Annotated in this window: 53 protein-coding genes and 3 pseudogenes (1 of these 56 only partly in view); 31 read left to right on the top strand and 25 right to left on the bottom strand. The window is 61.8% G+C overall.

All coding sequences use genetic code 11. The annotated features are described in order from the left end of the window. Together sufB and C3Y91_RS18245 are read right to left on the bottom strand one after the other, a co-directional pair. On the bottom strand, positions 1–1079 hold the 5' portion of the coding sequence (gene sufB / locus C3Y91_RS18250; RefSeq protein ID WP_018483742.1) for a Fe-S cluster assembly protein SufB. 391 nt of this gene lie to the left of the window's left edge; the window shows 1079 of its 1470 coding nt (coding positions 1–1079); the start codon lies at positions 1077–1079; the stop codon falls past the left edge of the window. Positions 1080–1172: 93 nt separating this feature from the next. Continuing rightward, a complete protein-coding gene (locus tag C3Y91_RS18245; RefSeq protein ID WP_024321797.1) occupies positions 1173–2390 on the bottom strand; it encodes a cysteine desulfurase family protein in 1218 nt (405 codons plus the stop codon). Positions 2391–2607: 217 nt separating this feature from the next. Here C3Y91_RS18245 and C3Y91_RS18240 point away from each other — a divergent pair, with 217 nt between their 5' ends. Beyond that, positions 2608–3285, top strand: a complete 678-nt coding sequence (locus tag C3Y91_RS18240) for an alpha/beta hydrolase (protein WP_003540001.1) — start codon at positions 2608–2610, stop codon at positions 3283–3285. Positions 3286–3429: 144 nt separating this feature from the next. Further along, entirely contained in the window at positions 3430–4605 is a 1176-nt protein-coding gene (locus tag C3Y91_RS18235; RefSeq protein ID WP_130661662.1) for an acyltransferase family protein, read from the top strand. Here the strand turns inward: C3Y91_RS18235 and C3Y91_RS37975 are convergent. Together C3Y91_RS37975 and C3Y91_RS18225 are read right to left on the bottom strand one after the other, a co-directional pair. Beyond that, positions 4602–4703 (bottom strand): annotated as a pseudogene (locus tag C3Y91_RS37975) (GNAT family N-acetyltransferase); the annotation flags it as partial. The gene C3Y91_RS18235 and the pseudogene C3Y91_RS37975 overlap by 4 nt on opposite strands. A 5-nt stretch (positions 4704–4708) precedes the next feature. Then, positions 4709–5827 (bottom strand): anhydro-N-acetylmuramic acid kinase, encoded by a 1119-nt coding sequence (locus C3Y91_RS18225; protein WP_130661663.1) that lies wholly within the window; start codon positions 5825–5827, stop codon positions 4709–4711. A 129-nt stretch (positions 5828–5956) separates the two neighbouring features. Between C3Y91_RS18225 and tyrS the strand changes: the two genes are divergently transcribed. Further along, positions 5957–7213: a tyrosine--tRNA ligase gene (gene tyrS, locus C3Y91_RS18220; protein ID WP_130655633.1), complete on the top strand. Its 1257-nt coding sequence runs from the start codon at positions 5957–5959 to the stop codon at positions 7211–7213. A gap of 61 nt (positions 7214–7274) precedes the next feature. Here tyrS and C3Y91_RS18215 read toward each other — a convergent pair whose 3' ends face one another. After that, the gene (locus tag C3Y91_RS18215) at positions 7275–7595 is read right to left on the bottom strand and encodes a hypothetical protein (protein WP_080654769.1); all 321 of its coding nucleotides are present in this window, start codon (positions 7593–7595) and stop codon (positions 7275–7277) included. 225 nt (positions 7596–7820) lie between these two features. Between C3Y91_RS18215 and C3Y91_RS18210 the strand changes: the two genes are divergently transcribed. Beyond that, positions 7821–9482, top strand: a complete 1662-nt coding sequence (locus tag C3Y91_RS18210) for an alpha-amylase family protein (protein ID WP_168575660.1) — start codon at positions 7821–7823, stop codon at positions 9480–9482. A 42-nt stretch (positions 9483–9524) separates the two neighbouring features. Here C3Y91_RS18210 and C3Y91_RS18205 read toward each other — a convergent pair whose 3' ends face one another. Then, positions 9525–12923 carry a YhdP family protein gene (locus tag C3Y91_RS18205; protein ID WP_024321803.1) on the bottom strand — a complete coding sequence of 1133 codons (3399 nt, stop codon included), beginning with the start codon at positions 12921–12923 and terminating at the stop codon, positions 9525–9527. 124 nt (positions 12924–13047) lie between these two features. Here C3Y91_RS18205 and C3Y91_RS18200 point away from each other — a divergent pair, with 124 nt between their 5' ends. From C3Y91_RS18200 to C3Y91_RS18180, 5 genes are all read left to right on the top strand, one after another. Further along, positions 13048–13521, top strand: a complete 474-nt coding sequence (locus C3Y91_RS18200) for a peroxiredoxin (RefSeq protein WP_024321804.1) — start codon at positions 13048–13050, stop codon at positions 13519–13521. Then, a complete protein-coding gene (locus C3Y91_RS18195; protein WP_024321805.1) occupies positions 13518–14345 on the top strand; it encodes a ferritin-like domain-containing protein in 828 nt (275 codons plus the stop codon). Before C3Y91_RS18200 ends, C3Y91_RS18195 begins: the two co-directional genes overlap by 4 nt. A 104-nt stretch (positions 14346–14449) precedes the next feature. Next, the gene (locus C3Y91_RS18190) at positions 14450–15769 is read left to right on the top strand and encodes a peptidoglycan DD-metalloendopeptidase family protein (protein WP_130791644.1); all 1320 of its coding nucleotides are present in this window, start codon (positions 14450–14452) and stop codon (positions 15767–15769) included. 139 nt (positions 15770–15908) lie between these two features. After that, positions 15909–17474: a DEAD/DEAH box helicase gene (locus tag C3Y91_RS18185; protein ID WP_168575659.1), complete on the top strand. Its 1566-nt coding sequence runs from the start codon at positions 15909–15911 to the stop codon at positions 17472–17474. A gap of 7 nt (positions 17475–17481) precedes the next feature. Further along, on the top strand, positions 17482–17907 hold the full coding sequence (locus C3Y91_RS18180) for an NUDIX domain-containing protein (protein WP_024321808.1): 426 nt from the start codon (positions 17482–17484) through the stop codon (positions 17905–17907). Here the strand turns inward: C3Y91_RS18180 and C3Y91_RS18175 are convergent, their stop codons facing one another. Beyond that, positions 17908–18225, bottom strand: a complete 318-nt coding sequence (locus tag C3Y91_RS18175) for a TfoX/Sxy family protein (protein ID WP_168575658.1) — start codon at positions 18223–18225, stop codon at positions 17908–17910. A 94-nt stretch (positions 18226–18319) separates the two neighbouring features. Beyond that, the gene (locus C3Y91_RS18170) at positions 18320–18814 is read right to left on the bottom strand and encodes a flavin reductase (RefSeq protein ID WP_003559728.1); all 495 of its coding nucleotides are present in this window, start codon (positions 18812–18814) and stop codon (positions 18320–18322) included. Positions 18815–18997: 183 nt separating this feature from the next. Between C3Y91_RS18170 and C3Y91_RS18165 the strand changes: the two genes are divergently transcribed. The 5 genes from C3Y91_RS18165 (at position 18998) to purB (ending at position 23455) form a co-directional block, all read left to right on the top strand. Continuing rightward, on the top strand, positions 18998–20080 hold the full coding sequence (locus C3Y91_RS18165; protein WP_024321810.1) for an ABC transporter substrate-binding protein: 1083 nt from the start codon (positions 18998–19000) through the stop codon (positions 20078–20080). 61 nt (positions 20081–20141) lie between these two features. Next, complete coding sequence (rpe, locus tag C3Y91_RS18160; RefSeq protein WP_018072249.1) at positions 20142–20819, top strand: ribulose-phosphate 3-epimerase; 678 nt, start codon at positions 20142–20144, stop codon at positions 20817–20819. Next, positions 20816–21541 carry a DUF2259 domain-containing protein gene (locus tag C3Y91_RS18155; protein ID WP_168575657.1) on the top strand — a complete coding sequence of 242 codons (726 nt, stop codon included), beginning with the start codon at positions 20816–20818 and terminating at the stop codon, positions 21539–21541. Before rpe ends, C3Y91_RS18155 begins: the two co-directional genes overlap by 4 nt. Positions 21542–21543: 2 nt before the next feature. Continuing rightward, positions 21544–22029 (top strand): hypothetical protein, encoded by a 486-nt coding sequence (locus C3Y91_RS18150; RefSeq protein ID WP_024321812.1) that lies wholly within the window; start codon positions 21544–21546, stop codon positions 22027–22029. A 118-nt stretch (positions 22030–22147) separates the two neighbouring features. Next, positions 22148–23455, top strand: coding sequence for an adenylosuccinate lyase (gene purB, locus C3Y91_RS18145; protein WP_018072252.1), 1308 nt, complete (start codon positions 22148–22150; stop codon positions 23453–23455). 52 nt (positions 23456–23507) lie between these two features. Here purB and C3Y91_RS18140 read toward each other — a convergent pair whose 3' ends face one another. Both C3Y91_RS18140 and C3Y91_RS18135 read right to left on the bottom strand, forming a co-directional pair. Beyond that, positions 23508–23987: a low affinity iron permease family protein gene (locus tag C3Y91_RS18140; protein ID WP_018483722.1), complete on the bottom strand. Its 480-nt coding sequence runs from the start codon at positions 23985–23987 to the stop codon at positions 23508–23510. Positions 23988–24141: 154 nt separating this feature from the next. Further along, complete coding sequence (locus tag C3Y91_RS18135; RefSeq protein ID WP_018072254.1) at positions 24142–24948, bottom strand: DUF2189 domain-containing protein; 807 nt, start codon at positions 24946–24948, stop codon at positions 24142–24144. 175 nt (positions 24949–25123) lie between these two features. Here C3Y91_RS18135 and C3Y91_RS18130 point away from each other — a divergent pair, with 175 nt between their 5' ends. The 7 genes from C3Y91_RS18130 (at position 25124) to C3Y91_RS18100 (ending at position 31110) form a co-directional block, all read left to right on the top strand. Further along, positions 25124–25678, top strand: coding sequence for an RBBP9/YdeN family alpha/beta hydrolase (locus tag C3Y91_RS18130; RefSeq protein ID WP_020397554.1), 555 nt, complete (start codon positions 25124–25126; stop codon positions 25676–25678). Between the two features lie 96 nt (positions 25679–25774). Continuing rightward, positions 25775–28072, top strand: coding sequence for a bifunctional diguanylate cyclase/phosphodiesterase (locus C3Y91_RS18125; protein ID WP_168575656.1), 2298 nt, complete (start codon positions 25775–25777; stop codon positions 28070–28072). A gap of 272 nt (positions 28073–28344) precedes the next feature. Then, complete coding sequence (gene purC / locus C3Y91_RS18120; RefSeq protein ID WP_003540062.1) at positions 28345–29109, top strand: phosphoribosylaminoimidazolesuccinocarboxamide synthase; 765 nt, start codon at positions 28345–28347, stop codon at positions 29107–29109. Between the two features lie 15 nt (positions 29110–29124). Further along, on the top strand, positions 29125–29367 hold the full coding sequence (gene purS, locus C3Y91_RS18115; RefSeq protein WP_018072257.1) for a phosphoribosylformylglycinamidine synthase subunit PurS: 243 nt from the start codon (positions 29125–29127) through the stop codon (positions 29365–29367). A gap of 44 nt (positions 29368–29411) precedes the next feature. Continuing rightward, complete coding sequence (locus C3Y91_RS18110) at positions 29412–29966, top strand: RNA 2'-phosphotransferase (protein WP_018072258.1); 555 nt, start codon at positions 29412–29414, stop codon at positions 29964–29966. After that, entirely contained in the window at positions 29963–30634 is a 672-nt protein-coding gene (gene purQ / locus C3Y91_RS18105; protein ID WP_024321813.1) for a phosphoribosylformylglycinamidine synthase subunit PurQ, read from the top strand. The genes C3Y91_RS18110 and purQ overlap by 4 nt, the downstream gene beginning before the upstream one ends. 86 nt (positions 30635–30720) lie before the next feature. Next, positions 30721–31110, top strand: coding sequence for a hypothetical protein (locus tag C3Y91_RS18100; protein ID WP_018072260.1), 390 nt, complete (start codon positions 30721–30723; stop codon positions 31108–31110). A gap of 27 nt (positions 31111–31137) precedes the next feature. Here the strand turns inward: C3Y91_RS18100 and C3Y91_RS18095 are convergent, their stop codons facing one another. Further along, positions 31138–31395 (bottom strand): DUF1127 domain-containing protein, encoded by a 258-nt coding sequence (locus C3Y91_RS18095; protein WP_018072261.1) that lies wholly within the window; start codon positions 31393–31395, stop codon positions 31138–31140. Positions 31396–31476: 81 nt separating this feature from the next. On the opposite strand from C3Y91_RS18095, the gene C3Y91_RS18090 reads away from it, so the two are divergent. Together C3Y91_RS18090 and C3Y91_RS18085 are read left to right on the top strand one after the other, a co-directional pair. Then, complete coding sequence (locus tag C3Y91_RS18090) at positions 31477–32895, top strand: aminotransferase-like domain-containing protein (protein WP_018072262.1); 1419 nt, start codon at positions 31477–31479, stop codon at positions 32893–32895. A gap of 4 nt (positions 32896–32899) precedes the next feature. Continuing rightward, positions 32900–32998: pseudogene (locus tag C3Y91_RS18085) on the top strand (acyloxyacyl hydrolase); the annotation flags it as partial. Between the two features lie 91 nt (positions 32999–33089). On the opposite strand, the gene lhpI reads toward C3Y91_RS18085, so the two are convergent. Further along, on the bottom strand, positions 33090–34832 hold the full coding sequence (gene lhpI, locus C3Y91_RS18080; protein ID WP_024321814.1) for a cis-3-hydroxy-L-proline dehydratase: 1743 nt from the start codon (positions 34830–34832) through the stop codon (positions 33090–33092). 263 nt (positions 34833–35095) lie between these two features. Here lhpI and purL point away from each other — a divergent pair, with 263 nt between their 5' ends. Then, a complete protein-coding gene (gene purL, locus C3Y91_RS18075; RefSeq protein WP_168575655.1) occupies positions 35096–37330 on the top strand; it encodes a phosphoribosylformylglycinamidine synthase subunit PurL in 2235 nt (744 codons plus the stop codon). A gap of 19 nt (positions 37331–37349) precedes the next feature. After that, positions 37350–37583 carry a BolA/IbaG family iron-sulfur metabolism protein gene (locus C3Y91_RS18070; RefSeq protein WP_003540079.1) on the top strand — a complete coding sequence of 78 codons (234 nt, stop codon included), beginning with the start codon at positions 37350–37352 and terminating at the stop codon, positions 37581–37583. Between the two features lie 35 nt (positions 37584–37618). On the opposite strand, the gene C3Y91_RS18065 is transcribed toward C3Y91_RS18070, so the two are convergent. Then, a complete protein-coding gene (locus C3Y91_RS18065; RefSeq protein WP_018072266.1) occupies positions 37619–38800 on the bottom strand; it encodes a hypothetical protein in 1182 nt (393 codons plus the stop codon). Positions 38801–38964: 164 nt separating this feature from the next. Here C3Y91_RS18065 and C3Y91_RS18060 point away from each other — a divergent pair, with 164 nt between their 5' ends. From C3Y91_RS18060 to C3Y91_RS18035, 6 genes are all read left to right on the top strand, one after another. Next, the gene (locus C3Y91_RS18060) at positions 38965–39195 is read left to right on the top strand and encodes a hypothetical protein (protein ID WP_018072267.1); all 231 of its coding nucleotides are present in this window, start codon (positions 38965–38967) and stop codon (positions 39193–39195) included. Between the two features lie 248 nt (positions 39196–39443). Next, a complete protein-coding gene (gene grxD, locus C3Y91_RS18055) occupies positions 39444–39779 on the top strand; it encodes a Grx4 family monothiol glutaredoxin (protein WP_018072268.1) in 336 nt (111 codons plus the stop codon). A gap of 137 nt (positions 39780–39916) precedes the next feature. Further along, entirely contained in the window at positions 39917–41122 is a 1206-nt protein-coding gene (locus C3Y91_RS18050; protein ID WP_032989250.1) for a multidrug effflux MFS transporter, read from the top strand. 36 nt (positions 41123–41158) lie between these two features. Beyond that, positions 41159–42439, top strand: a complete 1281-nt coding sequence (locus tag C3Y91_RS18045; RefSeq protein WP_024321817.1) for a multidrug effflux MFS transporter — start codon at positions 41159–41161, stop codon at positions 42437–42439. Between the two features lie 77 nt (positions 42440–42516). After that, entirely contained in the window at positions 42517–43383 is an 867-nt protein-coding gene (locus tag C3Y91_RS18040; protein ID WP_075225543.1) for an alpha/beta hydrolase, read from the top strand. A gap of 74 nt (positions 43384–43457) precedes the next feature. After that, positions 43458–43931 (top strand): GNAT family N-acetyltransferase, encoded by a 474-nt coding sequence (locus C3Y91_RS18035; RefSeq protein ID WP_024321819.1) that lies wholly within the window; start codon positions 43458–43460, stop codon positions 43929–43931. A 23-nt stretch (positions 43932–43954) separates the two neighbouring features. Here C3Y91_RS18035 and C3Y91_RS18030 read toward each other — a convergent pair whose 3' ends face one another. From C3Y91_RS18030 to C3Y91_RS17975, 12 genes and pseudogenes are all read right to left on the bottom strand, one after another. After that, positions 43955–44779, bottom strand: coding sequence for an inositol monophosphatase family protein (locus C3Y91_RS18030; RefSeq protein ID WP_024321820.1), 825 nt, complete (start codon positions 44777–44779; stop codon positions 43955–43957). A gap of 40 nt (positions 44780–44819) precedes the next feature. Then, positions 44820–45647, bottom strand: a complete 828-nt coding sequence (locus C3Y91_RS18025) for an inositol monophosphatase family protein (RefSeq protein ID WP_024321821.1) — start codon at positions 45645–45647, stop codon at positions 44820–44822. Between the two features lie 46 nt (positions 45648–45693). Beyond that, on the bottom strand, positions 45694–46563 hold the full coding sequence (gene ttcA / locus C3Y91_RS18020) for a tRNA 2-thiocytidine(32) synthetase TtcA (RefSeq protein WP_075225544.1): 870 nt from the start codon (positions 46561–46563) through the stop codon (positions 45694–45696). Between the two features lie 60 nt (positions 46564–46623). After that, the gene (locus tag C3Y91_RS18015) at positions 46624–47553 is read right to left on the bottom strand and encodes a glutaminase (RefSeq protein ID WP_168575654.1); all 930 of its coding nucleotides are present in this window, start codon (positions 47551–47553) and stop codon (positions 46624–46626) included. Positions 47554–47654: 101 nt separating this feature from the next. After that, positions 47655–48272: a 30S ribosomal protein S4 gene (gene rpsD, locus C3Y91_RS18010; RefSeq protein WP_018072277.1), complete on the bottom strand. Its 618-nt coding sequence runs from the start codon at positions 48270–48272 to the stop codon at positions 47655–47657. 224 nt (positions 48273–48496) lie between these two features. Then, entirely contained in the window at positions 48497–50011 is a 1515-nt protein-coding gene (locus C3Y91_RS18005; protein ID WP_024321823.1) for a helicase HerA domain-containing protein, read from the bottom strand. Positions 50012–50168: 157 nt separating this feature from the next. Then, positions 50169–50489: pseudogene (locus tag C3Y91_RS18000) on the bottom strand (aspartate/glutamate racemase family protein); the annotation flags it as partial. Between the two features lie 6 nt (positions 50490–50495). Continuing rightward, positions 50496–51743 carry an MFS transporter gene (locus C3Y91_RS17995; RefSeq protein ID WP_029768121.1) on the bottom strand — a complete coding sequence of 416 codons (1248 nt, stop codon included), beginning with the start codon at positions 51741–51743 and terminating at the stop codon, positions 50496–50498. 24 nt (positions 51744–51767) lie between these two features. Continuing rightward, on the bottom strand, positions 51768–52571 hold the full coding sequence (gene murI, locus C3Y91_RS17990) for a glutamate racemase (protein WP_018492939.1): 804 nt from the start codon (positions 52569–52571) through the stop codon (positions 51768–51770). Further along, on the bottom strand, positions 52552–53382 hold the full coding sequence (locus tag C3Y91_RS17985; RefSeq protein ID WP_018483700.1) for an RNA methyltransferase: 831 nt from the start codon (positions 53380–53382) through the stop codon (positions 52552–52554). The genes murI and C3Y91_RS17985 overlap by 20 nt, the downstream gene beginning before the upstream one ends. A 4-nt stretch (positions 53383–53386) precedes the next feature. Then, a complete protein-coding gene (locus tag C3Y91_RS17980; protein WP_168575653.1) occupies positions 53387–55426 on the bottom strand; it encodes an FUSC family protein in 2040 nt (679 codons plus the stop codon). A gap of 97 nt (positions 55427–55523) precedes the next feature. Continuing rightward, positions 55524–56051, bottom strand: coding sequence for a hypothetical protein (locus C3Y91_RS17975; RefSeq protein ID WP_018072283.1), 528 nt, complete (start codon positions 56049–56051; stop codon positions 55524–55526). Positions 56052–56262: the final 211 nt, after the last annotated feature.

Here is a 56262-nt window from a genome sequence, read left to right as displayed (position 1 = left end):
TTGCCGAGATGGATCATCTTGGTGCCGCTGTCGATCTGCTGATGGCCATTCGAAACGGCGATCGAGTAGAATTCGCCGCGGCTGTCGTCGCCGCGCAGGATGCAGGACGGATATTTCCAGGTGATCGCCGAGCCGGTTTCGACCTGCGTCCAGGAAATTTTCGAGCGGTCGCCACGGCAATCGCCGCGCTTGGTGACGAAGTTGTAGATGCCGCCCTTGCCGTTCTTGTCGCCGGGATACCAGTTCTGCACCGTCGAATATTTGATCTCGGCATCGTCGAGCGCAACCAGCTCGACCACGGCGGCATGCAGCTGGTTTTCATCGCGCTGCGGCGCCGTGCAGCCTTCGAGATAGGAGACGTAGGCGCCCTCTTCCGCAATGATCAGCGTGCGCTCGAACTGGCCAGTGCCCTTCTCATTGATGCGAAAATAGGTGGACAGCTCCATCGGGCAACGAACGCCCTTCGGCACGAAGACGAAGGAACCGTCGGTGAAGACAGCCGAATTCAGCGTCGCATAATAATTGTCCGAGGTCGGCACGACCGAGCCGAGATATTTCCGGACGAGATCGGGATATTCGCGGATGGCTTCCGAGATCGACATGAAGATCACGCCGGCTTTCTTCAGCTCTGCCTTGAAGGTGGTGACGACCGAGACGCTGTCGAAAACGGCGTCGACGGCGATCTTCGGCTTCTCGACGCCGGCAAGAATCTCCTGCTCACGCAGCGGAATGCCGAGCTTCTCATAGACCTTCAGCAGCTCCGGATCGACCTCATCGAGCGACTTCGGACCCGGCGTGCTTTTCGGCGCGGCGTAATAATAGATGTCGTTGAAATCGATCTTGGGATAGTTGACGCGCGCCCAGGTCGGCTCTTCCAGTGTCAGCCAGCGACGATAGGCCTCGAGACGCCATTCCAGCATCCACACAGGCTCCTGCTTCTTCGCCGAAATGAAACGAATGATGTCCTCGGACAGGCCTTTCGGCGCCTTGTCCATCTCGATGACGGTCTCGAAACCGTATTTGTACTGGTCCACATCGATCAGGCGGACCTGGTCGATTGTTTCCTGCACGGCAGCCATCTCATTCTCCAATCTCGCCGGATACAAGGTCCGGCAGCTTGTAGTGTTTGGGCAATTGTCTTGCCCTTTATGTAAGAGGCCAAAAGGGACTTTTCAGCCCGATTGGCAAGCAGAAATTTGCGTTTCCGCAAGTTTTGACACAGGGCAAGCCGCCTCCCCAGCCGACCTGCGCCGGTTGGCGATCTTTGCGAAAGCCGCAATCGCCCTGTCGATATCCTCTTCGGTCGTCGAAAAGCCGAGCGAGATACGCAGCGCTCCGAGCTTGGCGTCACGGCCCATCGCCGTCAGCACATGGCTTTCGCCGAGCCGGCCGGATGAGCAAGCGGAGCCTGCAGAAAGGGCAACGCCTTCGAGATCGAAGGCGATCTGCCCGGTCTCAGCCTTCAGCCCCGGCAGGGTGAAGAAGATCGTATTGGCGACGCGCTCGCCGCCCTCGCCGTGGATCATCACGTCGGCTGCTACCTCACGCATGCCGGCTTCCAGCCGCTCGCGCAACGCGCCGATCGCCGCATTGCGCGCCTCGAGTTCGTCTGCCGCGGCTTCTGCCGCCGCGCCGAAGCCGATCAGCGCCAGCGAATTCTGTGTCCCTGAGCGGTGACCTCGCTCCTGTCCGCCGCCCTGGATCAGCGGCTTGGGCATCAGCGCCTCGCCCTGCGCAATGAGCGCGCCGGCCCCCTTCGGCCCGCCGATCTTGTGCGAAGAAACGATCATGAAGTCGGCGCCGATCTTGCCGATGTCGAGCGCGATGCGGCCGGCCGCCTGGACGGCATCGACGACGAAGAGGCCGCCATGGGCGTGGACGATCTTAGCCGCCGCCTCGACCGGCTGGACGATTCCCGTCTCGTTATTGACGAGCATGACGGCGACCATCGGCAGGCCGGCGGCCTTGTCATGGGCATCGAGCAGCTTGGAGAGTGCGTCGAGATCGACGACACCGGCTTCCGTCACCGGGATCTCCGTCATCTTGTCCCTGGCGAAGCGACCGCCTTCGCGCACCGCCGGATGCTCAATCGCCGAAAAATAAAGCTGGCCCAGCCGCAGCGGCGTGCGTCCCATGCGGAAATCCGGTGTCAGCGCCAGATTGGCGGCCTCGGTCGCGCCGCTGGTGAAGACCACATTGCCGGCATCGGTGCCGACAAGCGCCGCCACCTTGCGTCGCGCGCCTTCGATGGCGGCGCGGGCGGCGCGACCCTCTCCGTGCACGCTGTTCGGATTGCCAAACACGTCGATGGCGCGCATGATCGCTGCGCGTGCTGCGGGGTGCAGGGGCGCTGTGGCATTCCAGTCGAGATAAAGGCGTGGCGGCGCCATGATCTTCAGTCCTGCGCTTGACGAGCTTGCTTCAGCGGCCGCGGTTCATTTTTCTTGAAATTTCCGCCGGGCTTGCCTTATGACACGTTCCACGATGCGTGGATCGCCATGCAAGTTTCGAATTGTTCTAAACTGCGTTTTAGAAAAGCTGACAACACTAGTCAAGTCATGTTGTCGTCCAACGCAGCGCGAACGCGAAATAAAACCCGGAGTACCAATGCCCGAAGTTATTTTCAACGGCCCAGCCGGCCGTCTTGAAGGCCGCTACCAGCCCTCCAAGGAAAAAAGCGCGCCCATCGCCCTGATTCTGCATCCGCATCCGCAGTTCGGCGGCACGATGAACAATCAGATCGTCTATCAGCTCTTCTACATGTTCCAGAAGCGTGGGTTCACGACGTTGCGCTTCAATTTCCGGGGCATCGGCCGCAGCCAGGGTGAATTCGACCACGGCGCCGGCGAACTCTCGGATGCCGCCTCGGCGCTCGACTGGGTGCAGAGCCTGCATCCTGATTCCAAGACCTGTTGGGTCGCCGGCTATTCCTTCGGTTCCTGGATCGGCATGCAGCTCCTGATGCGCCGGCCGGAGATCGAGGGCTTCATGTCGATCTCGCCCCAGCCGAACACGTACGACTTCTCCTTCCTGGCGCCCTGCCCCTCCTCCGGCCTGATCATCAACGGCGAGGCCGACAAGGTGGCGCCGGAAAAGGATGTCAATGGTCTTGTGGAAAAACTGAAGACCCAGAAGGGCATCCTCATTACCCATCGCACCGTTGCCAACGCAAACCACTTCTTCAACGGTCAGGTGGAAACGCTGATGGGCGAATGCGAGGACTATCTCGACCGGCGCCTCAACGGCGAACTGGTGCCGGAACCGGCCGCCAAGCGGATCCGCTGACACCACGAAACCCAGGCCTCATCGATGCCGTGACGGCCCCGAACACAACCGGGCCGGATGTGCCAGAACAGATCACCTATCGTGTTGCAATCCATGTTGCAGTGCGGTAGGGTCCTCGCGATCCTAACAAAAGCGAGGTCCGCAATGACCAAGTCGTTCGGGGAAGTCCTGGATAAGTATAGGGGTATTGGTCCGGGGTTCGATTTTCTTCGAATAGGGCTCGCCTTTTCCATCGTATTGACCCATTCATTTTTGTTAACCGAGAACAATGACTTCATCAGGGGGTCGGTATTCTGGTTCACTGAATACGCTCTTGTTCCGATGTTCTTCGCCTTGAGCGGATTTCTGATCGCCGGCAGTGCACAGCGCCTCAGCCTCCGGAATTTCCTGATCAACCGAGGCTTGCGCATCGTCCCGGCCCTTGCGGTCGATATCGTCGTCTGCTCGTTGATTATCGGGCCGATCATTACGGTCGTGTACCACTCCGAATATTTTACCGATCAGCGGTTTTTCAAATACTTCCTGAATATCGTCGGCTGGATCCATTACGAGCTGCCGGGCGTGTTCCAGGATAATCCGAGCCAGCGTGTCAACGGCGCTCTCTGGACAGTTCCCTGGGAGATCTTCTGCTACATCATCATGTCGTTCCTGATGGTCAGCGCCATAGTGAAGACGCGCTACAAGCTGCTCGCGGTGACGATCGCCTACATAGCCATCGGCATTGTCGTACAGAAGATGCCCTATCTGTTGCCTGACTCGATCAAGCCGATCGCGCGCTTCCTGTTCATGAGCCGAGGCTCACAGCTGATAACGGCCTTTATGATGGGCATCGTCGCCTTTCAGTTCAAAGCGGTCATTCCGCACTCCCGCTGGCTGTTCGCCGCCGCCTGCCTGGTTTGCATCGTCGCCATTCTCACCCTGGACAGCCGGGCGACAGAGTCGGTGATGAACCGGCCCCTGGTCATCACCTCTCTCGTTTACATCACCGTCTTCGTCGGCCTGTCCGAGGTGCCCATCCCGGCCTTTTTCAGGAAAGGCGACTATTCCTACGGCGTCTATCTCTATCACGACCCGTTTTTGCAGATCTGGATCAGCTCGTTCCCGTCGGTTTTCCTCTATCCGAAATATGGTGCGCTGGCCCTCTATCTCGTCGGCCTGCCATCGGCTCTCGCCGTTGCGGTGCTGTCCTGGCATTTCATCGAGAAGCCGATCCTTGGCCTTCGCAAGAAATTTTCGTTCATCGCCCAGGTCAGGGGCGTCGAGGACGGCAATCAGGCTGGGCGCGAATCCCATGTCCGGCCGGTTGCCGTAAAGAGTTAGAGCTTTGCCGGCCGTTTATCGGCGGTGAGTTCGAAAGCCGTGTCCTGCACTCCATCAATCAGGATCGGCGCGCCTTCGCGCCTGCCGATTTTTCTGAGGGACATCATGCCCGTGCCAGCACACCGCCGCTGACTGGAGCCCCGACCCCCGTCGTGCCGGGAAATGTCAACGGCAGCCCTTCAAGCGACCGGACGGCGAGATAGGCCCAGGCCTCGGCTTCCATCGCGTCACCATCGAAGCCTGCCTCCTCGGCGGTCAACACCTTTGATCCCAGCCGTTCCGCCATGACCGAAAACTCCGCCATCAGGGTGGCGTTCAGGCGCCCTCCGCCGCAGACGATATAGATCGACGGTGTCTCGGGCAGGAAGTTGGCAGATTTGATGATCGACGCGGCGGCGACATGGGCCAGCGTCCGCGCGCCGTCTTCAAGGCTCGCCTCTTCGGGTCGAAGCGGCGCGAAATCACCGCGGTCGAGTGAACGGCGAACATTGCCGCGGAAGAACGGGCTTTGCAGATAACGCTCCGCCAGGCTGGCCACGACCTTGCCGCGGCCGCCGATCTCGCCGCCGGGATCATAGGTTCTGCCGGTCTGCATCTCCACCCACTGGTCGATCAGCGTATTGCCCGGACCGCTATCGAAGGCGGATATCCGGCCGTCCGTGCCGATAAAGGTCAGATTGGAGATGCCGCCGATATTGACGAAGCACACCGCCTGTCCCTGCTGTTGGAATTTTCCCGCAAGTGCGGCGTGATAGGCCGGCACCAGCGGTGCACCCTGCCCGCCATGGACCATGTCGTTGGCGCGCATGTCGTAGACCACCGATATGCCGGTTCGGCGCGCAAGTTCCGGGCCGTCGCCGATCTGGATTGTCAATCCCTCATCAGGCCGGTGAAGCACCGTCTGGCCATGGAAGCCGAGAACATCGACGCCAGCGGCAGAAAGCCCGAAACGCTCCAGGAATGCCGTTACGGCAGTTGCATGCCGCAAGGTCAGTTCAAGCTCGATGTCGCGAAGCTCGGCGGGGCGTTCGCTCCTGTTGCCCAGTGGACGTGCGATTTCCAGCGCCCGTTTGAGCCGCCCGCGAAAATCTGCGTCATAGGGCACGCCCATGAACGGTCCGCGCTCGATGAAGCCGCGACCGTCGGTCCTGATCAGCGCGACGTCGATTCCGTCCATCGACGTGCCGCTCATCAGACCGATCGCGGTCCTGATGACATCCATGAGGTTTCCTTCCCGCGATTCCCGGATGCACTTTTATAAAAACAGTGCTAAACGCGCCGCGACAGATCAACAACAACGAACTTGCGCGAGGCCCAGATGGGCGAGCGCAGATATCAAGAGACGAAGGCCATGTCCGAGTTCAAGTCCGATTTCCTCCGCACGCTGAAAGAGCGCGGCTTCATTCATCAGGTCTCCGATGAAAGCGGCCTCGACGACCTGTTCGCCAAGGAAACCGTGACGGCCTATATCGGCTTCGATCCGACGGCACCGAGCCTGCATGCCGGCTCGCTGATCCAGATCATGATGCTGCACTGGATGCAGAAGACCGGTCATCGCGCCATCTCGCTGATGGGCGGCGGCACCGGCATGGTCGGCGATCCCTCCTTCAAGGAAGAAGCGCGCCAACTCATGACCGTCGATACGATCGAAGGCAACATCGCCTCGATCAAGCGCGTCTTCTCCAATTACCTGAACTACGGCGACGGTCCGAAGGACGCGCTGATGATCAACAATGCCGAATGGCTGCGCTCGCTGAACTACCTCGAATTCCTGCGCGACGTCGGCAAGCACTTCTCGGTCAACCGCATGCTGTCCTTCGATAGCGTCAAGACGCGTCTCGACCGCGAACAGTCCCTGTCCTTCCTGGAATTCAACTACATGATCCTCCAGGCCTATGATTTCGTCGAGCTCGCCAAGCGCTACGATTGCCGCCTGCAGATGGGTGGGTCGGACCAGTGGGGCAATATCGTCAACGGTATCGATCTCGGTCACCGCATGGGGACACCGCAGCTCTATGCGCTGACGTCGCCGCTGCTGACGACGTCGTCGGGCGCCAAGATGGGCAAGTCGGCGACCGGCGCTGTCTGGCTGAACGCCGACATGCTCTCGGCCTATGATTTCTGGCAGTACTGGCGCAACACCGAGGACGCCGACGTATCGCGCTTCCTGAAGCTCTACACCACGCTGCCGATGGATGAAATCGCCCGTCTTTCGGCACTTGGCGGTTCGGAGATCAACGAGGTCAAGAAGATCCTTGCGACCGAGGTAACGGCGATCCTGCACGGCCGCGAGGCCGCTGAACAGGCCGCCGAAACGGCCCGCAAGACCTTCGAGGAAGGTGGCCTCTCGGAAAATCTGCCGTCGGTCGACGTGCCCGCCTCCGAGCTCGACGCCGGCATCGGCCTTCTGTCGCTGATCGTTCGCGCCGGCCTTGCCTCATCGAACGGCGAAGCCCGCCGTCACGTCCAGGGCGGCGCCGTCCGCATCAACGACGAGGCGATCAGCGACGAACGCAAGATGATCGGCAGCGGCGAAATCACCACCGACGGAGTCATCAAGCTTTCGCTGGGCAAGAAGAAGCACATCCTGATCCGCCGCGAGGCGTAAGCGGCTTCAATTCCGAACCGATATCAAAGCCGGCGCCCGCGCCGGCTTTTTCTTTGCCTCACTATTCGGGTCGGCGAGCAAGATCACTCAGCTCACCGCCGGTATTTCGGGTCATCTCGTCTGGTTTCTTAAGAAGATAGCCCGGCGGATCGACGCTTGAAGCGGGCTTCACCCGCGACCACCAGCTGATCGAGAAGATCGGCGGCGTCATTTCCGCGTCCAGAGGAACCATCAGGACGTGGTCGGAACGGATGACCGCCTCTTGCGATTTCAGCCGCACGCCCTTTTCCGCGGAAAGCGACACGTCGGGAATCGTGACGGCCATCATGGCGGCCGATGCGAAAGAAACTGTCCGGGCGCACTGCATGGCATCCTCCGACATTGCACCGGCCGTTGCTTCCTGGCCGGGACAGTATAGTACATCAGATTTTCCTAAAATAGGCAAAGTATCAATGCCGGATTTGTCAGCCTGGCTTGGAATTGGCTTTGTCTTGGAGGAGCCCACGCACTTCTCTACTGCGAAGCGCCACGACCCGCATAACGAATGCTTTGTCGGAACCTTTTCCGCCCGCCGGGATTTGCGACCAGATTGGATTGGAGCGCCGGCATGATCAACGACCTCTGGTATAAGAACGCTGTCATCTACTGCCGGTCGGTCGAGACATTCATGGACGCGAACGGTGACGGCGTGGGTGATTTTCAGGGCCTGATGCGGCGCCTCGACTATCTCTCCGGCCTCGGCGTGACGGCGATCTGGCTCATGCCGTTCCAGGCGTCGCCCGGTCGCGACGACGGTTACGACGTCTCCGATTATTACAATGTCGACCCGCGTTACGGCTCGCTCGGCGATTTCGTCGAATTCACCCACGGCGCCAAGCAACGCGGTATCCGCGTGCTGATCGATCTGGTGATCAATCATACATCCAGGGACCATCCCTGGTTCCAGGACGCCAGGAGCGATCCGCGCTCGCACTATCGCGACTGGTACGTCTGGTCGGAGAAAAAGCCCGCGAATGCCGATCAGGGCATGGTCTTTCCCGGCGTCCAGAAGACAACCTGGACCTATGACGACAAGGCGAAAGCCTACTATTTTCATCGTTTCTACGATCACCAGCCCGATCTCAATACCTCTCATCCCGAGGTGCAGGCGGAAATCCTCAAGATCATGGGCTTCTGGATCCAGCTCGGCGTCTCCGGTTTCCGGATGGATGCCGCCCCCTTCATCATCGCGACCAAAGGTGCCGACGTCGTCAAGCCTGTCGAGCAGTTCGATATGCTGAGGAAGTTTCGCGAATTCCTGCAGTGGCGCCTGGGCGATTCCATCGTGCTGGCGGAGGCCAATATCCTGCCGAAGGACAATTTCGAATATTTTGGCGATGACGGTGACCGCATGCAGATGATGTTCAACTTCCAGGTCAACCAGGCGCTGTTTTATGCTTTCGCCAGCGCCGATACTCGGCCGCTCAAGAAGGCCATGGAGGCCACGAAACCGCGCCCCGCGACCGCGCAATGGGGCCTCTTTCTTCGCAACCACGACGAACTGGATCTCGGCAGGCTGACGGACAAGCAGCGCGGCGCGGTATTCGCCGCTCTCGGACCCGAAAAGGACATGCAACTCTATGACAGGGGCATTCGCCGTCGCCTGGCGCCCATGCTCGGCGGCGATCGCCGCCGGATCGAAATGGCCTACAGCCTGCTGTTCTCGCTGCCTGGAACGCCTGTTATCCGCTACGGCGACGAGATCGGTATGGGCGATGATCTAAACCTGCCGGAGCGTGACTGCGCACGCACGCCGATGCAATGGTCGACGGAAGCGGAAGGCGGCTTCACCAAAAGTAAAAAGCTTGTCTCGCCCGTCATCAAGGACGGTCCCTATGGCTTCCAGCATGTCAATGTTGCCGAACAACGGCGCGATCCCAATTCCTTGCTGAACTGGACCGAGCGGATGATCCGGATGCGCAAGGAAGCTCCTGAAATCGGCTGGGGCGACTTTTCTGTAATCGACACCGGTGACGACGGCGTGCTGGCTCTTCGTTATGACTGGCGCGGCAATTCCGTGTTGATCCTGCACAATCTGCATGCGCAGCCGGCGGAAGTGACCTTCGATCCCGACATCGGTGAAGACGGACGACAATTGATCGATATTGCCGATGGCGCGAGCAGCAAGGCAGACGAGAAAGGATTTCATACCGTCATGCTCGATGCATACGGCTATCGCTGGTATCGCGTCGGCGGTCTCGACTATCTCCTCAGGCGCAAGGAGATCTAGGGACTTCTCGCCACGACTTCTGCCGTGACGGCTTCCCCCGCCTCACTGGAATTCGAAGATCTGCCGGAAAACACCAGGCGCGATGATCGACAGCGGATTGATCTGCAGGTTTGGCTGGTCGAACTTGCCTGTCAGCTTGAAGGTGATGCCTATCAGGCCGCGGTCGCTGCCATTGCCGAGGATGACGCCGATCAGCGGCAGTTCGGCGAACAGGCGATTGAGGCCGTAGGCCGGCATGAAGGTGCCGGTCATGTCCATGTTGCCCTTGCGATCGCGCACAGTGCCCTGGAAAGTCGCGCCGATCTGGTCGCCGCGCAGCACGCCGTTTTCGATGCCGACCATGCCATTGCGCGAAACGACGCGGGCAAAGCCACGCTGGAAGCGCTGCGACGAGGTATCGATATCGCGCTTGACGGCCTCGTTGAGGCTGCGCTGCTCACTTCCAACGGGCGTCGAGACGATCGACCGCAGGCGTTGTTCGTTGACAATCGCGAAGCGGCGCACGTCGAGCGAACCGTCCCAGCCGCCCTCGGCCCCCAGCCGGATCGCCAGATTAAGCAGCCCGCCCTGCATGTGCTGGTAGAGATCGGCGAAACGCGATACCGCCCCGGCATCGCCGCTAGTGATGTTGATGACGCCGCCGTCCTTCATCTGGCTGACCACCGCCTCGCCGCTGTCGGTAACGGCGGAAAAGTTGAGCGCCTGCAGCTTGTCGCCGCGCAGTGATATTTGCGCCTGGAAATTGCCGACCTTCTCGTCGTTGAAGCCGATGACGTTTTTCAGCTTGGCGCGCACCGATACTGCGGTATCGCCGGCATCTCCGTTACCCTCGCTGTCCGAGCCCGATTTCAACCGCGCGATGACGGGCCGCGCATCGGCGCTGTCGCCGGAAACCGAGACGTCGAAATTGCCCTTGTTGCGCTTCACCGATAGGGCGAAATCGTCGAGCGAGGAGAGCTTGACGCTATCGAAATCGGCCGAGATCAGCCCGCCCTTGCCGATATCAAGCGACCCGTTGGCGCCGAAACCGTCGCCCTTCAGTCGGAAGTTCCTGATCTGTGTACTGTCGGGCGGGCCGGATGTTTCGAATTCGGCCGTAGCGGCGATGCCGCTGCCTTTCGCCCAGCCAATCCAAGGCAGTTCGAGCAGCGACTTGGTGAGGTCGAGCTGGACGTCCTGCCTGTCGTCATCAATCCGCGTCAGCACCATCTTCACGCTGCCGCCGACGATGCCGGAAAGCCCGGGTATCAGCTTGTTGCGCTGGTCCTCGGAGAGCGTCGCGGTGATGACGCGCTGCCGCTCCACGCCTGAGGATGCCTCGACGGGCTCGGTAAGATCGATATCGGCCGGGACGCCGTCGATCTGGGCCTTGGCGTCAAGCGTGATCCGTTTCGGATTGCCGTTCAGCGTGCCGTCGACATTGCTGATGATCCGGCCGGAATACGGCTTGGCAAGATCGACATCGGTGAGCTTCATCGCCGCCGTCCATTCAGCCGGCGGCGGGTTCTGCGAGGAGAGCAGGCCGAAATGCGCCTTCACATTCGCTTCGACCCGCCCCTTGAGATCGTCGGGCGTAAAGCCGGCGCGCTGCAGCACCCGGATCGGCCTGTAGGTCAGAAGCTCGCCGACGGCATCCGCCGCACCCGAGACCGTAAGGTCGATATCGGCCATCAGCGGCTTGTCGTAGGTGGAGGGCAGGACGAACGTCCCCTGCCCGAGACTGACGGATCGGCCGGAAGGGAAATAGGAGGTGCCGCTCTTGAACGCGATCGTCGCAACAGGCCCCATCAAGTCGAAATGCGCCGCCGTGTCGCGGATCGGCGGAATGTCGCCGGCGACGTTCATCCGCGCGCCCGCGACGTCGAAGGCGATGCGGATCTGGTTGGCGTCGAGCTTCAACCCCTTGCCGCCGGCCGCCTCGTCCAGCCTGCCAGAGGGAATGAAAACGGAAATGGCGGCGTCGGTGACGGTGCCGCCGAAGAGATTGCCGTGCACCCAAGTGCGCACCTTGGGCGCCATCCAGAACGGCCAGAGCTGCTTGATCGCCGTCGTCTCTAGCTTCGCCGACTGGCCGGCGAAGCTGAACTCCGGCGATTTGTTGCCGAGCTTGACATCAAGCGATCCGTAAAGCGCGCCGAGCGGGCTGGAGACGGTCATGTTGGGAAACCGGAATTCCCGCTCAGTGACCATATAACGCCCGGTCGCCTGGATATCGAAGGAAAGCGGCTGCTCGCCGGAGCCGCGGGGTGCTGCCGTGCCGCCGCTGACGAGCAGGTCGATGCCGAAGCCTTTGCCTGCCTGCGGGTCGAGCTTGTCGAGATCGATCAGCGCGCCGTTGAAGGGAATCGTGGTGGCGCCGAACCGGGCGTTCGACCGGGCGATCTCCAGCGTCTGCTTGTCGAAATCATAGACGAGATTGATTTGCCCGCCCGACAGCTCCTGCGGATCGCCATCCGCATAAATCAGGCCGGGATCGATGTCGATCGTCGCCGCAAGCGTCGGCGCGACAACATCAGCGGTCCGGGTGGCCGATACCGTCAGGTCGGCGAAGGTACTAAGCCCCTGGCGGATGACGCCCTGATCGTTGCGCTTCAGCGCAAAGGGCGTGAGGTCGGCATGCTTGAGCGTCGCCACGACCTTGGAGACATGCCCGCCTTCCTTCTCGGCCAGCACGTCGAGTTCCGCCACCTCGCCGTTGAGCGCGATCTCGCCGGTCAATTGCAGCGAGGTCGGGCCGGCACGGGCAAAGGCGATATTGTCGATGACGAGCGACAGCGGGCCGTTGGCGGTATCGGCAAGCTTGACGTCGATGCCCGAGATGCGCACCGAATCCGTGGAACCGCGCGTCAGGAACTTGTCGAACAGGTCGAGATGCGAAAAGATCGTCTCGATCGCCGCCGGCATCGCGTCGATGCGCAGGTCGCCGAGCGTGACGGGTGCGCCCGAGGGCAGAAGCGCCGTATCGAGCGCGATATCATCCGCCTCGATCGAGGTGACCGCGATGCGGCCGCGGAAAAGCTGGAGCGGATCGAGCGCCATGCTGATCGAGCGCGTCGTCGACATATGCTCGCCGCTCTCCTGGTCGATCATGTTGACGTCGCGCGCTTCAAGCGCCAGCCGGAAGCCCGAGGTGAAGCGGATGACGGTGGAGCCGACCTCGGCGCGGTAGCGCGGTCCGGCCACGCTGTTCAGCGCCGCCTGCGCCTGCTGCGACAGCGGCTTGTCGAACATGCCGCCCTCGACGGTGAAGACGATGGCGGCGAGAAGGAGGAGAATCAGCCCGAGGAATCCACAAGTCAGCTTCGCCGTACCGCGCATCGGCGAGCGCGGCGGCGGGCAATGAACGATGATCGGATCCTCTGTCTGAGCCGACGGCAAGCGGTCCAGCGCAACGATATCCTTCTTGCGAAACGTGACCTTTTCGCCGCGGATGGCTGACATGCGCCCTCGGGCTCTCCCTTAAGTGAAGAATTGAACCCGGCCATGCTGGACGGGTTTCCGTCCACTATATAATTCGGGGAGAGAAAGTGTCATCCACAAACCCGGCAAAAGAAAGGTTTTCCTAATGGCGGTTCCTGGCATCGGCGTCTCGGCCCCTGATTTCAACCTTCCCCGCGACGGCGGCGGCCGCGTCTCGCTGGCCGAATTCCACGGCAGACCGCTTGTTCTGTTCTTCTATCCCAAGGACGATACGACGGGCTGCACCGCCGAATCATTGGCTTTCACCGCGTTGGCAAGCGAGTTCGAGGCGGCCGGTGCTGCCGTCATCGGCATGTCGCCCGATTCGGCCACCTGCCATGACAAGTTCATCAAGAAGCACCGTCTTTCGGTAGCGCTCGCCTCGGACGAGGAAAAGACGACGCTGCAGGCCTATGGCGTCTGGAAGGAAAAGAGCATGTACGGCCGCAACTTCATGGGCGTCGAGCGCACCACCTTCCTCATCCGCCAGGACGGCACGATCGCCACCATCTGGCAAAAGGTGAAGGTGCAGGGCCATGCCGAGACCGTGCTCGAGGCCGTGAGGAACCTGGCCGCGTGACCGGGGATCTCACGATAACCTCGCTGCGCGGCGGCGCCATCGATGCGATCTCTTCCGCCGATCTCGACCGCAAGACGGCACTTGCGCAGGAAAGCGCCACCCGCTGGTTCGCCCGTCGGGTGTCGCTGCGCTCGCCGCTCGATGCGGCGCTGCCCGACAGGCCCGGCCGTCCTGACAAACCGGTGCTGACGCCGCCGACCCAGGTGGAGAAGCGCTCGCTGCACACGCTCAAAGGGCGGATCGCGCTGCTGCACGCCATCGCCCATATCGAACTCAACGCCGTCGATCTGGCGCTCGATATCGTCGCGCGATTCGCGACCGAACAGGTGCCGAATTCCTTTTTCGACGGCTGGATGCAGGTCGCCTTCGAGGAGGCGAAGCATTTCCGCATGGTGCGCGCCAGGCTCAACGATCTCGGCGCCGATTACGGCGATCTGCCCGCCCATGACGGGCTCTGGCAGGCCGCCCATTCGACCCGCAACGACCTGACGGCAAGGATCGCCGTCGTGCCGCTGATTCTCGAAGCCCGCGGCCTCGACGTCACGCCGTCGTTGCAGGCGAAGATGCGTCAGACCGGCGACCTCGAAAGTGCCGATGTCCTCGACGTCATCTACAACGACGAGAAAGGCCATGTCGCCGTCGGCGCAAAATGGTTCCGCTTTCTCTGCGCCCGCGAGAAGCGTGACCCGGCAAAAGCCTTCCAGGAGCTGGTGCGGGCCAATTTCCGCGGACCGCTGAAGCCGCCCTTCAACGACCTTGCCCGCGCCGAGGCTGGGCTGACGCCGTCCTTCTACCGCTCGCTCGCATCGATCAGCCACGCTTGAAGTCACTGAAATTTATGATGCGACTGCGGCAATGAAAGCATTCATTAACCATAACGGTGTCTAATTTCCGAAAGAGGCGTAGAGCATCAATCGGGAGAGCCTGCGTGAACAGCGGACATCAGCACCGGGTATTCGGCAGGCGGGCACAGGAACATATCCTCATCCTGGCAAGCGGCGACAAGGTCCGCCATATAACGGTCCGGCCCTGGATGGCTGCGCTGGCCTTCTGCTTCGTCGGTGTCTTCTCGATCGGCTACCTCCTGGCGACGTCCTATCTCGTGCTGCGCGACGATCTGATCGGCGCCACCATGGCCCGCCAGGCGCGCATGCAGCACGACTTTGAAGACCGCATCGCCGCCCTCCGCGCGCAGGTCGACCGCATCACCTCCCGCCAGCTTCTCGACCAGCAGGTGGTCGAAGACAAGGTCGACAAGCTGATGGAGCAGCAGATGGCGCTCACCTCGCGCCATGGCAAACTCGACAATCTGCTCGACCGGGCCGAAAGCTCCGGCTTGACGGAAAAGGACGGCGCCCTGCCCCCGCCGACTTCCCCCGTTCAGTCTTATGCGCCCGATATCAAGGACAAGCGTGCATCGCTAGCCGATAGCGGCATCGAGGCGATCGAGAAACAGCTGGCGAGCGGCGCGCCCGCCGATGCGACGCCCGACAATTCGACGCTCGCCTATGTGCCGGCTGCCGAAACGGTCGGCGACCGTGCCGACCGCATCTTCTCCAAGGTGACGCTGTCGCTGAAAGATGTCGAACAGGATCAGCGCAGTCGTGTCGAACAGCTGACGAGCGATGCCGGCAATGCCGCCAACGCCATCGAGACCGTGCTGACCCGCTTCAAGATTCCGATGCCCGAGAGCGCTGCCGAGAAAGACGATGACGATGCGGTCGGCGGCCCCTATGTCGAGCCGGAAAGCAATGACGGCTTCAACAATTCGCTGGTCGCGCTCGACGGCGCGCTGACCCGGCTCGAAGCAGTGCGCAGCACTGCCGAATCCCTGCCCTTCCGCAATCCCGCTGTCGGCAAGGACGTGACCAGCCCCTTCGGCAACCGCCGTGATCCATTCCTCGGCCGCCTCGCGCTCCATTCCGGCATCGACTTCCGCTTTTCGCCGGGCGAAAGGATCCGCCCGACGGCACCAGGCAAGGTGATTTCGGCCGGCTGGACCGGCGGCTACGGCAACATGGTCGAGGTCGATCACGGCAACGGCATCTCGACCCGCTACGGGCATATGTCGGAGGTTCTGGTCAAGGTCGGCGACACGGTCGATCGCAACGACGTCATCGGCCTTGCCGGCAGCACCGGCCGCTCGACGGGCACGCACCTGCACTATGAAGTGCGACAGGACGGCCATGCCGTCGATCCAGTATATTTCATGAATGCCGGCCTTAAACTCGCCACCTATATCAAGTAACTCCTGCCCGGTAACCAACGCTTCACTCTGCAATGGGTGCGGCGTCTCTATTTCTTGACTTGCCGGCCATTCGGGGCTATGTCGCGCTGCATTGCGGCATGCAATCCCGCCGACTCGTTCAGAGTTCGGCCGAACCTGAATGGAAACAGTTTTCCCTTTGACGACATTTGCTGACCTTGGCTTGAGCCAAAAAGTGCTATCCGCTGTTACGGATGCGGGCTACACGATCCCCACGCCCATTCAGGCGGGAGCCATCCCGTTTGCGCTCGAGCGCCGCGATATTTGCGGCATCGCGCAGACCGGCACTGGCAAGACGGCATCCTTCGTGCTGCCGATGCTGTCGCTTCTCGAAAAGGGCCGTGCGCGTGCGCGCATGCCCCGCACGCTGATTCTCGAACCGACGCGCGAACTCGCCGCTCAGGTCGCCGAGAATTTCGAGAAATACGGCAAGAACCACCGCCTCAACGTCGCCCTCCTGATCGGCGGCGTTTCCTTCGAAGACCAGGACCGCAAGCTCGAGCGCGGCGCCGATGTGCTGATCTGCACGCCCGGCCGCCTGCTCGACCATTTCGAGCGCGGCAAGCTCCTGATGAGCGGCGTCGAGATCCTCGTCATCGACGAGGCCGACCGCATGCTCGACATGGGTTTCATCCCCGATATCGAACGCATCGCCAAGATGATCCCGTTCACTCGCCAGACGCTGTTCTTCTCGGCAACCATGCCGTCGGAGATCCAGAAGCTCGCCGATCGATTCCTGCAGAATCCAGAGCGTATCGAAGTCGCAAAGCCGGCTTCGGCCGCCGCGACCGTGACGCAGCGTTTCGTCGCCTCGCACGGCAAGGATTACGAAAAGCGCGCCGTCCTGCGCGAACTCGTCCGCGCCCAGACCGAACTCAAGAACGCCATCATCTTCTGCAACCGCAAGAAGGATGTCGCCGATCTCTTCCGTTCGCTCGAACGCCACGGCTTCTCGGTCGGCGCCCTGCATGGCGACATGGACCAGCGTTCCCGCACGATGACGCTGCAGAGTTTCCGCGACGGCAACCTCCAGCTTCTGGTGGCTTCCGACGTCGCCGCCCGCGGCCTCGATATCCCCGATGTCAGCCACGTCTTTAATTTCGACGTGCCGATCCATTCCGAGGATTACGTCCACCGCATCGGCCGCACCGGCCGTGCCGGCCGCTCGGGTGCCGCTTTCACTCTCGTCACCAAGCGCGACACAAAATTCGTCGATGCGATCGAGAAGCTGATCGGCCAAAAGGTCGAATGGCTGAGCGGCGACCTGACGTCGCTGCCGCCGCCGATAGAAGACAGCCGCGACAGCGAACGCCCGCGCCGCAACAGCCGCGAGCGTGGCGCCAGAGACGGTGCAGCCCGGGATCACGCGCCGAGAGAACATGGCGACAGGGATCGTGGGCGCGGACGCGGCAATCGCGCCGCCGCGAGTCATAAATCTGATAACGACATACAGGATAATGGCGTCGACGTGATCGAAGCAGCACCAGTAAAGGCCGACATCGTGAAGAACGAGCGCAAAGCAGAGCAGAAGCCGCAGAACAATGCGCGTAACAGTCGGCCTTACCCGGCAAATGATGACAGCCGCGACCGCCGCCGTCATCGCGATCACGACGACGGCCCGACCCCGGTCGGCTTCGGCGACGATATCCCCGCCTTCATGCTGATCGCCGGCAGCGCCAAGGTCTGAACTTCCAATGGGCAGGCCCGGTCTTGATTTTCCGGGTCTCGGCGTCGGCCTGGTGATTCTGCGCGACGCCAGGATCCTTCTTTACAAACGCATGCATCCGCCTGAAGCCGGCTATTGGAATATCGTCGGCGGCAAGGTCGATCATATGGAGCCGGCTGAGGAAGCTGCGCGCCGCGAGGCCGAAGAGGAAACCGGCCTGACGATCGGTCGCATCGAACGCCTCTGCATGAGCGAGCAGATTATCGAGGCCGATCGCCAACACTGGATTTCGATCCTCTATCTCGCCCGCGACGTCGAGGGCGAGCCTCAATTGACCGAACCGGACAAGCTTTCGGATTTCGGCTGGTTTCCCCTGACAAATCTGCCCGAGCCGCTGTCGGCCTTCACCAAGGCCGCGATAGCAGCTTTGCCTGTTGCCGAGCGTGGCGAATAGCTATTCGGCGCGAAGCGACGCCTCATAGGCAAGCCGCACCCATTTTGCCATCAGATCGGGATCGTCGTAGGCCTCATCGGGGATCGACCAGTAGGGCATCTTCACCGGCTTGCCGTTCTTTCCCTCATAAGTCCATTGCATAGCGCCGGCAGCGGCAAATTCCGGGGCGCTCGTCTCGTCGGCCTTCAGCAGCATCTCGTCGCGCACTTCGAGCGCGATGATGCGCCCGAGATGATAGATGCCTTTGCCGCCGAACATGCGCTTGACCGTGACGGGGCCGAGCCCCTGAAACATTTCCTCGATCCCGGCATTGTCCATTCTCTATTCCCTCGAAATCCCGGCCACCCTAGCGCGATGCGTCGATTCAAAGTGTTAGAGCGCTGTGCGTCCGAAAGGACGCAAGGCGCTCTAATCACAGCGCGTGATAATCCCGGTTCATATAGATGAGCGCCGGATGTTTTTCGCTGAAGCGGACAGCCGCGACCTCACCGAAGATGACATTGTGCGTCGGCATTTCCTTGATATCGATCACCCGGCAATCGAAGGCGGCAAGCGCGTCGGCCAGCACGGGCGCACCGGTGGCAAGCATCTCGAAACGGGCGCTGGCGAAACGGTCGTCATTGGCAAGCGACGTCCGCCCGGAAAAGGCGTCGGCAACGCCCTGGTGATGGGCGCCGAGCGTGTTTAGCGCGAAGATGCCGCTGCGGAAGAAGATTTCGTTCTTCGGATTGGTGTTGTTGAGGCAGATCAGCACCGAGGCCGGATTGTCCGAGACCGAGCAGGCGGCGGTGATGGTAACACCACGGCGCAGCTCGCCCATTGCCGTCGTCACGAGCTGCACATGGCCGGCATAACGGCTCATGGCATCGCGATAAAGGCCGGGGTCGATATGCTGCCTGTTCAACACCTGCTTCTCCGTGCGCGCGCTATTCTGCCTGGATCGACTTGCTATCGCGCCAATATGGCGAGCATCGGTTACCTTTTCTACAATAGGACCGGTGAAAAGCGCCGTGTTGCGCTTGTTTTTCTTTGACGATCGCGGCCTTGCGGATAAAAGGGCATGGACGATGGCTAGGGATCTCCGCCTTTCATGATCAACCTGCGTGGCATAGCAGCTTTTCTGGCGCTGCTGGGAGCGGCGGCTGAAAGCCATGCGGCCGGCGTGACGATCGGCGTCGTCGCCCCTCAGAACGGCCCGCTCGCCCTGCTCGGCGCCCAGATTACCGCCGGCGCCGGCTTCGAGATTCAGCGGTCGGGAAATACCCTCGTCGCCATCAACGAGACTTGCGAGGACAATAGTGGTGCTGCGGTCGCCGATGCGCTTGTCAATGCCAAGGTACAGGTTGCAATCGGCTTTCTCTGCAGCGAAACGCTGGAAGGCGCGCTGCCGAAGCTGAAGGACGCCAACATTCCCGCGATCACCGTCTCCGTGCGCTCCCGCATCCTGATGGAAGATGCGTTGAAGAACGGCTGGCCGCTCTTCCGGGCGGCGCCCGCCGACGGTGCCGAGGCGGCAAAGATCATCGAGATGATCCTGAAGGACTGGGCCGCCGATCCGATCGCCCTGATCGAGGACGGCACCATTCATGGCCGCGAACTGACGGAAGCGGTGCGCAATGCGCTGGAGCAGAACGGTCTGAAGCCGGTCTTTACCGATACCTACCGTCCGGGACAGGAGCAGCAGATCTCCCTTGTCCGCCGCCTGAAACGGGCCGGCGCCACCAGGGTCTTCATCGGCGGCGACCGCAACGACGTAGCCGTCATCGCCCGCGACGCCAAGGCCGAGAACATCCAGCTGTCCATCCTCGGCGGCGATGCCATGCGCGCTGCCGACCAGCCACTGCCGCTTGATTCAGGCGTACGCGCCGTCGCCCTGCCCGAATACGCCCTCCTGCCGGAAGGCACGGCTGCTGCCGACGCGCTGCACGCCAAGGGCATCGAGCCGGAAGGCTATGTCCTGCCGTCGCTCGCCGCGGCCCTCATTGCCGGCCAGGCCGGGCAAGCCGCCGCTGCGGCGGGCAAGCCCCTCCAGGAGACGCTTCTCGGCACGACATTCCAGACACCGGTCGGCACTATTGCCTTCACCGGTGCGCATGAACTTTCGCAAAATCCCTACCGCCTGCTCGAATGGCGGGGCAACGGCTTTTTTCCACCTGCCGCGCCGACGCAATGAGCGGCGGGCCTGCCTTGAATTCAGGCCCCGCACTCTGGCGGCCCATACGGAGTAAGATTTGATGACGCTGCCCATTCGCATTGCCCCCTCGATCCTCGCAGCGGATTTCGCCAGGCTCGGCGAGGAGGTGCGCGACGTGACAGCCGCCGGCGCCGACTGGATCCATCTCGACGTCATGGACGGCCATTTCGTGCCGAACATCTCCTTCGGCCCCGATGTCATCAAGTCGCTGCGCTCCTATACATCAGCCACCTTCGACTGCCACCTGATGATCTCGCCGGTCGACGATTATCTCGAAGCCTTCGCCAAGGCCGGCTGCGACCGTATCACCGTCCATGCCGAAGCCGGACCGCATCTGCACCGCTCGCTGCAGACCGTCCGCAACCTCGGCAAGAAGGTCGGGGTGACGATCAATCCGGCGACACCGCTCAGCGCCATCGAGAACGTGCTCGACGATGTCGACCTCATCCTGATCATGTCGGTCAATCCCGGTTTCGGTGGACAGAAGTTCATTCCGGCGATGGCGGGAAAGATCGCGGCGGCGAAGTCACTGATCGGTGACCGGCCGATCGAACTTCAGGTTGACGGCGGCGTCACGGTGGAAACGGCGCCTGATATCGCGCGGGCGGGCGGCAACGTCCTCGTCGCCGGCTCGGCAATTTTCAAGGGCGATACGGTCGAGGATTATCGCCGGACCGTCGCCGATTTGCGTCAGGCAGCTGAAGGGGCACGAGCATGAACAAGCGTCTGATCATTGGTGGCATGCTTGCTGCCGCATTTGCCGGCCTGCCCGGCCTGTCACTTGCCGGAGACATCGCCAATATCCAGCCGATCGGCTTTTCCGCCGACGGCAAGGTCTTCGGATTTCAGGAATTCGGCATCGAGGAGAGCGGCAACCTTCCCTACTCCAACACCTATTTCATCGATACCGAAGACGGTCACTATCTCGAGGGCACGCCCTTCCACACGGAGCTGACCGATAAGGATGCCAATCTTTCCAAGGCGCGGCGGCAGAACCTGACGGCGGCGCGCAGCCAGATGGACAAATACGATCTCCTGACCAATCCCGGCCTGATCGCCGCCTTCAATCCGCCGACCGAACTCGGCTCGCCTTCGAAGACGATCCGCTACACGACGCTTGCGACCGACGGTCCGCCGAAAGCGCCTTATACGCTCTCGCTCGGCGAGATGCCGCTGCCGACGCCGAAGGATTGCGCTGCGGTCGACAAACGGGTCATCGGCTTCAGCCTGCAGATGATCGAAAAGGAAGGCGCTCCGAACCGACAGGCGGCGCGCCAGGCCACCGCCGTTCCGGCCGAGCGCGCATGTTCGGTCGAATACCGGATCGGCGGTGCGGTGGTCTATCAGCCGGAAGGCGGAAACCAGGTTCACATCGCCCTCGTCCTGGCCTTCGATGCGACAAGGAACGGACGCTGGATCGCCGTTCCGGTTCATCCCTGAGCATGGATCGCCTTAGGGCTGCATGGCCGCCCTACCCCGATCTGATCGCCGGCGCGTTGCTTTGGGGCATGCAGATGCTTGCCGCCGCCATGCTCGGCCTTTACCTGCGCAACGGGCTGCAGACGAGCCGCCTTGCCGAGGTTGCCGCGCTCTATTTCGCCGGCGGCCTGTTTGCCTGGCCGTTAGCCCTGCCGGTTGCCCGCTTCTTTGCTTATGGCAGGCAGCCGGAAGCGCGTTTTGCCGCTTTTTTCGTAACGCTGACAGCAGCTACGATCCTGATGACTGCCTTCCTCTTCGCCATGGAATACCGGATCTTCTATTCGCGCTGGCACGCGCCCTTCGGCAGTATCGTCTGGGCCTTCCAGTTCGTCTTCACCAGTATCAGCGCCGTCTATCAGTTCCTGGTGATCGGCCTGCGCCTCTTTCTACCGCTCGGCCTCGTCTGCCTTGTCGCAAGCAGCTATCATCTTGCCAAACGCATGCGTTGAGATTGCCGCCCGTCTTTGCTACAGGGGCGCTAAAGCAATTCCAGCAAAAGTGTGCAGCGGTTTTGCGTCCGGAATTGCGTCTTAAACGCTCAACCTCTTGAAGTGAAGGCAGCCGCCCATGATCCCGCGTTATTCCCGGCCCGAAATGGTCGCCATCTGGTCTCCCGAAACCAAGTTCCGTATCTGGTTCGAGATCGAGGCGCATGCCTGCGACGCGCTGGCCGAACTCGGCGTTATCCCGAAATCGGCGGCAAAGACGATCTGGGAAAAAGGCGGCGCCGCCACCTTCGACGTCGACCGCATCGATGAGATCGAGGCCGTCACCAAGCATGACGTCATCGCCTTCCTCACCCATCTCGCCGAGATCGTCGGCCCGGATGCGCGCTTCGTCCACCAGGGCATGACCTCATCCGACGTGCTCGACACCTGCTTCAACGTGCAATTGGTACGCGCCACCGACATCCTGCTTGCCGATATCGACCGGCTGCTCGAGGCGCTGAAAAGCCGCGCCTTCGAACATAAGGACACGGTCACCATCGGCCGTTCGCACGGCATCCATGCCGAACCCACCACCTTCGGCGTCAAGCTGGCGCTCGCCTATGCCGAATTCGAGCGCTGCCGCCAGCGCCTCGTCGCCGCCCGCGAGGAAGTCGCGACCTGCGCCATCTCAGGCGCCGTCGGCACCTTCGCCAATATCGATCCCCGCGTTGAGGAACATGTCGCCGAAGCGCTTGGCCTGAAGGCCGAGCCGGTCTCGACGCAGGTCATCCCGCGCGACCGCCACGCCATGTATTTCGCCACGCTCGGCGTCGTTGCCTCGTCGATCGAGCGGCTGGCAACCGAAATCCGCCACCTGCAGCGCACCGAGGTGCTGGAAGCCGAGGAATATTTCTCGCCTGGCCAGAAGGGCTCTTCGGCCATGCCGCACAAGCGCAACCCGGTTCTGACCGAAAACCTGACGGGCCTTGCTCGCATGGTCCGCTCCTACGCCATGCCGGCGATGGAAAACGTCGCCCTCTGGCACGAGCGCGATATTTCGCATTCCTCGGTCGAGCGCATGATCGGCCCCGACGCCACCGTGACGCTGGATTTCGCCCTGTCGCGGCTTGCCGGCGTCATCGAGAAGCTGCTGGTCTATCCTGAGAATATGGAGAAGAACCTTAACAAATTCCGCGGCCTCGTCCATTCCCAGCGCGTCCTGCTGGCGCTGACACAGGCCGGCACCTCCCGCGAGGATGCCTACCGCCTCGTCCAGCGCAACGCCATGAAGGTCTGGGAACAGGGCAAGGACTTCCTGGAAGAGCTGCTTGCCGACGCCGAAGTCCGCGCTGCACTGTCGGAAGAGGACATCCGCGAGAAGTTCGACCTCGGCTACCATACGAAGCACGTGGACACGATTTTCCGCCGCGTCTTCGGCAACGCCTGAGCGATCTGCAATCAACGATATACCGGCGCCCTTGCAGGCGCCGTTTTCATATCTAGCTTTTCTCAAGCGGCCGTTGTTTTTGCTTCGGCCCTTTGGCGGCCACAGGACGTTTGCGTGCCTCCGCCTTTTTCGACGGCGTCGCTTTTGCCGCCTCCGAGGTCTTGCAAGCCTCGCTCTCGCCCCTGCCCTTTGCTGCCTTGGCGACCAACTCGTCGAGACGTTTCAGCTCCTCCTCGTCGAGATTCTCGATACCGATGAAACGGTTCTCGGCATGGCTCGTCAGGATGATTTCGTTGAGCTTGGCCTGGATTGCCCTGGTGTCGCGTGTCTGGGCGTTCTGCAGCACGAAAACCATCAGGAAGGTGATGATCGTCGTGCCGGTATTGATCACCAGCTGCCAGGTTTCCGAATAATCGAAGAAGGGGCCGAGTGCCGCCCAGATGACGACGGCGACCAGCGCCAGGATGAAGATGACGGGTTTGCCCGCCCATTCCGATACCTTTGTTGCGAAGTGGGCAAACAGATGCTTCATCGTCACCACAAAGATCCTCCCTCGACGTCTCCAGAGCATGATGTCGGCGACATCATGCTCTCGGCTAAACAAACTCCGAGGCAGGATCGAGGTTCCCCAGGGATCCGAGATTCCCCCTGGGGGGGGCCGGAATTCCCCGCAGGCAAGGCCGTGGTTATGCTGTGACTTCCCGCGCAATCAGCTTGCGATAGAGATGCCAGGTCGCATGGCCGAGGATCGGGATAACCAGCGCAAGCCCGGCAAAGATCGGGATCGTGCCGATGAAGAGCAGCGCGGCGACAATTAGGCCCCAAAGCAGCACCGGCACTGGATTGATGACCATCGCGCGGATCGACGCCGTTACCGCGGCCACCGCCCCGACGTCGCGGTCGAGCAGCAGCGGAAAGGTGATGACGGTCATTGCAAGCACGACGAGCGCAAAGACGAAGCCGATCAGATTGCCCCAGATGATCAACTGCAGGCCCTGGGACGTGCCGAAGACCGAATGGAAGAAATCCGACATGGTGCGCGGAAACACCTCGCCGAGCAGATTGCTGTAGAGCGTCTGCGCCGTCACCAGCCAGACGACGAAGAAGGCACAGAGCATCAGCCCGACCGCAACGATCGCCGGCAGCGCCGGCGAATGGCGCACCTCAAGCGCATGCGTCCATGACGTGTCGAGGCCGGCCTCGCGCCGGCGGCTGATCTCGTAGAGGCCGATCGCCGCGATCGGGCCGATCAGCACGAAGCCCGCCATCAGCGGGAAAACCATGGGCAGAAGATTGGCCCCCGAGGTCCAGAGCGTCAGGAAGACGCCGGCGATCGGGTACATCAGGCACAAGAACACATAGTGGGATGGTTTCTCCATAAAATCGTCGTACCCGCGCTTCAGCGCGTCGAAAACATCTGCGACGCCGATGCGATTGACGACGGGCCGTGTGAGACCTTCGCTTGCACCTGTCATAACATGAAATGCCGCCATGGCTTTCTCCTCCTCAGCCGAGACATGGCCGGCGGCGGGTAGGCATCGGCGGGCAAGCCGACACGAAATCCGCAACCGGCACTGGAGGAATATAGCAACTTTCACGGCCCGTGTCGCCCTCCCTTAAAATCCCCCTCTTGACATCTTGGACCAGCTTTCTCACATCGGCGGCATCATGAAAGCCTCAGACGCAGATATCCTCATCATCCCCGGTTACACCAATTCCGGCCCGGGCCACTGGCAGAGCCGCTGGGAGGCAAAGCTCAGCACGGCGCGGCGCGTCGAACAGGCCGAATGGACGAAGCCGGTCCGCGAGGATTGGATCGCCCGCATCGCCGAGGAGGTGAACGCCTCGACCCGTCCGGTCGTTCTCGTCGCCCATTCGCTGGGCGTGCCCTCGGTGATCCACGCCATCCCGCATTTCCGCACGCCTGTGGCAGGCGCCTTTCTCGTCGCCCCGCCCGATGTCGCCAATCCCGACATCCGCCCGAAGCACCTGATGACCTTCGGTCCCTATCCGCGCGATCCGCTGCCCTTCCCGTCGATTACGGTCGCCAGCCGCAACGATCCGTTCGGCAGCTACGAGCATGCCGACGATGTCGCCAGCAGCTGGGGCTCCTTCCTCGTCGATGCCGGCGAAGCCGGTCATATCAATGCCGATTCCGGTCATGGCCCCTGGCCCGAAGGCACCATGGTCTTTGCCCAGTTCCTCGGCCGACTCTCTACCTGATCGAGGAAAAGGCATCGTCTCTCTTGTTGAGCAACTGCTTTCTAAGTCTTTCTTAATGGAATGACAGCAGACTGCGCCGAAGTGAAATAAGCGAGAATGTCCGTGAAGAAAGCCCATACAGTGGCCGGTGATCCGCATGGCGATGCCGCAGCGGCTGAGGCAGGCATCTGCAATGGGGCAGCTGACGATTCCGACCTGGCCGAGCGGGAGAGCCGCTGGAATTATGCGCTCGTCGGCTCGGGCCTTGGCGTATGGGATCACAATTACCGTCTCGACCGGAAATATTACTCGCCGACGTGGAAAACCATCCGCGGCATGGCGCCCGACGAGGAAGCCGACGGCGATTATGAGGCTTGGCTGCAGCTCGTCCATCCCGACGATCGCGATTTCGTCGTCCACGCGATCGACCGGCAGAACGCCGGCGATCCCAATTACCAGATCTTCGAATATCGCGAGCGTCACAAGGACGGTCACTGGGTCTGGATCGAGTGTCGCGGCGCGTGCGTCGAATGGGACGAGAACCGCGTGCCGACGCGCATCATCGGCACGGATACGGATATCACTGCCCGCAAGCAGGCCGAGGAGACGCTGTCGCGTTTGTCGCGCCGGCTCGATCTGGCGCTGGAGGTTTCCCGCATCGGCGTCTTCGAAGCCGATATCGAGCATGATACCGTCGAATGGGACGACCGCCTCATCGCCATTTACGGGCTGCAGGGCGCCTCGCGCCAGATCGCCAGCGACGCCTGGGCGAAAAGCCTGCATCCCGAAGACCGCGAGCGCGTGCTTGGCTTGTCCGACCGTAGCGTCGAAAGCGGCCGCGATTTCCAGCAGGAATACCGCATCATCCGCGGCGACGGCGTCGAACGTGTCATCCGCGCCCGCTCGGCCTTCTTCATCGACGGCAACGGCCACCGCAAGCTGATTGGCGCCAACTGGGACGTCACCGAGGAAGTCGCGCTCCGCAACGAGCTGCAGCGCGCCAAGGATCTGGCCGAGGCGCGCAACCGCGAGCTCGAAGCCGCCAAGGAGAGCATCGAGCACCTGGCGCTCCACGACTATCTCACCGGCCTGCCGAACCGCCGATATCTCGACAAGATGCTGGGCGAGCGTTCGGCCGAATGCCGGGCCAAGGGCCTGGCACTGACGATCCTGCATATCGATCTCGACCGCTTCAAGCAGATCAATGACACGCTCGGCCACCGGGCCGGCGACGCCATGCTGCAGCATGCCGCAAGCGTACTGAGGAATTCCGTCCGCGCCGCCGATTTTGTCGCTCGCATTGGTGGCGATGAATTCGTCATCCTCTGCGCCGTCGATCCCGCGTCGAAGAAGATCGCCGGCCTTGCCGAACGTGTTATCCGCGAATTGCGCAAACCCGTCAGATATGAGGGGCACGATTGCCGTTTCGGCGCCAGCGTCGGCATCGCCATCGATAGCGGACCGACGCTCGACGTCAAGCAGGTGCTGCTCGACGCCGATATCGCCCTCTATCGTGCCAAGGGCCTGGGCCGCAACCGCTTCGAATTCTTCTCGGCCTCTGCCCGCCGCGACATCATCTCCGCCAAGCACCTTGCCGACGAGATCCTGATCGGCCTCGAGCGCAATGAATTCGTGCCCTTCTACCAGCTGCAGTTCGATGCTCGCACGCTCGATGTTGCAGGCGTCGAAACGCTAGCCCGCTGGCAGCACCCGGTGCACGGGCTGCTGACGCCAGACCGCTTCCTCGATATCGCCGAGGATCTCGACGTCGTCTCGACCATCGACGCCCTCATCTTGGAGCGCGCCATTGCCGACCGGAAGGCGTGGCTGAAGGACGGGCTGCCGATCCCGAAGATATCGGTCAACGTCTCCGCTAGGCGGCTCGCCGATCCCGATCTCGGCAAAAAGCTTCGTGCCCTGAAGATCGAGCCCGGCACATTCTCCTTCGAACTGCTGGAATCGATCTCGCTCGACGATTGCGACGAGGCGGTGGCCGCCAACCTGAAAAAGCTGCGCAAGCTCGGCATCGACATCCAGATCGACGATTTCGGCACCGGCCATGCCTCGATCGTCAGCCTGCTGCGATTGAGCCCGAAGACTCTGAAGATCGACCGCGAGCTGATCCGCATGCTGCCGCAATCGGCCGAGCAGCGCAAACTCGTCGGCTCGATCATCGATATCGGCCGCTCGTTGAACATCCTCGTCATCGCCGAGGGCGTCGAAACGGCGGATCATATCCGGATTCTCGAAGAACTCGACTGTGACACGTTGCAGGGCTACGCGCTCGCCCGGCCGATGCCGGCCATGCAGATCCCCTCCTTCATCCGCGCCGGAAGCTGGCGCCACGGGCAAATTGCCGCTCGCGCGCTACAGACGCAGCTTCGCCGCGCGCTGCCAGGCAGAGCCGCCAAATAAAAACCTGCATAAGCGGCCCGCCATTTCGCCTTCATTCCACCGTACTGGAAAAGGCGCTACACTCGTCCTGCGAATTCATTCGATTCTCTTGGCGGTATTCCGTAAAATCGGAAACCGGGACCGCGAAATCCGGAAACCGGGGCCACGAAATCTGGAAACCAGGGAAGGAGCGACAGGCGGATTGTGAAACCCTCTCTTTTCCTTTAAGGGGACGCCACGAGATCGATCCACTCGCGCTATCCCAAGAGCGCCAACAATAGAGAATGACCACGATGAACCGTCGCCGCCGTATCTACGAGGGCAAGGCAAAGATTCTGTATGAAGGCCCGGAACCGGGCACTTTGATCCAGTTCTTCAAGGACGATGCCACTGCCTTCAACAAGAAGAAACACGAAGTCATCGATGGCAAGGGCGTCCTCAACAACCGCATCTGCGAATATATCTTCAGCCATCTGAACAAGATTGGCATCCCTACTCATTTCATCCGCCGGCTCAACATGCGCGAGCAGTTGATCAAGGAAGTAGAGATGATCCCGCTGGAGATCGTCGTGCGCAATGTCGCCGCCGGTTCTCTCGCCAAGCGCCTCGGCATCGACGAAGGCGTCGTGCTGCCGCGCTCGATCATCGAATTCTATTACAAGTCCGACGCGCTCGACGATCCGATGGTCTCCGAAGAGCATATCACCGCCTTCGGTTGGGCAAACCCCGCCGAACTCGATGACATCATGGCGCTTGCCATCCGCGTCAACGACTTCATGACCGGCCTCTTCCTCGGCGTCGGCATCCAGCTCGTCGATTTCAAGATCGAATGCGGCCGCCTCTTCGAAGGCGATATGATGCGCATCATCCTCGCCGACGAAATCTCGCCGGACAGCTGCCGGCTCTGGGATATCGAAACCCACGAGAAGATGGACAAGGACCGCTTCCGCCGCGACCTCGGCGGGCTGCTCGAAGCCTATTCCGAAGTTGCGCGCCGTCTCGGCATCATCAATGAAAACGAGCCCGTGCGCGGCACCGGCCCGGTTCTCGTCAAGTAAGGCAGGAAAGACAAAGTGATCAAGGCTCGTGTCACCGTCACGCTGAAAAACGGCGTTCTCGATCCGCAGGGCAAGGCTATCGAGGGTGCGCTTGGCGCCCTCGGCTTCTCGGGCGTCGGCCATATAAGACAGGGCAAGGTCTTCGACCTGGAGCTGGAAGGCGCCGACAAGGGCAAGGCCGAGGCCGACCTCAAGGCCATGTGCGAAAAACTGCTCGCCAACACGGTGATCGAGAACTACGCAATCGCGATCGACTGATGATCACAGACCCGTCGTCCGGCGGACTTTGAGGATTTGGCGTCATGATGAAAGCAAAGCTGGAGACGGAAGTCTCGAAATATATGAGCTATGTTTTGCGTCATGCGCCTGATGCCGCGGGTTTGACGCTTGATAGCGAGGGTTGGGTGTCGTTCGATGAGCTCGAAAAGGTGTTGGCGTCGAAATACGACGTTTCCCGCGCCGATATTATCGAGATTGTCGACAACAATCCAAAGAAGCGCTTCACGCTCGCCGATGGCAGAATTCGCGCAAACCAAGGTCATAGCGTCGATGTCGATCTCGCATTGAACCAGGTTGAACCGCCCGCCGCTCTTTTTCACGGCACGTCTCTGACGAACTGGCACTCGATCGAGCGCGAAGGCTTGAAGAAGATGCAGCGGCACCACGTTCATCTGTCGGCGGATGTCGAAACGGCGAAAATTGTCGCAGCGCGCCGCAAGGGTGAACATATCATCCTGCGTGTGGATGCGGCCCGCATGTTTTCAGAGGGTCATTCTTTCTTTGTCTCCGACAATGGAGTATGGCTCGCCGAAAGCGTTCCAGTTCAATATCTTTCGCGAAACGCAGGGACCCCATGAAATCAGCCGTCGTTCAACTTCCGGGCCTCAACCGTGACCGCGACATGATCGCCGCCCTGACCAAGATCTCCGGCAAGCCGCCGGTGAGGATCTGGCAGACGGAAACCGAGTTCCCCGATGTCGATCTGATCGTCATCCCCGGCGGCTTCTCTTATGGCGATTACCTGCGTTGCGGCGCGATCGCCGCCCGCATGCCGGTCATGCAGGCGATCATCGACAAGGCTGCAAAGGGCGTGAAGGTGCTCGGCGTCTGCAACGGCTTCCAGATCCTCGTCGAGGCCGGCCTCCTGCCCGGCGCGCTGATGCGCAATTCCTCGCTGAAATTCGTCTGCCGTGAGATCAAGCTCGAAGTCGTCAACGCCGAGACGGACTTCACCCGCGCCTACGCGCAGGGCCAGGTCATCCGCTGCCCGGTTGCCCATCACGACGGCAATTATTTCGCCGACGAAGCGACGCTGGCTGCGATCGAAGGCAATGGCCAGGTGGTGTTTCGTTATGCCGAGGGCACCAATCCGAACGGCTCGATCAACGACATCGCCGCTGTCATGAATGAAAAGGGCAACGTGCTCGGCATGATGCCGCATCCCGAAAACCTGATCGAAGCCGCTCATGGCGGCTCGGACGGTCGCGGGCTCTTCGCCTCGGCGCTCGACGTCATCGCCGCCTGAGCCCGCACCTTGCCCAAAAACGCACAGCGGTCTTGGGCAACGGCATGCACCCGAAAATCCTTCCGTCCGGATCTGGAGCAAGATTGATGCGCCCTCGCCTCGCAAACGCCGCCCTGTTGACCGCTGTCGCAGCCATGGTCGCAGCCTGCCAGACGCCGGCGCCGACAGGCCCGAACCGCGCCGCGCTGCCGACCATGGAACGCGTGGCGCTCGGCGCCAATGCCTGCTGGTTCAAATCGGGCGATCCGGCCTTTGCAGCCTATAAGCTCGCGCCGGAGCTCAATTCCTTCTCCGGCCGGCCGCGCATCCTGCTTGTCCACAAGGGCAGCCCGGAAAGCCGGCCGCTGCTCGTCGTTCAGGCCGAAGGAAGCCCGTCGCGCCTGCAGGCCTTCGGTCCAATGATGTCGGAACCGGTCGCCGGCCGCATCACCACCGACGTCAATCGCTGGTCGGCAGGCAGCAAGGCCTGCAGCTGATCGCCCCGATCAGTCCGCAAAGCCCGATCAATCCCAGAAAAACGACTTGCTGATTTCGCGTGCCGCATCCGATTGCGACACCCCGATATCCTTGAGTTCAGCCGCCGTCAGGCCTCTCAGCGCGCGCCGGCCCTCCCGCTTTTGCTGCCAGAGAAGAATGGCGGCCCATATCCGCTTGAGACGCGTCGTCTCCTCGGCAGGCGCGGTCGGCAGGACAATTTGTCTCCTGTCGTCATAAGAGACAATCGGTACAATCGGCATTTTCATTTCGGGTAGGGCAGACATCCCAGAATCCTCTCGGTTCGTCCGTTCGGATTGCCTCTTAGGCTTGACGGGTACAATGTGGCAATATATACAATTGTCACCATGACAAATTGGCTTCCTGATATTTCCCGTGGTTCCGGGCCGGTCTATCTCCGGTTGGCTGATAGCATCGAATCCGCCATATCAAGCGGCGCCCTGCCCGCCGGCAGCAAATTGCCGCCGCAGCGCAACCTCGCCTATGATATCGGCGTGACGATCGGCACGATCGGCCGCGCCTATGCGCTGGTGCACGAGCGCGGCCTCGTCGCCGGCGAGGTCGGGCGTGGCACCTATGTGCTGAACCGCTCCGAGACGCCGCCCGGCGAACAGATCGACCCGCTGACCGTCTCGCTCGGCGGCACCCGCGTCCACGATGCGCCTGCCAACAAGATCCGCTTCGATACGACAGCCGCCCCCGATCTCGGCCAGGGCAAGGTCATCGCTGGTATCCTTGCCGAGATCGGCGAGCAGCATTTCTCCGAGATTTCTTCCTATTCCCGCAATTTCCCGAGCAACTGGTTCGAGGCCGGCCGCCTCTGGCTTGCCCGCAGCGGCTGGATGCCGGAAGCCGAAAACATCGTGCCGACGCTCGGCGCCCATGCGGCGGCGATCTCAGTCATTGCCGCCGTCTCGGCGCCGGGCGACAAGATCGTCTTCGAGCATCTCACCTATACGCAGGTCAGCCGCAGCGCCCGCCTTCTCGGCCGGCGCACGCTGACGGTCGAGTCTGATGAACTGGGCGTCATCCCCGAAGATTTCGAGCGGCTCTGCCAGCAGCAGCACCCGAAGATCGCCTTCCTGATGCCGACTGTCCACAATCCGACGGTGTCGATCATGCCCTATGAGCGGCGCGTGACAATCGCTGCAATCGCCAGGAAACACGGCGTCTGGCTGATCGAGGACGACCTTTATGGCGGCATGTCAGGCGACGATACGCCGCTGCTCGCCTCGCTGGCGCCCGACCGCACTTTCCTCGTCAACGGCCTGTCGAAATCGGTCGCCGCCGGCGTGCGCGGTGGCTGGGTCGCCTGCCCGCCGCATTTTGCTCAGCGCATCAAGGTGACGCACAGGATGATCACCGGCGGCCTGCCCTTCATCCTGGCCGAGACCTGCGCCCGCCTCGTCGAAAGCGGCACGGCACACGAGATCCGAAAGGAAAGCGTCGAAGAACTTTCCAGGCGCGTCCGGCTCGCCCGTGAACAATTGCAGGGCTTCGATTTCCAATCGCACCCGCATGCGCCCTTCCTCTGGCTGAAACTGCCGGAGCCCTGGATGTCGGGCACCTTCAAGAATGCCGCCTTCCGCGACGGCGTGCTCGTCGACGACGAGGACGAGTTCAAGGCGGCGCGCGGCGAGAAAACCTATCATCGCGTTCGCATCGGTTTTTCCTCGCCCAAGACGGGGCAGGAACTGGTCTCCGGCCTGATGATCCTGCGCCGGCTGCTGGAAAACGGCGGCTCCGCCTATGACGGTGAAATATGATCCGTTGATGGCCGAGATCGCCCATTCCTCGAACGCCAATCTCTGCGACGGGCCGAGCGACGGCATGACGCGCGCCGGCTTGCAGGTCGGCTACAAATTCTGAGAGTCCGTTCGACAATTTCAGCGGGTTGGCCGACGGATGATTGAACTGCTCATTACGGCCGTCTGATCAACCATCGGCAGGCGGGAACCGTTCAGTCCCATGTGGGACGAACAGGCTTCAACTCGCCCTGACAAGCCGCCGCGACGCAGTCCGCCAGGCTGCCAAACCGAAGCGCCTTACCCGTCAATCCAGGACCGTAGTGAGCGAACTTCGCGGAATTGGTGATAATTGTATCGACCGATTTTGGGATGACAGGCTCCGCAAGTGTGCACCAGCACGCATCGGTTACGAATTCTACGCCGAAGTCCGACAATTTGCCGACGAGATTCGCAGCGGAAGCCCTTTCGAACGTCGCACGGTTGCAGGTAACCAGAACCTTGACGTCAGGATGTTTCGCCAGGCCTTCGCAGAGCGCGGCCAGCCGCTCGCATTCGTCGAAAGAGAAATGGGGATTGCCCAGCGCGACGAACTCGATGGAATCCACAGACCCGCCGTTGAGTTTCCTCCAGTCCGCAACGACGTCCTTGGGACAGATTTCGTAGCTCGCCTTGATCTTGCTTCCGACAATGCTCTCAAGGCTGTCGGCCTCCGGCGTGACACCGACGATATGGAACATGGGAGAGCCTGATGTCGTCGCAAAACCCGCCCCGAACGCCTTTAGGTCGTCCAGATTCGGCTTCCACGTCTCGAGGCCGATCACGACCGGAATTTCATCTCCGACAAGCTTGCCGATGTGGTAGCCGAGAATGGGGTAGACCATGTCATCCCGCGACACGAAGCCCGACACATTGACCACGAGGCTGGCGCGCCTGTTGTCGGCGATATGCGGCCCGGTCAGCGGCGCGCGCCCGGTAAGAGCGATGCACAGATCCAGGTAATCGGGATACTTGGCAGTGCGAGCACCCAGAACGCTGTTTGCGAATACGACGGCGTTCGACTCCGCCCAGGCCACCTGCTCACCCTGCCTGGGTGCCGACGACAGCTGGTAGGGCGCGCAGGTGAACGTCTTTTGTGCTCCCATGGAGGCGTAGGCCTCACCCAATTCGGATGCGGGTCCGGCGACGTCGGGAGACACGCCCTGCTCCCGCCAACGCATCTGGTCCACCGATATCGCGTTCAGGGTCGTCGGAACGGCAACCCTACCCTCCCAGTCCCGCATACGTTTCGCGAATTCCAGACTGGTCGGCCCGGTGTAGATGCAGCCATCGATATGGACCTGGGAGATATCGATGAGTTCCGTCGCTCCCTGAATTTCAGCCATGCGCGTCGTGGCCCTCATTGCCACCTGCACGGCCTTGCCCATTTCCCCGTTCAAAGCCGACCGATCCCTCGATGTCAGCGCTATCGAATTTCCATAGGTGCGATCGGCGGCATCGAAACCGGGGGCGGTTTCGATCCGGCTCGCGATGACCTTGTCGCCGATGAGGGTGACTTCAGGGATAGAGTGCAGCTCGGCGAAGTCGTCTTCGGAGAGCTGGACAACGGGGATCGATCGGCCGAACACTTCCTCAGCGACGATCACTCCGAGCGACAGTATTTCCTCCTGGCGCGAGACCACGATGCCGGCGGGAGCGTGCCCGTTCATGATCAGCTCCATGAGCACGCTGCTGCCCGTACACGAGCCGCGTCCGCCGGGGATGGCGAGAATCTTTCCTGTCAGGACCTGTGTCGACAGGGGATGGTGGCGGTCGATGACTTCTCCGGTTCGGGAGTCGACGCCGCCCCAGAAGCTGAGCGCCGTGTCGCTGAATACGATCGACCCCGTAGCGAAGCCAGCCACAAGCGCGCGCCCGGCAAACACCTTTTCGTCTGCCTGTTGTTGTATATCCGGCATTGTATCTCGATACCATCAACCAAGGAGAAAAGTTCCCTATAGGAAACATCAGCGGCACGCAAAAGCTGAGGCCGGAACCTTGCCCCGTGCTATCGATCGAGAATCAAAAGCAAGTTGTCAAATAGACTCTGAGAAGCGGCCGCCCGTACCGGGCCGAAGAAGTCGCCCGCCCTCTGTTGACGGCGGGCATTTTCCTGTCGCGCGCCGTCCCTACATAGGTTAAAGAGCGGAAAACGCGCAACGGCAGGGACTTTCGAGAGCTCATGACTATTCCAAACACCATCCCGATCACGCCGGAACTCATCGCGAGCCATGGCCTGAAGCCGGACGAATACCAGCGCATTCTGGATCTGATCGGCCGCGAACCGACTTTCACGGAGCTCGGTATCTTCTCGGCCATGTGGAACGAGCACTGCTCCTACAAATCCTCGAAGAAGTGGCTGCGCACGCTGCCGACCAAGGGGCCACGCGTCATCCAGGGCCCGGGCGAAAATGCCGGCGTGGTCGACATCGATGACGGCGATTGCGTCGTCTTCAAGATGGAGAGCCACAACCACCCCTCCTATATCGAGCCCTATCAGGGGGCTGCGACCGGCGTCGGCGGCATCCTGCGCGACGTCTTCACCATGGGTGCGCGCCCGATCGCCGCGATGAACGCGCTGCGCTTCGGCGAGCCGGATCATCCGAAGACCCGCCACCTCGTCTCCGGCGTCGTCTCCGGCGTCGGCGGCTATGGCAATTCCTTCGGCGTGCCGACGGTCGGCGGCGAGGTCGAATTCGACGCCCGCTACAACGGCAACATCCTCGTCAACGCCTTTGCCGCTGGCATTGCGAAATCCAATGCCATCTTCCTCTCGGAAGCCAAGGGCGTCGGCCTTCCGGTCGTCTATCTCGGCGCCAAGACCGGCCGCGACGGCGTCGGCGGCGCGACGATGGCGTCGGCCGAATTCGACGAATCGATCGAGGAGAAACGTCCGACCGTTCAGGTCGGCGACCCCTTCACCGAAAAGTGCCTGCTGGAAGCCTGCCTTGAGCTGATGAAAACCGGCGCCGTCATCGCCATCCAGGACATGGGTGCGGCCGGCCTCACCTGCTCCGCCGTCGAAATGGGCGCCAAGGGCGATCTCGGCATCCTGCTCGAGCTCGACAAGGTGCCGGTCCGCGAAGAGCGGATGACCGCCTACGAGATGATGCTGTCGGAAAGCCAGGAGCGCATGCTCATGGTGCTGCAGCCGGAGAAGGAAGAGGAAGCCAAGGCGATCTTCGTCAAGTGGGGCCTCGATTTCGCTATTGTCGGCAAGACGACCGACGACCTGCGCTTCCGCGTCGTGCACCAGGGCGAGGAAGTCGCCAACCTTCCAATCAAGGATCTCGGTGACCAGGCGCCGGAATATGATCGCCCCTGGCGCGAATCCGGCAAGCATGCCCCCCTGCCCGCCAATCTCGTTGCCGCACCCGAAGATTACGGCCAGGCGCTGTTGCAACTCGTCGGCTCCGCCAACCAGTCGAGCCGCCGCTGGGTCTATGAGCAATATGACACGCTGATCCAAGGCAATTCGTTGCAGTTGCCGGGCGGCGATGCCGGCGTGGTGCGCGTCGACGGCCATCCCTCCAAGGCGCTCGCCTTCTCCTCCGACGTCACCCCGCGTTATGTCGAGGCAGACCCCTTCGAAGGCGGCAAGCAGGCGGTCGCCGAATGCTGGCGCAACATCACCGCAACAGGCGCGGAGCCGCTCGCCGCCACCGACAATCTGAACTTCGGCAATCCCGAAAAGCCCGAGATCATGGGCCAGTTCGTCGAGGCGGTGAAAGGCATCGGCGAAGCTTGCCGCGCGCTCGACTTCCCGATCGTTTCCGGCAACGTCTCGCTCTACAACGAGACCAACGGCGTCGCCATCCTGCCGACCCCGACGATCGCAGGCGTCGGCCTGCTGCCGGATTGGAGCAAGATGGCCCGTATCGGCGCTGCCAGCGATGGCGATAAGGTGATCATGATCGGCGTCGACGGCAGCCATCTCGGCCAGTCGGTCTATCTGCGCGACGTGCTTTCCAGCCGCGAAGGTCCCGCGCCGGAGGTCGATCTGTTTGCCGAGCGCCGCAATGGCGATTTCGTCCGCTCCGTCATCCGCAACGGCCAGGCAACCGCCTGCCACGACATCTCCTCGGGTGGCCTTGCCGTGGCGCTCGCTGAAATGGCGATGGCCTCGGGCAAAGGCCTGACGATTGATCTGAGCGAAGGCAGGGACGCGCCGCATGCGCTGCTCTTCGGCGAGGATCAGGCGCGCTACGTCCTGACCTTGCCTGCCGATGTCGCCGATTTCGTCTGCGTCAATGCAGAAGGCGGCGGCGTTCCCTTCCGCCGTCTCGGCACGGTCGGAGGAACGGCGCTCGTCGTCGGCGATCTCATCTCGCTGCCGATTCAGCAATTGCGCGATGCCCATGAATCGTGGTTCCCTGATTTCATGGAAGGCCGCGGCGAACTTGCCGCTGCGGAATGATGCGCAAGGAGTAACGACCATGGCCATGAAACCCGGCGATATCGAAGACATGATCAAGGCTGGGATTCCCGGTGCCAAGGTGACGATCCGCGATCTGGCGGGCGACGGCGATCACTACGCCGCCGAAGTCGTTGCCGAAGCCTTCCGCGGCAAGAGCCGCGTGCAACAGCACCAGATGGTCTACGAAGCGCTGAAGGGCAATATGGGCGGCGTACTGCACGCTCTGGCCCTGCAGACCTCGGCGCCGGAATAAAGCCCGACGCAATCTGGATGGACGATGCCCGGCCCTCAGCCGGGCATTCTCTTTTCATCGGGACTGGCAAAGACCGAGGCCGGCATCGGCCCCGCGGTCATCAGCGTGAAATCAAACGACGCCTTTAGGTCCGGGCCAAGCACATATTGCCGGTGGACGCGTAGCTGGTCCTTGCGGATCTTGCGGTAGTGTTCGCGCGTCAGCATCTGCTTGACGCGGATCAGAATCATCTTCGCCTCAGGCGCATCCCGATGGCAAGAGACGGCGACGACAGGCACTTTGTAGAAATTGATCGAATCCGTCAGGCACTGCACGTCGAGCCAGGAAATCTCTGGGCAGCGGGCGATCAGCCCGACGCGGGCGCGAAGCAGTGTCGCCGATGACATCAACGCACATTGCAGAATGGCACTGCCGAGTGTGGCAAACACCACGCGCTTGCCCTTGAAGATCTCCGGCTCCCTCTCCAGCAATATGCCGATGACATGGGCGGCGACGCTCGATCCCATGCTGTGCGAGGAGATCACATATTCGTCCGCCTCTTCGTCAAGCGCCTTGCGCACGGCAGTGGCCCGCTCTTCCAGCCAGTCGTTGAAATCTTTCCGGTCCATACGGCCTAGCGCCACGGCCATTGCCCAATCGGCGAAGAGATGCAGCGTATGGAAGCGTTCGGAAAACGGCAGGAAGGCGAAGATGAAGAAACAGAGCGCCAGCGGCGCGCTCCAGAGCATGTGCCACGGCGAAAAGCCGAGACCATAGGGCATGATGGCGATCTGCGCCGTCAGCGCGATCGCCAGCGCCGTCAGCAGGAACGGGAAGAGGAAGAACAGGCCGAAGCGCCAGGCGTGGCGGAAATATCCCCGCATGCCTCCTTCGAGCATGATCTCGGCGCAGCTTCGGAAGCCTGCAATGATCTGGCTCAGCGTGTTGCCGCTGCGCAGTCTACGCACCAAGGTATCGTGATCGACCATGTGGATCCGGCTCTTCGTCTGCCAGCCGGGGGAACCGGCCCCTGCCTCCGGCGCTGTGGCCTTCTCACCCGTCGTGACCACGAAACTGACCGGATCACTCCCCTCGTCCGCTGCCCCTGTCTCAACCGAATAGCCCCAGACGGCGGCACTCTGCCTGGCCGAACGCTCGTAGCGTGCCCTGTGGGCAACGCCGTCGAGCGGCTCGAAGCCCGTGAAATGCAGGACGACCCGCTTCTCGATCAGTTTCATTCCACTCTTCCGGCCGGACGAATGGCCGGCATGTTGGTGCGATCCGGCTGCTGCGCCACTGATAGGGCAAAAAAGCAGCTATGGTCTCGAAGCCGTCTTGCTAACCGAACTCTTCCGGAATTCAATAGTATCCATGTCGTTTCCATCACGAACGGAGGGGTTTTGTGGCCGACCTAGTCAAAGAATTGATATCAGGCGTCGTCGACAGCGTGCTGAAGGAGATCCTGAAGAAAACCACCGGCCGCGCCACGACGAAGCGCAAGAGGCGTAAGACACACCCCGCCGCGACGACGACAGCTGCGCGCAAGGCGACCTCGGCCAAACCCAAGCCTCCCCGGAAACAAGTCAGCAAGCGCCGCACCGCCGCCGGCCGCAGCCGTCAGCGACGTAGCTAAGGTACGATGAAATGTGAGCGTTCGGACGAATTCTGCTCCGCTGCAGCGCCGCTGCGTCTTTTGAGGCGCGCAAAGGAAGCTGTAGCGCTTTGATGTGCAGTAGCGCGACGGCAACAGCCCCGGCAACGGCCCGCCGGAATTGGTATTTTTTTGGTTCGGGCGGCTGGAATTCCTGCTGTCGCATGCTATCTAAAGGCAACGATTGAAACGGTGGGCCTTTAACCCACCTGTTGAAAGGATTAGGTCCCATGAGCGGCATTCACGAATTCATCGACAACGAAATCAAGAGCAACGACGTCGTCCTCTTCATGAAGGGCACGCCGCAGTTTCCGCAGTGCGGTTTCTCCGGCCAGGTCGTGCAGATTCTCGATTACATCGGCGTCGACTACAAAGGCGTCAACGTGCTCGCCGATTCGGAAATCCGCCAGGGCATCAAGGAATATTCCAACTGGCCGACAATCCCGCAGCTCTACGTAAAGGGCGAGTTCGTCGGCGGCTGTGACATCGTCCGGGAAATGTTCCAGGCTGGTGAACTGCAGCAGCATCTCCAGGAAAACGGCATCGCGGTGCGCGCCGCCTCTTGACCGGTCACCGGGCGTCCGCCCGGTTTCCAAATCTGTATCTTGAGTCCGAGGCGCTGCGGCAAGCAGCGCCTTAGCCTGTTTATGGGAATTTCATTGTGACAGATTCATCACAAGCCGTGTCCGCGGGCCGCCTGCCCATGGGCAAGCGAGAATTTATCGCGCTCGCCGCCTTCCTGATGGCCGTCAACTCTCTGGCGATCGACATCATGCTGCCGGCCTTGCAGCAGATCGGCGCGAGCCTCGGCGTCGAGAGCGAAAATCACCGGCAATTCGTCGTCTCCACCTATCTGCTCGGCTTCGGCTGTGCCCAGCTGTTCTACGGGCCGCTCTCTGACCGTTTCGGTCGCCGCACGCCGCTTTTGATCGGTCTCGTCATCTATATCCTGTCCGCCATCAGTATCGTCTTCGTGCCGACCTTTGCAGGGTTGCTCGCCCTGCGCTTCGTCCAGGGCGTCGGTTCGGCAGCAACCCGCGTCATCACCGTCTCCATCGTTCGCGACATCTATGGCGGCCGGCAGATGGCCGAAGTCATGTCGCTGATCATGATGGTCTTCATGATCGTACCGGTCATTGCGCCCGGCACCGGCCAGATCGTCATGTTCTTCGGCAACTGGCACCTGATCTTCCTCTTCATCGCCACCATGGCGACTGGTATTGCCGTCTGGGCCTATCTCCGCCTGCCGGAAACACTGCATCCCGCCAATGTCCGTCCCTTCACCGCCCGCTCGATCTTCGGCGCCTTCAAGCTGGTGCTGACCAATCGCGTCGCGCTCTGCTACACCATCGCCAGCACCTTCATCTTTGGCGCGCTGTTCGGCTTCATCAATTCGGCCCAGCAGGTCTATGTCGGCATTTACGATCTCGGCGTCTATTTCCCCTTCGCCTTCGCCGGCGTGGCGATCTTCATGTCGCTGTCGTCCTTCTTCAATTCACGCTTTGTCGGCAAGCTCGGCATGCGCCGCCTGTCGCACGGCTCGCTGCTCGGCTTCGTCGCCATCAACGCCATCTGGCTGATCGTCCAGATGGCGAGCACTGAGCCGATGCCCTTCGCGCTGTTCATCTCCTTCTTCGGCCTTGCCATGTTCCAGTTCGGCTGGATCGGCTCAAACTTCAATTCGCTCGCCATGGAGCCGCTCGGCCACGTCGCCGGCACCGCCTCCTCGGTCCTCGGCTTCATGAGCACGGTCGGCGGCGCCCTCATCGGCGCCGGCATCGGCCAGGCCTTCGACGGCACCGCGCTGCCGATGGTCGCGGGTTATTTCTTTGTGTCGATCATTGGCCTTGTCTTTGTGCTGATCGCCGAGAAGGGCCGCCTCTTCCAACAGCAGAACCCGGCCGTCTGAACGGCCGGCCTCCCTCGCATCCGGGATCTCAATAACATGACGCCGCCGCATAAACCGCACCAGGAAAACCAGGGCTCCCGCCGCATCGGCATGGGCTTTGGCGAATTCGTCGTCACCATCGCCATCATGACCGCCAGCGTTGCCATGGCAATCGACAGCATGCTGCCGGCTTTGCCCAATATCGGCCATTCTCTCGGCGTCACCAATACCAACGACGCGCAGCTGATCATCGGCGTGTTCTTCTTGGGATTCGGCGTCTCGCAGATCTTCTTCGGCAGCCTTTCGGATACGTTCGGCCGCCGCAACATCCTGCTCGGCGGCCTCGCCTGCTACGTTGTCGGAATGTTTGCCGCCGCAGCAACCGGCAGCTTCGAAATGCTGCTCGTCATGCGCTTCGTTCAGGGCGTGGGCGGTGCTGCTGTGCGCATAACGACCATGGCCATGGTACGCGACTGCTTCGGTGGCCGCGAAATGGCCCGTGTCATGTCCTATGTGATGATCGTCTTCATGATCGTGCCGATCGTTGCCCCCTCCGTCGGCCAACTCATCATCCTTTATGCCAACTGGCACTGGATCTTCATCCTGCTCGGCATCATCGCCACCATCCTGTTCGTCTGGGCTCTCCTGCGGCTGAAGGAATCGTTGCCGCCGGAAGAGCGGCTGCCGCTGTCGGTCGGCTCTGTCGTCGATGGCTTCAGGACCGTGCTCACAAACCGCATCACCTGCGGCTATATGATCGGCCTCACCATGTTCACCGGCGTCATCAGCGCTTATGTGATCTCGGTGCAGCAGGTGTTCGGCGAGGTCTATGGCCTTGGCGACTGGCTACCGATCGCCTTTGCGGCCACCGCCGGCGGCATCGCCGTCGCCAATTTCGCCAACGGCTTCTTCGTGCGCAAATTCGGTATGCGCCGCATCTCGCACGCCGCCCTGCTGATCTTCACGGCGCTGTCGGCTATCGGCTTTTTCCATTCGCTGGCCGGCAAGCCGGATTTCGCCATCGCCTACGGCATCTTCACCGTCGTGCTGATGATGTTTGCCCTGATCGCCACCAATTTCACCGCCATCAGCCTCGAGCCGATGGGCAATCTCGCCGGCACGGCCACCGCCATCACCGGCTTCGTCTCGACGACGGCCGGCGCCATCCTCGGCGGCCTGGTCGGCCAGATGTTCAATGGCACGGTGCAGCCGCTCTTCGGCGGCTTCGCGCTCTTCGGCGCGGTGACGATCGCAGCCACCCTCTGGGCCGAAAACGGCAAGCTCTTCACCCACCCCGGCGACAGCCCGCAGCTCGATCCGGGTGCTGCTCACTTCTGAAATGGGAAATCTGCCGGAGCGGTTGGTCCCCGGCAGCATTGCATTAGATGGCAAACTCGGCACGTTCCTAAATCTGGATGCCCCCTGGAAGAAGGAGCCTGGTTTTGGATGCAGAATATCAACGTCTCCCCCCGCCATTGCAGGGTGAGATATTTCAAGTCAAACCAGATACCGGCACTGGCGTTGTTGTACTCGGCGGCTCCAGTGGCCGGGTCGATGTGGCCCGCGCCAGGTTGTTTGCGAGCCAAGGCACAACGGCAATCGCTCTTCGCTGGTTCAGCGGCGAAGGTCAGGTGCCAGGCATTTGCGAGGTGCCGCTGGAAACCTTCTTCGCTGCCACTGATTATTTGGTCGAACTCGGTTGTAAACGCATCGTCCTGGTGGGGACATCGAAAGGCGCCGAAGCTGCGCTGCTCACAGCGGTATACGATCCGCGCATCAGCGCGGTCGTGGCAATAAGCCCTTCTTCAGTCGTCTGGGGAAATATTGGTCCGGGGCTTGATGGCATCAGCTGGCCCGAGCGCTCGTCGTGGACATTGCGAGGTACACCGCTTCCTTTTGTTTCGTCAGACCCAGAATGGGTGCGGGAATACAGAGACGGGTTGATCGCCTATAGGGATCTGTTCGAAAGATGTCTCGATATGCACGAGTCTGAGATCGACGCAGCGGCTATCCCTTTGGAGAAAACGAATGCCGAAATTCTGCTCGTAGCAGGATGCGACGACGCGCTCTGGCCATCAAACAAATTTGCCGTGTCACTTGTTCGGAGGCGCGCAGCTTCGGGCTTACTCACCCAGCTTGTCTTGGGAGAAGATGCGGGCCATCGCATTCTGCTGCCGGGCGAAACGACTCCTCGATCATCGCTGCGCGCTCATGGTGGAAGTGACGAGGCCGACGCCCAATTGGGACGACTCGCGTGGGAACATATTCTTGAGATGCTATAGCGTGAGCGCTGCAGTGATTTGATCGATGGTTCAATCCATCGGATTGGCGCGGCAGTGCGCGAAAGGCACCCTCGATGGACGACCGAATTCTGATCAGGCCTTACGCGCCAGGCGACGTGGACGCGACGATTGAAATTTTTCTGCGCGCCATTCGAGAGGTCGCGTCGAAAGACTACTCACCCGCTGAAATACAGGCTTGGGCAAAGGTGGAAGATCGCGAACTATGGGCAGAGCGAAGGATAAGCAGGCCTGCCTGGATCGCAGAATTTGACGGACAGCCTGTCGGGTTTTCCGACCTGACCGGCGACGGATGCCTGGACATGATGTTTGTGCACCCCGAGTTCCAGGGGCTTGGAATCGCAAGTCGGCTGTTGAGCAGGGTCGAAGACGAAGCCCTGAAACTGGGGGTTAGCCGAATCTATGCCGAAGCCAGCCGAACGGCCCGACCGTTTTTTGAGCGCAAAGGCTTCCGCGTCATAACGCAGCAAATCGTCGAGAAGCGTCGGCAAGGCCTGGAAAACTTTCTCATGGAAAAGCTCTACCAGTAATATGCGGCAGGTCGAGCGGTTGTTCAGACCGTGAACACCTCACGCCGCAGCACCTCCCAGGAGGCCTTGTCGGGGGTAATCAGCAGCCCGCCATCGAGATGATGCGGCAGGTAGGGCGAGCCGTCGAAGCGCGCCGCATAGGCGCCTGCCTCCTGCGAGATCAGCGTGCCGGCAAGGTGATCCCAGGGCATCAGCTTGTTGTACATGAGGTAATGCACATGCCCGCCGGCAAAGGTGCGGTATTCGTGGGCGGCGCAGCGGTAATTGGTGAGGAAGCGCACCTTGGCGAGATTGCCGAGCACCTCGGCGCGCTTCTCCTTTGGCAGGTAGCCGGTCGAGGCCATGCCGACCATGTGCTCCAGTTCGACCGGAGCTGCGACCGACAGCCGCTCGGCGCCGCCATCCGGCCGCCGCAGCCAGGCGCCGCCGCCCTTTTCGGCCATCACCCAGTCGTCGCCCATCGGATCGTAGATGATACCGGCAACCGTCTCGCCGGCGGAGATAACGGACGCCATGACCCCGAAGGCCGGGATGCCGGCGGCGAAATTGAAGGTGCCGTCGACCGGATCGACGACGATCGCGAGATCGGCATGTTCGAGGCTGCGGAGCAAATCAGGATCGGCCGCAACCGATTCCTCGCCGAGGAACAGTGCGCTCGGCCAGAGTTGCGCAGCTTCCGCCTTGATCATCCGCTCGGCCTGCTCATCGGCCTCGGTGACGAGATCGGTGGCCTCGCTCTTGGCGCGCACGTCGTCCTGACCAAGCCGGCGGAAGCGCGGCAGGATCTCTGCCCTCGCCGCGCGGCGCAGCAGATCGGCCAGAACGGTCACGTCGACAGTCGAAGTCATGTCAAATCCTCACGCTTAGGTCTCTCAGGAGAAGCCTGAATCAGATGCCGACGATCTCGCGCCGAATGAGCTGCCAGCTCTCCCGGTCGGGCGCAGAAATGATGCCACCCGTCGTCTCGCCGGGGCGATAGGGCGTGCCGTCGAATTTCGCCGTATGACCGCCGGCCTCCTGATGCGCGAGCACGCCGGCCAGGTGATCCCAGGGCATCAGCTTCGCATGGCCGATGAAATGCATCTTGCCGGAGGCGACCATCCAATATTCGTAGGCTGAGCAGTTGAAGGCGAAGGTCATCCGGATCTTCGCCATGTTGGCGCAGATACGCGCGCGATCCGGTTCGTCCATGTGGCTCCATGACAGGCCGCCGACCATCTGGTTCAGGCTAGCGGGCTCGGCGACCTTCAGCTTTGTCGACTGCCCGTCCCGACGCGTCAGAAAGGCGCCGGCCCCCCTGATCGCGGTCACTGTGTCGCCGAGAACGGGATCGTGAATGATGCCGGCGACCGTTTCGCCCCTCACGGTCACCGCCAACATGGTCCCGAAGACAGGAAGCCCGGCGGCGAAATTGAACGTCCCGTCGACAGGGTCGATGACGAAGGCGAGCTCGGCATCGGCAAGTGCCGGCACGACGGACCGGTCGGCGTCATAAGCCTCCTCGCCGACGACCAGTGCTGCGGGAAAGCGCTCTCTCAGCGCCGCGGTGATCCGGTGTTCGGCAAGCAGGTCAGCCTGCGTCACCAGATCGATTGCCGAAGTCTTCTCCGAAACATCGGCAGCGCCGAGATTGCGGAAACGCGGCATGATTTCGGCGCGCGCCGTCTCCCGGACGCAATCGCCGAGAAAGAGAATATCCTGGTCTGAAATAATCATGCGAAATCCTGCCTTCATTCAATAGCCAGCCTGCATAGCCGGCCTTTCATGAAGGATCGGTGACACCAAGGGTGGAAAAGTCGAAGAGTTTCGGGTCGAGCAGATGCGACGGGTTCACATGCGAAAGCGCCCGCAGCATTGTATCCTTGCGGCCCGGCATCCGCCGCTCGATATCGGCGAGCATGTCCTTCATCGCATTGCGCTGCAGCCCGTCCTGCGAGCCGCAGAGATCGCATGGGATGATCGGAAACTGCATGGCGACAGCAAACTTCGCGAGGTCGTCCTCGGCAGCATAGGCGAGCGGCCGAAGCACCATCAGATCGCCCTCGTCGTTCAGAAGCTTCGCCGGCATCGAGGCGAGCCGGCCGCCGTGGAAGAAATTCATGAAGAAGGTTTCGAGAATGTCCTCGCGGTGATGACCGAGCACCAGCGCATCGCAACCCTCTTCCCGCGCGACGCGGTAGAGATTGCCGCGCCGCAGCCGCGAACAGAGCGAACAATAGGTGGCGCCTTCGGGCACTTTCTCCTTCACGATCGAATAGGTGTCGCGATATTCGATCCGGTGGCGGACGCCGATCTTGGTGAGATAATCCGGCAGCACGTGCTTCGGAAAATTCGGCTGTCCCTGATCGAGATTGCAGGCGATGAGTTCGACCGGCAGCAGGCCGCGCCATTTGAGATCGAGCAGCAGCGCCAGCAGCCCGTAAGAATCCTTGCCACCGGAAAGGCCGACCAGCCAGCGCTTCTGGCCCTTCAGCATGTCGAAATCGTCGAAGGCCTGGCGCACCTGCCGGAGCAGGCGTTTACGCAGCTTGTTGAAGGAGACGGAACGCGGCGCATCGGCAAACAGCGCATGGCCGCTGGTGTCGGCTTCGCCGGTTTCCAAATCATCGGCGATGTTGGCTGCGATATTCATTGCTTCGTCCTACAGAAATTCCACATTTGCTCTAGCAGAAACCCGCCTGGCAACACAGCGTCAATCGCCGAAAACCGACCAGCCGGTACGCGCTGCAAGCATCTCCAATGCCGCAGCGCCGAGCTGTGAATTGCCGACCTTGTTCAGCCCCGGCGACCACACCGCGATAGAAGCAATGCCCGGCGCCACCGCGAAGATGCCGCCGCCGACACCGCTCTTGCCGGGCAGGCCGACATGATAGGCGAAGTCACCCGAGCCATCGTAATGGCCGCAGGTCAGCATCAGCGCATTGATGCGACGCGCCCGCTTGGGCGAGACCACCGAATGGCCGGTCGTCGGATTGCTGCCGCGCGCCGCCAGGAACAGCCCGGCGCGGGCCAGCTGCTCGCAGCTCATCGATAGCGCGCATTGATGGAAATAAACGCCGAGCACGTGGTCGACGGGATGGTCGAGCTTGCGGTAGGCGCGCATGAAGTTGGCAAGCGCGAAATTGCGGTATCCCGTCTGCGTTTCCGAGCGCGCCACCTTGTCGTCGATGGTGATCGACTCGTCATCGGCGAGATAACGCACGAAGCGCAGCAGCTCGCCGATTGCCTCGCGCGGCGCATGGCCGGCCATGACGACGTCGCTGACGGCGATCGCACCGGCATTGATAAAGGGGTTGCGGGGGATGCCGCTCTCGTGCTCGAGCTGGACGATCGAATTGAAAGCCGATCCGGAGGGTTCGCGCCCGACGCGCTTCCACAGCCCCTCGCCGACCTTGCCGAGCGCCAGCGTCAACATGAAGACCTTCGATATGCTCTGAATCGAGAAGGCGGTGTCGGCATCGCCGACGCGATAGACTTTCCCGTCGACGGTGACGATCGCCATGCCGAACTGCTTCGGGTCGACCTTGGCGAGCTCGGGAATATAGTCCGCGACCTTGCCCTCGCCGATCCGCGGCTGGATATCGGCGTAGATGCTATCGAGGGTCGCCTGCAAATCTGCCATTGCTTCTCTCCAGATCGCAAAAAAGCCGCTCGAAAGAGCGGCTTTCCGTATACCGGCGCATGCTGTTGTCTCGCAATCGGTTCGACTGCGAGACGAATGCATTAACGCGAGTAGAATTCGACGACCAGGTGCGGTTCCATGACGACCGGGAACGGAACGTCGCTGAGAGTCGGAACGCGGCCGAAGGTTGCGACCATCTTGTGGTGATCGACTTCGATGTAGTCGGGAACGTCGCGCTCTGCGAGGCTGACTGCTTCCAGAACGATCACCAGCTGCTTCGACTTTTCGCGAACTTCGATGACGTCGCCAGCCTTGCAACGGTAAGAACCGATGTTGACGCGCACACCGTTGACGGTGACGTGGCCATGGTTGACGAACTGACGGGCAGCAAAGACCGTCGGAACGAACTTGGCGCGATAGACGATCGCGTCGAGGCGCGATTCCAAGAGGCCGATCAGATTTTCAGAGGTGTCGCCCTTGCGGCGGTCGGCTTCGGCGAAGATCGCGCGGAACTGCTTTTCGCGCAGGTCACCGTAGTAGCCCTTGAGCTTCTGCTTGGCGCGCAGCTGCACACCGAAGTCCGAAAGCTTGCCCTTGCGGCGCTGGCCGTGCTGGCCCGGGCCGTATTCGCGGCGGTTCACCGGGGACTTCGGACGGCCCCAGATGTTCTCGCCCATACGGCGGTCAATTTTGTACTTGGACGATTCGCGCTTGCTCATCGTATTTCCTTTCAAAGGTTTATGACGGTTTGTTGCCAAACCGCACGAAGGAAACACGCCCTCCTCTGATCTCTGCCGAGATCTGACAGGATGTTCCGGTTAGCGAACAGGAACGATCCACGGGACATGTCAAATGAAACACCGGACATTGCTGCCCGGTGCTTGCGGCGGTCTTTAGAGGGCCGTCATGAAAATGTCAACAGCGGCAAACCCCGAAAGCGCCACTATTCCGCCGCCAGCGCTTGGTCCCCGCCAGCATCAGGTGCGTTGGCGTCGCCCGGCACCGTCTGGCAGTCTATGTCCGGGAAAGCGACGATCCGCTTGCCGGAAAAATCGGCGTGCACGACGACGATGCCCTGCTCCTCGAAATAGCCGAGCAGACGCCGTGCGCGGCGGGCGGAATGGGTGCCGTAGGCGCGGGCGATGCGGGCGTCCGACGGGCACGGCTCGCCGCAGACGGCAGCCTTGGCGAGCATCAGGAAGACGCCCTGCAGGTCGTCGGTGACACCTGATGACAGCGACAGCGCCGTCGCCCAGGCATCGGTCGCGGCGGTTGCCGCATCGACGCCGGAACGCGAGATCGCCACGCGCCGGCGGAAATCCGGCAGCGCGATCGGCGGTCCCGGCACGCGGCGCATGCGGAGCCTTACCAGAAAATCCTGGTAGAGCACCGAATCGGTACGGAAGGCGGAGGTGGGATCGTCGAGGATTTCGGCAAGTACGCCGGCAAGGCGCTCCTCCCGCTCCTCGGCGGAGACTTCCACCTGGCTCGCCCTCGCCTCGGCAGGTGCTGCCGATGCCGCCGGCGTCGAGCGCGAGAGTTCGGCCAGAATATCGGTCGTCGGCCGCGGCGCCGGCGGGGCGCGGCGCACCAGCGGGCGCTGGAATTCCTCCGGATCGGGCGTGAAGATCAGATCCTCGACATCCTGAGGCGCATCCGGCAGCGGCATCAGCTTCGGGCTGGAAGAGCGCGCCGAGGTCTCCACCGCGCCGATCTGGATCGGCAGCGGCCGGCGCGATAGCGCCGGTCCGAGAGCGACGAAATTGCCGCGCTTCAGGTCGCGGAACATCTCGGCCTGGCGCCGGTCCATGCCGAGCAGGTCGGCAGCACGCGCCATGTCGATATCGAGAAAGGTGCGGCCCATCAGGAAGTTCGAGGCCTCGGCGGCGACGTTCTTGGCGAGCTTGGCAAGCCGCTGCGTCGCGATCACGCCGGCAAGGCCGCGTTTGCGCCCGCGGCACATCAGGTTGGTCATTGCGCCGAGCGACATCTTGCGCGCATCTTCCGAGACGTCGCCGCCGACCGACGGCGCAAACATCTGCGCCTCGTCGACCACGACGAGAACCGGATACCAGTATTCGCGATCGGCATCGAACATGCCGTTGAGGAAGGCGGCGGCAGCGCGCATCTGGTCTTCGAGATCGAGGCCTTCGAGCGTCAGCACGCAGGAAACGCGATGCTGACGAATGCGGTTGGCGATGCCGGCAAGCTCAGCCTCGGTCCGCTCGCCGTCGACCACGACATGGCCGAACCTGTCGCTAAGCGTGACGAAATCACCCTCGGGATCGATGATGACCTGTTGCACCCATTGCGCCGACTGTTCGAGCAGGCGGCGCAGCAGATGCGACTTGCCCGATCCGGAATTGCCCTGCACGAGCAGACGGGTCGCCAGCAGCTCCTCGATATCGAGCGTCGCCGGGCTGCCGGACGCCAATCCCATATCGATACCAACCTGCAATGCTGATCCTCGCGGCGAAAAGACTCACATGAACGAAACGCCATTCTTCCGAAACGGCAGCGCCCCGTCTATCAAAGAATGCATCGTCTTTCAGGACCGGATTTCACCAACCCACAGGACAATTCCCCTAAGACAATTCCGGCCGTTGAAACGATCGTCACGCCCTCAACCCGAACCCCTGCATCAGCCGCCGCGTCGCAAAATCCGGATTGCCCGAGGTGAACACCGCGAAGTCGAACTTGTCGGGATGCACGGCATTGGCCACCTGCGGCACCAACGCGCGGGCACGGCGCGCGATCGCCTCGGCTGGATCCAGCCAATCGACCGGCCAGGGCGCAAGTCGCCGGAATAGGTTCGCCATGAAGGGGTAATGCGTGCAGGCCAGTACGACGATATCGGCCTTTCGTCCGCGCTTCTCGACGAAGCATTGATCGATTTCGGCAAGCACGGCCTCATCGGAGACGGTCTCGCCGCGGATAAGGCTTCACACTGCCTCGCGCTCGACGAGGTCGCCCGCCATGTCCTTCTGCGTCGGAATCAGCAAACGTGTGCAGAGCAGACTGACGAAAAGCGGTACCAGCAAGACCGCAAGCCCCGCGCGCAAGCCCAAGAGTTCGCCGAGAAAGCCGATGATCGGCGGCCCGATGAGAAAACCGGTCAGGGCTGCGAAGGAGAGCGTCGCAACGCTTGAAGCGGGCGGGCGGTCAGGCAGCGAAGCGACGGCCGTCACCGCAAGCGGAAACCCGACCGAGACGCCGACACCGACTGCGGCAAAGCCGAGTAGCGCAAGCGGCGTCGCCGGTGCAAGGAGAACGACGAGCATGCCGGCAAGCGAGGCGATGCCGCAGCCACGGGCAATGGCAACCGCGCCGAAACGGCCTTTCATGTAATCACCGCTGAAGCGCCCCGCCGCAACCATGAAAGCGAAAACTGAATAACCGAGGCCGGTTTGCGCGCCTTCTGCATTCATGACATCGCGGAGATAGACCGCCGACCAATCGGCGATCGCACCTTCGGTCATCGTCACGCCGAAGACGAAGGCGCAGATCCCGAGCAGAGCAAGACTGGGCAGCTTGAAGCCGGTCATTGCCTGCGAATTCTCCGCATGGTGACTTTCCGGCAATTTCGGCAGGCGCAGGCTGGCAATCAGCGCAGCCGGCAGGATGACGATCGCCGTGATCAGGATCGACCAGTGCGGCGAAAGCCCGATGGCTATGGCACCAACGCCGATCAGGCTGCCGGCCATGATGCCGAAGCTCCAGAAGCCGTGGCAGCGGCTCATGATGATCAGCCCCGTCGCCTTCTCCGTCACATCGGCCTCGACATTCATGCCGAGTTCCACCGTCGAAAGCGCGACCCCAACGACAATCAAGGCGAAGAATAGAAGCATGGCGCTGGGCGCGAAGGCTGGAAGCGAAACCACGGCAAGAAAGAAGATGAAACCATAGATGATCGCCATGCGCCCGCCGATGCGCGAGACGAGGCGGCCGGCAAACGGCAGGGTGATCAGCGTGCCGATCGGCAATCCCAGAAGTGCGACGGCGAGATCGGCGGTGCCGAGTTCAAGCTTCGCCTGGATATCAGGAATGCGCGGCAACCAGGCGCCAAAGGCTATCGGCTGCAGAAAGAAGATCAGCATGACAAGTCTTTGCAGCGGCACGGCGCATCCCTTTATGTCTTGAGCGGCAAACACCCGCCCGCGATTCCCCACAGAGATGTTGCGCGATGACATCCGTGAAATAAAGCGCGCAGTGCCTTATCGCGTGCTGAGACCGAAACCCTGCATCAGTCGGCGCGTCGCAAAATCGGGATTGCCGGATGTAAAGACGGCAAAGTCGAAATTATCGGGGTGAACGGCATCGGCGATCTGCGGAACGAGTGTGCGCGCCCGCCGGGCAATGGCTTCTGCCGGATCCAGCCAGTCCACCGGCCAAGGCGCCAGTCTGCGAAATAGATTGGCCATGAAGGGATAATGTGTACAGGCAAGCACGACGATATCGGTCTTTTGTCCGTCCTTCTCGACGAAACATTGGTCGATCTCGGTCAGCACCGCCTCATCGGAAACCACGTCACCCCGGATATAGGCCTCCGCCATGCGCGCCAGGTTTTCCGAGCCGACGAGCCGCACATGACATTGCTGCGCAAAGGACTGGATGAGATCGCGCGTATAGGCGCGCTTGACCGTACCGGGGGTGGCAAGCACCGAAACGAGGCCGGAGCGCGTACGCTCGGCGGCAGGCTTGATGGCCGGCACCGTGCCGACGAAGGTCATCTGCGGAAAGGCGGCGCGCAGATCCGCACCGACGAGCGTGAAGGCCGTGTTGCAGGCGATGACGCAGACTTCCGGGTCGTGCTCTTCGAGCAGCCGGCCGAAGAGGCCGATCACCCGCTCCTTCAGCGCCTGTTCCTCCCAGCCGCCATAGGGAAAGCCGGCATCGTCGGCCACATAGATGAAGCCGCGTTCCGGCATTAGCACGCGCGCCTCGCGCAAGACGGTCAGCCCGCCAATGCCGGAATCGAAGACGAGGACGGGTTTCAGCTCATGCGTCGGCGCTGTCATCGGGCGGTGTTTCCTTGGCCGCTGTCGGGAACCGGCCGCCGCGCGGGCTCTTGCGCGAGAAGCGGTCGAGGGAGGAGATGACGCCGCGCAGCACGCTGATTTCCTGCTCCGTGAAGGCCCGGCGAGATAGAACGGCACGGAGATTGTCGACCATTTTTGGTTTTTTCCCGGCAGGGTGGAAATAACCGCGCGCATCGAGCGCCTCCTCCAGCTGGTCGAACAGGCCGAACAGCTGTTCCTTGGTCGAGGGCGTCTGCCCCATCGCCTGGAAGGGCACGGCGCCGAGATCCTCCATGCCGGACTTCATCCATTCATAGGACATCAGCAGCACGGCCTGGGCGATGTTCAGCGAAGCAAAGGCCGGATTGACGGGAAAGGTGACGATCTCGTCGGCAAGCGCCACCTCCTCGTTGGTCAGCCCCCAGCGCTCGCGCCCGAAGAGGATGCCGGTGCCCTCGCCGGCGCGAAACCTCGCCCGAAGCGTTTCGGCGGCAATGACGGGCGAACGAACCGGCTTATAACCGTCGCGCTCGCGCGCCGTCGTCGCATAGACGAAGTTGAGGTCAGCGACCGCCTGCTCCAGCGTATCGTAGACCTTGGTCGCCTCGATCACGTGATCGGCCTTGGAGGCGGTCGCCAGGGCTTTCTCGTTCGGCCAGCCATCGCGCGGATTGACGAGGCGCAGTTCAGCAAGGCCGAAATTCGCCATGGCACGCGCCACCATGCCGATATTCTCACCCATCTGCGGCTCGACCAGAATGATGGCCGGCCCTTCGGCCAGAAGTTGACGCTCGCTGTTCGTGCCTGCCATGACCTTATCCCTGTTTCGAGCGCGCAATAACCTCGCCCGGTGCAAACGGCAAGACATCAGCCTGCGGATAGAGCCTTTCCAGCGCCGAACCGATCATTTCGAGCCCCAGTCTGGCGCCCTCGCGCGACAGCGGCAGATGCCGTCCTGTCGTCCGCGACGCCTTGCGCTCGATGAAGAAACAGGTCGAGCCTTGCGCGGCCGCATCCTTCATCAGCGCCAGATCCGCCGCGATCAGCCTCTTCAGCTCGTCGGCCTCGGCCGGCGCTGTGGAACTCTTCGCCAGGATGCGCGCCCAGTAGGTGCAGGACAGGAAGATCGCCAGCGTCTGGCGGATCTGGCCCGGACGCGTCACCACCGACCAGGACGAGCCGAGCGGCTTGGCGGCCACCGTCACGTCGCGGTAGCAGGCATCGATCTTCTGCGACAGAGCGATCAGCTCGAAGCCGCTCTTGCCCTCACCGATCGCGTTCAGCAGGTCCTCCAGCGCCTGGAACCAGCGGGCAAGTGCAGCATCGAGCGCACCCCGCGTACGGGCCGGAAAGACCAGGAAGGCGACCGCCGTTCCGGCCACCGCGCCGATCACGGTCTCGCCGATGCGCAGCTGCAGCAGGTCGAGCGTCAGCACCCCGGTCATGCCGTATACCAGGCAGAGCACGATCGAGATGAAGAAGGTCATCGTCGCATAGGAAACCTGCAGGAAATAGAAGGCGAGGAAAATGCAGACGGCCGCAACCGGAATGGCGATCGCCAGCTGCCCCGAAATCAGCGTCGCCAGCAGGAGGCCGATGGCGATCCCGAACACCGTGCCGAGCGAGCGCGACAGCGCCTTCATCGCCGTGTCGCCGCGCGAATTGGTATTGGTGAAGACGAGGAAGGCGGCCAGCACCGCCCAGAACCAGCGTTCGCGCGACAGAAGCAGACCGAAGCCCATGGCAAGCGCCGAGGCGAGCGTGATCTGCAGCGCCGACCGCAGCAGCGGATTGGCAAAGGAAAAGTCGATCTTTTCAGACTGCGCAGTGTCCTTGACGGCATCGATGCCGGCAAAGCCGGAGGCCTGCCCCTCGCCGATCGCCTGCGTTAGCTGCTGCCGCGCCTCGCCGAGCCAGAGAAGCGCCCGCACGGTTTCGCCTTGCGGCTCGTCCCTGATGGCTTCCGCCATGGCGCTATAGGGTGCAAGTTCGGCTGCATCCGCCTCGATCACCGCATGGACGAGTGCGAAGGGCGGCGGGCTCTGGAAGCTCAGCACGATCGCGCTCTCAGCAGCAAGATGCGCATCGAAGAGCCGGATCGCCAGCTCTGCGGCGGGATCGGCGGTGGCATCGAAAACCCCGCCGGCCGGCCTTGGAATGAAGGTTTCGGCCATCAGCACCACTTCCTTCAGCCGATCTTCCAGCTGACGCAGCTCCTGCCTGTCGGCTTCGCCGATCTCGGCGCCACCGGCAAGGGCGGCGAGCTTGAAGAGGATCTGGTTGATCCGGCCGCGCACGCTTTCGAGCGAGCGCAGCAGGTCGCGCCGCCAATCGTCCGGCAGGAGCACAGCTCTCACCAAATGCCCGAAGAGCACCGAAACAACGGGGCCGATCGCCACATCAGGCAGCTCGGCAAGAGAAGGCCGGAAATAAGACCCCATGAAATAGGAGGTGAAGGCGAACATGCCGATCGCAAAACCGCGCGGCCCGAATACGCGGCCCGCCGATGCGAGCGCGATCACCACCAGGAAGACGAGATCGGAGAGAAAACGGCGATCCTCGAGGCCCGCCGCGATGGCGACGACGCCGAGGCTTGCGACGCAACCGAAAAGCCGCGTCACCAGTTGTCGCGTATTGCCCTTGTCGCGAACCGCCACCCCACCCTCGATCGACAGCACGATGCCAAGACCGAAAGCCGCCGTCGGCAACGGCACGATGAACATCTGGATGGCGAGGAGGACCAAAAAGGAGAAAACGATCGTCAGCGTCACCCGCGAAGCCATGCGCAGGCGCGAAAGCGCCGGATCGTTGGCAAGCAGCCAGTCGCGGAACTGAAAACCGGAAAACAAATGCAAGAGCCCCTCATGCCGCCCAGGGATCAACAGATACCGCCGCAAGAGCGGAAATCAAACCGCCCGAGTTCGAATCCCGATGCTCTTGAATGTTACGCGCCTATTGGCCCTTGGCAATCAGCGCCATCGTCGCCTTCAGGGAATCGCGGGCCTGCGTCTCGATATTCTCGGTGACGATATCGTCGATTACGGGCTGGCCTGCCTCCTCGATCACTTCGAAGCGAACGGTCGTAGTGTCCTTGGCGTCGGGCGCATCCGTGCAGGCGGATTTCCGGAAGCGCACGGTCACCTCGGTCGTCCCATTGACCGTAGGCGCTGCCGCCATCGTCAGATCCTCAAGCGGGCATGCATCCTGGCCGTTGACGATGACGTCGTAGTCGAAGGGCGATATGCCGTCGTCGTCGACAGCGGGAAATTGCGCCGCCGCCTGGTATTTCGCGACGAAATCGCGGCTGTAGAGACGGCCGAGCCGGGAGGCGTCGAAGATGTCGGTCCAGTCGCTGTTATTGTCGGCCCAGTTGCTCTTGGTCGCCTCCATGATCTCCTTCACCGGAGCAATGAAGTCGGCGGCGTGACCGATACCAGAAAAGGCGATAAGGCTTGCGATAACAACGGCGATTGTCTTCATGGTCGAATGTCCGGGGGCGGCAGTTGAGGCGGACACTAGCTAATTTCCGGCGCTTGGCAATGGCGGCAAAAACGCATTGTCGAGCCCCTTGCAGCTTTGCGTTCCCTGATCACAATGCTATAGCGCTCCTCATCACATCACCCACCCGGGACGCCGGTCCCCATTGAAGCTCGAACGAGGCAGATACATGAACAAGATCAAGGTCGCCAAT

Source organism: Rhizobium ruizarguesonis, assembly GCF_012349115.1.
GTDB lineage: Bacteria > Pseudomonadota > Alphaproteobacteria > Rhizobiales > Rhizobiaceae > Rhizobium > Rhizobium ruizarguesonis.
The sequence above is the reverse complement of the archived record's forward strand: the minus strand, read 5'-3'. Positions and strand labels throughout refer to the sequence as shown.

Bases quoted from the DNA above. Each gene is read 5' to 3' on its own strand.
- C3Y91_RS18245 (WP_024321797.1), bottom strand. From the start codon at position 2,390: ATGGCGCCGCCACGCCTTTATCTCGACTGGAATGCCACAGCGCCCCTG.
- C3Y91_RS18240 (WP_003540001.1), top strand. From the start codon at position 2,608: ATGCCCGAAGTTATTTTCAACGGCCCAGCCGGCCGTCTTGAAGGCCGC.
- C3Y91_RS18235 (WP_130661662.1), top strand. From the start codon at position 3,430: ATGACCAAGTCGTTCGGGGAAGTCCTGGATAAGTATAGGGGTATTGGT.
- C3Y91_RS18225 (WP_130661663.1), bottom strand. From the start codon at position 5,827: ATGGATGTCATCAGGACCGCGATCGGTCTGATGAGCGGCACGTCGATG.
- tyrS (WP_130655633.1), top strand. From the start codon at position 5,957: ATGTCCGAGTTCAAGTCCGATTTCCTCCGCACGCTGAAAGAGCGCGGC.
- C3Y91_RS18215 (WP_080654769.1), bottom strand. From the start codon at position 7,595: ATGTCGGAGGATGCCATGCAGTGCGCCCGGACAGTTTCTTTCGCATCG.
- C3Y91_RS18210 (WP_168575660.1), top strand. From the start codon at position 7,821: ATGATCAACGACCTCTGGTATAAGAACGCTGTCATCTACTGCCGGTCG.
- C3Y91_RS18205 (WP_024321803.1), bottom strand. From the start codon at position 12,923: ATGTCAGCCATCCGCGGCGAAAAGGTCACGTTTCGCAAGAAGGATATC.
- C3Y91_RS18200 (WP_024321804.1), top strand. From the start codon at position 13,048: ATGGCGGTTCCTGGCATCGGCGTCTCGGCCCCTGATTTCAACCTTCCC.
- C3Y91_RS18185 (WP_168575659.1), top strand. From the start codon at position 15,909: ATGGAAACAGTTTTCCCTTTGACGACATTTGCTGACCTTGGCTTGAGC.
- C3Y91_RS18180 (WP_024321808.1), top strand. From the start codon at position 17,482: ATGGGCAGGCCCGGTCTTGATTTTCCGGGTCTCGGCGTCGGCCTGGTG.
- C3Y91_RS18175 (WP_168575658.1), bottom strand. From the start codon at position 18,225: ATGGACAATGCCGGGATCGAGGAAATGTTTCAGGGGCTCGGCCCCGTC.
- C3Y91_RS18165 (WP_024321810.1), top strand. From the start codon at position 18,998: ATGATCAACCTGCGTGGCATAGCAGCTTTTCTGGCGCTGCTGGGAGCG.
- rpe (WP_018072249.1), top strand. From the start codon at position 20,142: ATGACGCTGCCCATTCGCATTGCCCCCTCGATCCTCGCAGCGGATTTC.
- C3Y91_RS18155 (WP_168575657.1), top strand. From the start codon at position 20,816: ATGAACAAGCGTCTGATCATTGGTGGCATGCTTGCTGCCGCATTTGCC.
- C3Y91_RS18150 (WP_024321812.1), top strand. From the start codon at position 21,544: ATGGATCGCCTTAGGGCTGCATGGCCGCCCTACCCCGATCTGATCGCC.
- purB (WP_018072252.1), top strand. From the start codon at position 22,148: ATGATCCCGCGTTATTCCCGGCCCGAAATGGTCGCCATCTGGTCTCCC.
- C3Y91_RS18140 (WP_018483722.1), bottom strand. From the start codon at position 23,987: ATGAAGCATCTGTTTGCCCACTTCGCAACAAAGGTATCGGAATGGGCG.
- C3Y91_RS18135 (WP_018072254.1), bottom strand. From the start codon at position 24,948: ATGGCGGCATTTCATGTTATGACAGGTGCAAGCGAAGGTCTCACACGG.
- C3Y91_RS18130 (WP_020397554.1), top strand. From the start codon at position 25,124: ATGAAAGCCTCAGACGCAGATATCCTCATCATCCCCGGTTACACCAAT.
- C3Y91_RS18125 (WP_168575656.1), top strand. From the start codon at position 25,775: ATGTCCGTGAAGAAAGCCCATACAGTGGCCGGTGATCCGCATGGCGAT.
- purC (WP_003540062.1), top strand. From the start codon at position 28,345: ATGAACCGTCGCCGCCGTATCTACGAGGGCAAGGCAAAGATTCTGTAT.
- C3Y91_RS18110 (WP_018072258.1), top strand. From the start codon at position 29,412: ATGATGAAAGCAAAGCTGGAGACGGAAGTCTCGAAATATATGAGCTAT.
- purQ (WP_024321813.1), top strand. From the start codon at position 29,963: ATGAAATCAGCCGTCGTTCAACTTCCGGGCCTCAACCGTGACCGCGAC.
- C3Y91_RS18100 (WP_018072260.1), top strand. From the start codon at position 30,721: ATGCGCCCTCGCCTCGCAAACGCCGCCCTGTTGACCGCTGTCGCAGCC.
- C3Y91_RS18095 (WP_018072261.1), bottom strand. From the start codon at position 31,395: ATGTCTGCCCTACCCGAAATGAAAATGCCGATTGTACCGATTGTCTCT.
- C3Y91_RS18090 (WP_018072262.1), top strand. From the start codon at position 31,477: ATGACAAATTGGCTTCCTGATATTTCCCGTGGTTCCGGGCCGGTCTAT.
- lhpI (WP_024321814.1), bottom strand. From the start codon at position 34,832: ATGCCGGATATACAACAACAGGCAGACGAAAAGGTGTTTGCCGGGCGC.
- purL (WP_168575655.1), top strand. From the start codon at position 35,096: ATGACTATTCCAAACACCATCCCGATCACGCCGGAACTCATCGCGAGC.
- C3Y91_RS18070 (WP_003540079.1), top strand. From the start codon at position 37,350: ATGGCCATGAAACCCGGCGATATCGAAGACATGATCAAGGCTGGGATT.
- C3Y91_RS18065 (WP_018072266.1), bottom strand. From the start codon at position 38,800: ATGAAACTGATCGAGAAGCGGGTCGTCCTGCATTTCACGGGCTTCGAG.
- grxD (WP_018072268.1), top strand. From the start codon at position 39,444: ATGAGCGGCATTCACGAATTCATCGACAACGAAATCAAGAGCAACGAC.
- C3Y91_RS18050 (WP_032989250.1), top strand. From the start codon at position 39,917: ATGGGCAAGCGAGAATTTATCGCGCTCGCCGCCTTCCTGATGGCCGTC.
- C3Y91_RS18045 (WP_024321817.1), top strand. From the start codon at position 41,159: ATGACGCCGCCGCATAAACCGCACCAGGAAAACCAGGGCTCCCGCCGC.
- C3Y91_RS18040 (WP_075225543.1), top strand. From the start codon at position 42,517: ATGCCCCCTGGAAGAAGGAGCCTGGTTTTGGATGCAGAATATCAACGT.
- C3Y91_RS18035 (WP_024321819.1), top strand. From the start codon at position 43,458: ATGGACGACCGAATTCTGATCAGGCCTTACGCGCCAGGCGACGTGGAC.
- C3Y91_RS18030 (WP_024321820.1), bottom strand. From the start codon at position 44,779: ATGACTTCGACTGTCGACGTGACCGTTCTGGCCGATCTGCTGCGCCGC.
- C3Y91_RS18025 (WP_024321821.1), bottom strand. From the start codon at position 45,647: ATGATTATTTCAGACCAGGATATTCTCTTTCTCGGCGATTGCGTCCGG.
- ttcA (WP_075225544.1), bottom strand. From the start codon at position 46,563: ATGAATATCGCAGCCAACATCGCCGATGATTTGGAAACCGGCGAAGCC.
- C3Y91_RS18015 (WP_168575654.1), bottom strand. From the start codon at position 47,553: ATGGCAGATTTGCAGGCGACCCTCGATAGCATCTACGCCGATATCCAG.
- rpsD (WP_018072277.1), bottom strand. From the start codon at position 48,272: ATGAGCAAGCGCGAATCGTCCAAGTACAAAATTGACCGCCGTATGGGC.
- C3Y91_RS17995 (WP_029768121.1), bottom strand. From the start codon at position 51,743: ATGTCATCGCGCAACATCTCTGTGGGGAATCGCGGGCGGGTGTTTGCC.
- murI (WP_018492939.1), bottom strand. From the start codon at position 52,571: ATGACAGCGCCGACGCATGAGCTGAAACCCGTCCTCGTCTTCGATTCC.
- C3Y91_RS17985 (WP_018483700.1), bottom strand. From the start codon at position 53,382: ATGGCAGGCACGAACAGCGAGCGTCAACTTCTGGCCGAAGGGCCGGCC.
- C3Y91_RS17975 (WP_018072283.1), bottom strand. From the start codon at position 56,051: ATGAAGACAATCGCCGTTGTTATCGCAAGCCTTATCGCCTTTTCTGGT.